The sequence below is a fragment of the Thioalkalivibrio sp. genome, from assembly GCF_041690275.1.
Lineage (GTDB): Bacteria > Pseudomonadota > Gammaproteobacteria > Ectothiorhodospirales > Ectothiorhodospiraceae > Thioalkalivibrio.
In genome coordinates, this window is the sequence record NZ_JAWLHP010000012.1 from 1 (window position 1) to 55,438 (window position 55,438).

At 68.3% G+C, this 55,438-nt stretch carries 45 protein-coding genes and 1 other RNA gene; 15 read left to right on the plus strand and 31 right to left on the minus strand.

Going from position 1 to position 55,438, the window contains the following annotated elements; translation table 11 throughout:
- Positions 1-53 precede the first annotated feature (53 nt).
- The 3 genes from ACESMN_RS03590 to ACESMN_RS03600 form a co-directional block, all read right to left on the minus strand.
- Positions 54-431, minus strand: a complete 378-nt coding sequence (locus ACESMN_RS03590) for a sulfur globule family protein (RefSeq protein ID WP_373052216.1) — start codon at positions 429-431, stop codon at positions 54-56.
- 324 nt (positions 432-755) lie between these two features.
- The gene (locus ACESMN_RS03595; RefSeq protein WP_373052217.1) at positions 756-1,106 is read right to left on the minus strand and encodes a rhodanese-like domain-containing protein; all 351 of its coding nucleotides are present in this window, start codon (positions 1,104-1,106) and stop codon (positions 756-758) included.
- Between the two features lie 50 nt (positions 1,107-1,156).
- The gene (locus tag ACESMN_RS03600) at positions 1,157-1,975 is read right to left on the minus strand and encodes a CDP-alcohol phosphatidyltransferase family protein (RefSeq protein WP_373052218.1); all 819 of its coding nucleotides are present in this window, start codon (positions 1,973-1,975) and stop codon (positions 1,157-1,159) included.
- 173 nt (positions 1,976-2,148) lie between these two features.
- Here ACESMN_RS03600 and ACESMN_RS03605 point away from each other — a divergent pair, with 173 nt between their 5' ends.
- The 5 genes from ACESMN_RS03605 (at position 2,149) to ACESMN_RS03625 (ending at position 6,467) form a co-directional block, all read left to right on the plus strand.
- Positions 2,149-3,126, plus strand: coding sequence for a zinc-dependent alcohol dehydrogenase (locus ACESMN_RS03605; protein ID WP_373052219.1), 978 nt, complete (start codon positions 2,149-2,151; stop codon positions 3,124-3,126).
- A 110-nt stretch (positions 3,127-3,236) separates the two neighbouring features.
- A complete protein-coding gene (locus tag ACESMN_RS03610) occupies positions 3,237-3,635 on the plus strand; it encodes a 6-pyruvoyl trahydropterin synthase family protein (RefSeq protein WP_373052220.1) in 399 nt (132 codons plus the stop codon).
- Positions 3,632-4,696, plus strand: coding sequence for a glycosyltransferase family 4 protein (locus tag ACESMN_RS03615; RefSeq protein ID WP_373052221.1), 1,065 nt, complete (start codon positions 3,632-3,634; stop codon positions 4,694-4,696). The genes ACESMN_RS03610 and ACESMN_RS03615 overlap by 4 nt, the downstream gene beginning before the upstream one ends.
- Positions 4,693-5,499 carry a class I SAM-dependent methyltransferase gene (locus ACESMN_RS03620; RefSeq protein WP_373052222.1) on the plus strand — a complete coding sequence of 269 codons (807 nt, stop codon included), beginning with the start codon at positions 4,693-4,695 and terminating at the stop codon, positions 5,497-5,499. The genes ACESMN_RS03615 and ACESMN_RS03620 overlap by 4 nt, the downstream gene beginning before the upstream one ends.
- Positions 5,499-6,467, plus strand: coding sequence for a lysylphosphatidylglycerol synthase transmembrane domain-containing protein (locus ACESMN_RS03625; protein ID WP_373052223.1), 969 nt, complete (start codon positions 5,499-5,501; stop codon positions 6,465-6,467). The genes ACESMN_RS03620 and ACESMN_RS03625 overlap by 1 nt, the downstream gene beginning before the upstream one ends.
- On the opposite strand, the gene ACESMN_RS03630 is transcribed toward ACESMN_RS03625, so the two are convergent.
- The 19 genes from ACESMN_RS03630 to ACESMN_RS03720 all read right to left on the minus strand — a co-directional run bounded on the left by ACESMN_RS03630 (position 6,416) and on the right by ACESMN_RS03720 (position 28,164).
- On the minus strand, positions 6,416-7,120 hold the full coding sequence (locus ACESMN_RS03630) for a RibD family protein (protein WP_373052224.1): 705 nt from the start codon (positions 7,118-7,120) through the stop codon (positions 6,416-6,418). The two genes, ACESMN_RS03625 and ACESMN_RS03630, sit on opposite strands and share 52 nt — an antisense overlap.
- A 163-nt stretch (positions 7,121-7,283) precedes the next feature.
- Entirely contained in the window at positions 7,284-8,096 is an 813-nt protein-coding gene (locus ACESMN_RS03635; RefSeq protein ID WP_373052225.1) for a creatininase family protein, read from the minus strand.
- 31 nt (positions 8,097-8,127) lie between these two features.
- A complete protein-coding gene (locus ACESMN_RS03640; RefSeq protein ID WP_373052226.1) occupies positions 8,128-8,916 on the minus strand; it encodes an FkbM family methyltransferase in 789 nt (262 codons plus the stop codon).
- Positions 8,917-9,030: 114 nt separating this feature from the next.
- Positions 9,031-9,918 (minus strand): UTP--glucose-1-phosphate uridylyltransferase GalU, encoded by an 888-nt coding sequence (gene galU, locus ACESMN_RS03645; protein ID WP_373052227.1) that lies wholly within the window; start codon positions 9,916-9,918, stop codon positions 9,031-9,033.
- A 67-nt stretch (positions 9,919-9,985) separates the two neighbouring features.
- Positions 9,986-10,246: a ComEA family DNA-binding protein gene (locus ACESMN_RS03650; RefSeq protein ID WP_373052228.1), complete on the minus strand. Its 261-nt coding sequence runs from the start codon at positions 10,244-10,246 to the stop codon at positions 9,986-9,988.
- Between the two features lie 104 nt (positions 10,247-10,350).
- The gene (pyrF, locus tag ACESMN_RS03655) at positions 10,351-11,058 is read right to left on the minus strand and encodes an orotidine-5'-phosphate decarboxylase (RefSeq protein ID WP_373052229.1); all 708 of its coding nucleotides are present in this window, start codon (positions 11,056-11,058) and stop codon (positions 10,351-10,353) included.
- A gap of 5 nt (positions 11,059-11,063) precedes the next feature.
- Positions 11,064-12,269, minus strand: coding sequence for a tetratricopeptide repeat protein (locus ACESMN_RS03660; protein ID WP_373052230.1), 1,206 nt, complete (start codon positions 12,267-12,269; stop codon positions 11,064-11,066).
- A gap of 7 nt (positions 12,270-12,276) precedes the next feature.
- Positions 12,277-12,576: an integration host factor subunit beta gene (locus ACESMN_RS03665; RefSeq protein ID WP_373052231.1), complete on the minus strand. Its 300-nt coding sequence runs from the start codon at positions 12,574-12,576 to the stop codon at positions 12,277-12,279.
- Between the two features lie 198 nt (positions 12,577-12,774).
- Entirely contained in the window at positions 12,775-14,451 is a 1,677-nt protein-coding gene (rpsA, locus tag ACESMN_RS03670) for a 30S ribosomal protein S1 (RefSeq protein WP_373052232.1), read from the minus strand.
- A gap of 133 nt (positions 14,452-14,584) precedes the next feature.
- Positions 14,585-15,274 carry a (d)CMP kinase gene (cmk, locus tag ACESMN_RS03675; RefSeq protein ID WP_373052233.1) on the minus strand — a complete coding sequence of 230 codons (690 nt, stop codon included), beginning with the start codon at positions 15,272-15,274 and terminating at the stop codon, positions 14,585-14,587.
- A complete protein-coding gene (gene aroA, locus ACESMN_RS03680; RefSeq protein ID WP_373052234.1) occupies positions 15,271-16,578 on the minus strand; it encodes a 3-phosphoshikimate 1-carboxyvinyltransferase in 1,308 nt (435 codons plus the stop codon). Before aroA ends, cmk begins: the two co-directional genes overlap by 4 nt.
- A gap of 4 nt (positions 16,579-16,582) precedes the next feature.
- A complete protein-coding gene (locus ACESMN_RS03685; protein WP_373052235.1) occupies positions 16,583-17,464 on the minus strand; it encodes a prephenate dehydrogenase in 882 nt (293 codons plus the stop codon).
- The gene (gene hisC, locus ACESMN_RS03690) at positions 17,461-18,579 is read right to left on the minus strand and encodes a histidinol-phosphate transaminase (protein WP_373052236.1); all 1,119 of its coding nucleotides are present in this window, start codon (positions 18,577-18,579) and stop codon (positions 17,461-17,463) included. The genes ACESMN_RS03685 and hisC overlap by 4 nt, the downstream gene beginning before the upstream one ends.
- 75 nt (positions 18,580-18,654) lie before the next feature.
- Positions 18,655-19,710 carry a prephenate dehydratase gene (gene pheA / locus ACESMN_RS03695; RefSeq protein ID WP_373052260.1) on the minus strand — a complete coding sequence of 352 codons (1,056 nt, stop codon included), beginning with the start codon at positions 19,708-19,710 and terminating at the stop codon, positions 18,655-18,657.
- A 26-nt stretch (positions 19,711-19,736) separates the two neighbouring features.
- Complete coding sequence (locus ACESMN_RS03700; protein ID WP_373052237.1) at positions 19,737-20,900, minus strand: phosphoglycerate dehydrogenase; 1,164 nt, start codon at positions 20,898-20,900, stop codon at positions 19,737-19,739.
- Positions 20,901-20,913: 13 nt separating this feature from the next.
- Positions 20,914-21,996, minus strand: coding sequence for a 3-phosphoserine/phosphohydroxythreonine transaminase (gene serC / locus ACESMN_RS03705; protein ID WP_373052238.1), 1,083 nt, complete (start codon positions 21,994-21,996; stop codon positions 20,914-20,916).
- Positions 21,993-24,647: a DNA gyrase subunit A gene (gyrA, locus tag ACESMN_RS03710; RefSeq protein ID WP_373052239.1), complete on the minus strand. Its 2,655-nt coding sequence runs from the start codon at positions 24,645-24,647 to the stop codon at positions 21,993-21,995. The genes serC and gyrA overlap by 4 nt, the downstream gene beginning before the upstream one ends.
- An 81-nt stretch (positions 24,648-24,728) precedes the next feature.
- Positions 24,729-25,790: an S-methyl-5-thioribose-1-phosphate isomerase gene (mtnA, locus tag ACESMN_RS03715; RefSeq protein ID WP_373052240.1), complete on the minus strand. Its 1,062-nt coding sequence runs from the start codon at positions 25,788-25,790 to the stop codon at positions 24,729-24,731.
- A gap of 4 nt (positions 25,791-25,794) precedes the next feature.
- The gene (locus tag ACESMN_RS03720; protein ID WP_373052241.1) at positions 25,795-28,164 is read right to left on the minus strand and encodes a DNA internalization-related competence protein ComEC/Rec2; all 2,370 of its coding nucleotides are present in this window, start codon (positions 28,162-28,164) and stop codon (positions 25,795-25,797) included.
- Between the two features lie 119 nt (positions 28,165-28,283).
- Here ACESMN_RS03720 and ACESMN_RS03725 point away from each other — a divergent pair, with 119 nt between their 5' ends.
- The gene (locus tag ACESMN_RS03725) at positions 28,284-28,859 is read left to right on the plus strand and encodes a DUF2062 domain-containing protein (RefSeq protein ID WP_373052242.1); all 576 of its coding nucleotides are present in this window, start codon (positions 28,284-28,286) and stop codon (positions 28,857-28,859) included.
- A 72-nt stretch (positions 28,860-28,931) separates the two neighbouring features.
- Here the strand turns inward: ACESMN_RS03725 and ACESMN_RS03730 are convergent, their stop codons facing one another.
- A complete protein-coding gene (locus ACESMN_RS03730) occupies positions 28,932-29,621 on the minus strand; it encodes an ABC transporter ATP-binding protein (protein WP_373052243.1) in 690 nt (229 codons plus the stop codon).
- Positions 29,614-30,864, minus strand: a complete 1,251-nt coding sequence (locus tag ACESMN_RS03735) for a lipoprotein-releasing ABC transporter permease subunit (protein WP_373052244.1) — start codon at positions 30,862-30,864, stop codon at positions 29,614-29,616. The genes ACESMN_RS03730 and ACESMN_RS03735 overlap by 8 nt, the downstream gene beginning before the upstream one ends.
- 154 nt (positions 30,865-31,018) lie before the next feature.
- Between ACESMN_RS03735 and ACESMN_RS03740 the strand changes: the two genes are divergently transcribed.
- The 6 genes from ACESMN_RS03740 to ACESMN_RS03765 all read left to right on the plus strand — a co-directional run bounded on the left by ACESMN_RS03740 (position 31,019) and on the right by ACESMN_RS03765 (position 37,861).
- The gene (locus ACESMN_RS03740) at positions 31,019-31,330 is read left to right on the plus strand and encodes a hypothetical protein (RefSeq protein WP_373052245.1); all 312 of its coding nucleotides are present in this window, start codon (positions 31,019-31,021) and stop codon (positions 31,328-31,330) included.
- On the plus strand, positions 31,327-32,379 hold the full coding sequence (locus ACESMN_RS03745) for an agmatine/peptidylarginine deiminase (protein ID WP_373052246.1): 1,053 nt from the start codon (positions 31,327-31,329) through the stop codon (positions 32,377-32,379). Before ACESMN_RS03740 ends, ACESMN_RS03745 begins: the two co-directional genes overlap by 4 nt.
- Before the next feature lie 61 nt (positions 32,380-32,440).
- A complete protein-coding gene (locus tag ACESMN_RS03750; protein ID WP_373052247.1) occupies positions 32,441-33,316 on the plus strand; it encodes a carbon-nitrogen hydrolase in 876 nt (291 codons plus the stop codon).
- 57 nt (positions 33,317-33,373) lie between these two features.
- Positions 33,374-33,583: a DUF2892 domain-containing protein gene (locus ACESMN_RS03755; RefSeq protein ID WP_373052248.1), complete on the plus strand. Its 210-nt coding sequence runs from the start codon at positions 33,374-33,376 to the stop codon at positions 33,581-33,583.
- A gap of 109 nt (positions 33,584-33,692) precedes the next feature.
- Positions 33,693-37,160, plus strand: a complete 3,468-nt coding sequence (gene mfd / locus ACESMN_RS03760) for a transcription-repair coupling factor (RefSeq protein WP_373052249.1) — start codon at positions 33,693-33,695, stop codon at positions 37,158-37,160.
- Between the two features lie 11 nt (positions 37,161-37,171).
- Positions 37,172-37,861, plus strand: coding sequence for a CsiV family protein (locus ACESMN_RS03765; RefSeq protein WP_373052250.1), 690 nt, complete (start codon positions 37,172-37,174; stop codon positions 37,859-37,861).
- Between the two features lie 86 nt (positions 37,862-37,947).
- Here the strand turns inward: ACESMN_RS03765 and ACESMN_RS03770 are convergent, their stop codons facing one another.
- From ACESMN_RS03770 to ACESMN_RS03790, 5 genes are all read right to left on the minus strand, one after another.
- On the minus strand, positions 37,948-38,919 hold the full coding sequence (locus tag ACESMN_RS03770) for a S49 family peptidase (protein ID WP_373052251.1): 972 nt from the start codon (positions 38,917-38,919) through the stop codon (positions 37,948-37,950).
- Positions 38,920-39,024: 105 nt separating this feature from the next.
- Entirely contained in the window at positions 39,025-39,708 is a 684-nt protein-coding gene (locus tag ACESMN_RS03775; protein ID WP_373052252.1) for an HAD family hydrolase, read from the minus strand.
- Positions 39,705-40,673, minus strand: a complete 969-nt coding sequence (locus tag ACESMN_RS03780) for an RluA family pseudouridine synthase (protein WP_373052253.1) — start codon at positions 40,671-40,673, stop codon at positions 39,705-39,707. The genes ACESMN_RS03775 and ACESMN_RS03780 overlap by 4 nt, the downstream gene beginning before the upstream one ends.
- Positions 40,674-40,765: 92 nt before the next feature.
- The gene (locus tag ACESMN_RS03785; protein ID WP_373052254.1) at positions 40,766-42,916 is read right to left on the minus strand and encodes an EAL domain-containing protein; all 2,151 of its coding nucleotides are present in this window, start codon (positions 42,914-42,916) and stop codon (positions 40,766-40,768) included.
- A complete protein-coding gene (locus ACESMN_RS03790) occupies positions 42,913-44,982 on the minus strand; it encodes an HDOD domain-containing protein (protein WP_373052255.1) in 2,070 nt (689 codons plus the stop codon). Before ACESMN_RS03790 ends, ACESMN_RS03785 begins: the two co-directional genes overlap by 4 nt.
- Positions 44,983-45,305: 323 nt before the next feature.
- Between ACESMN_RS03790 and ACESMN_RS03795 the strand changes: the two genes are divergently transcribed.
- Positions 45,306-46,847: a MinD/ParA family protein gene (locus ACESMN_RS03795; protein WP_373052256.1), complete on the plus strand. Its 1,542-nt coding sequence runs from the start codon at positions 45,306-45,308 to the stop codon at positions 46,845-46,847.
- A gap of 453 nt (positions 46,848-47,300) precedes the next feature.
- On the plus strand, positions 47,301-50,264 hold the full coding sequence (locus ACESMN_RS03800) for a ribonuclease E/G (RefSeq protein ID WP_373052257.1): 2,964 nt from the start codon (positions 47,301-47,303) through the stop codon (positions 50,262-50,264).
- Positions 50,265-50,473: 209 nt separating this feature from the next.
- Here the strand turns inward: ACESMN_RS03800 and ACESMN_RS03805 are convergent, their stop codons facing one another.
- Positions 50,474-50,956, minus strand: coding sequence for a low molecular weight protein-tyrosine-phosphatase (locus ACESMN_RS03805; protein WP_373052258.1), 483 nt, complete (start codon positions 50,954-50,956; stop codon positions 50,474-50,476).
- Positions 50,957-51,043: 87 nt separating this feature from the next.
- A complete protein-coding gene (gene purL, locus ACESMN_RS03810; protein WP_373052259.1) occupies positions 51,044-54,928 on the minus strand; it encodes a phosphoribosylformylglycinamidine synthase in 3,885 nt (1,294 codons plus the stop codon).
- Between the two features lie 104 nt (positions 54,929-55,032).
- Between purL and ssrA the strand changes: the two genes are divergently transcribed.
- Positions 55,033-55,393: a transfer-messenger RNA gene (gene ssrA / locus ACESMN_RS03815) on the plus strand.
- The last annotated feature ends 45 nt before the right edge of the window (positions 55,394-55,438 follow it).

Genomic DNA, 55,438 nt, shown 5'->3' on the forward strand with positions numbered 1-55,438 from the left:
AGTGGGCCCGGTCCAGAGACCGGGCCCACTGACTTCACATCATACTGCGGGTCTTACTCGGACTCGGACTCGGACTCGCCCTGCTGCGGAGCCGGGGCTCCCCACGGGCCGCCGTAGTAGGGAGCGCCGTATCCATAGGGGCGATAGTAGCCTCCGTAGTAGGGATGGTGGTAGCCGTAGGCATCGCCATAGCCGTGACCGCGGCCCCAGCCGCGACCGGAGCCGCGCATCGAGAAATCGAAATCGCCGAAGAGGTCACCGAACCCGAACATATCGCCCCAGCCACGTCCATAGCCGGGACCGTAGTACCCGGGGCCGTAGTAGGGTCCATAGCCATAGCCGGGACCATACCACTGGGCACTCGATTGCATGGGGGCCGCAAAGGCCAGCACGAGGGCGGAAGCTGCAATGAACTTGAGAGACTTGCGCATGGTTATTCTCCTGTAATTCTCACTCAGAACAGGTGTTTTTCTTGAATTACCCAGGCATGGACTCCCGCTCGATGCCGCAACCCTTTCCTCGTCCGGGGCACCCGGTAAGGATGCGAGGAATCCATTGCCATTGCGGCGACATTCGCCGCACTTCTGATCCGGAGGAACCGAACCTGTCGCACTCCATTACATTAGGTTTTCCTTATTTGCCCGGACAGGATAGCCCAGGTCACGGCAGGCAGGCAACCCATCGGGCGGGAAGCTCACGGAAAGGGGATAAGCCCGCGGGTCACGCGGGGATGCAACGCCAAGAACCAGCGCGACTCAGTCCTGCGTGCAGGTACCGCCGCTCTTCCACCATGCACGCATGCCGCCGCGCAGCTGCCGGGCATCGTAACCGAGCTCCCGCAGCTTCCGGACTGCCGGGATGCTGCGATGCGCGGTGAGACAGATCGCCACCACCGGTCTCTGCCGATCGAGTTTCAGCGAATCCAGCCGGTGGCGGCTGAAGGCAGTGATCGGCAGGTGCCTGGCCTCGGGAATGCGGCTCCGGCGGAACTCGGGACCCGTGCGTACATCCACGATCTGGATCGCACCCTGCTCCCGCTCCTTCTGCAGCTGTTCTACCGAGATCTCCGGTACCTGCCCGAATGGTCGCCAGTCTCCTACACGCATGGGGTGCTCCTTCGTCGCCTTGTCCGCGTCGTCGGCAATCCGGTCGGGCGTCAAGCGCCGTCCCGGGGACCGGTTTCCCTGTGCCGGTGCAGCCAGAGTATGTCCATCACAAACGAATAGACCAGCAGCACCAACGCGCCAAGGGACACCACTACCGCGATGGCGGGCGGCACCGGAGGGGCGAGCGCGATCAGCAACGCCACCGACTGCACGACGCACAGGGACTGCCGTCGCCGGCTCGGCGGCAACGCTCCCTGCAGCCACCGCCAGTACCAGCCGCTTGCGACGAAGCCATAACGCATCACCCCTATCAGCAGAACCCAGGGGCCGGTCTTGCCCGTCTGCCACACCAGCACCGACAGCGCCAGGATCAACAGCGCGTCCAGTTCCATGTCGAAGCGGGCCCCGAAGGCGGTGACGCGGCCAAAGCGGCGTGCCAGCGCACCGTCCGCGCCGTCCAGGATCAGGGCGAGCACCGCCACGCCGAACAGCGCGTAGACCGACGCCGTCTGCTGGAGGGAAGGATGGAACACCATGGCCGCAACCGGCACCACCATCGCCGCGCGCAGGAAGGTGACGCGATTGCCCGGTCCGGGACCCATGGTGCGGAATTCGGCCGGCGCGGTGAAGAGAACGAGCAGGGACAGCGCCAGAAACAGCAGCATTGCCGTGGCCACGAAGCCCGCGGTGAGTCCGGCGAACAGGGCGAGCGGCAGCGACAGCGCGATCACCACCGCCAGGCCGAGCGTGAGTTCAACGCGCCAGGCCCTTACCTGGCCGGAAAGCGCGGCCCGCCACCCGCCCCGGGTGCGGGGCACCCCGGATTCCCGCTCAGCGGTGGCAAGGGCACATTCTGAGGATCGGTCCATTCTCTGATTCCGTGCTCATGGTCCTCGGGGTCGGCGCCGGCATCCGGTGGCATCCGGGCACTGGCGCAGCGGTCCTGCACGCCCTTCGACCACCGTCGACGCAATTGGTTGTCACACTTCGCGGCACCAGGTGGTTACCATGCAGCAACGCCACGCTAAGAGAGTCCCGCAATATGGCGACGGATACCGCGCGCGCCTTCTGGATGCTGGAACCGGGAACCGGAGCCATCCGGACCGAGACACTGTCCCCGCCTGAACCCGGCGAGGTCGTGGTGGAAACGATGTATTCGGGGATCAGTCGCGGCACGGAGACCCTGGTGTTCGCCGGCCGTGTCCCGCCGAGCCAGTATCAGGCGATGCGCGCCCCCTTTCAGTCGGGCGAATTCCCCGGCCCGGTGAAGTATGGCTACATCAGCGTGGGCCGGATCGTGGAAGGCCCCGCATCCCGAATCGGAGAACGCGTCTTCTGCCTCTACCCGCACCAGGACCGGTACCGGCTCCCGGAAGCGGCGGCGATCCCCCTGCCCTCCGGCCTGCCGGCGGAACGGGCGATCCTGGCCGCCAACATGGAAACGGCCGTGAACGCCCTCTGGGACGCCAGGCCTCTGGCTGGAGACCGAATCGCGGTGATCGGCGGCGGCGTGCTCGGCATGCTGACAGCCTGGCTGTGCCGGCAGGTACCTGGAACAGAGGTAACGCTGGTGGACATCAACGCGGCCAAGGGGACGGTCGCGGCGGCCCTGGGACTTGGGTTTCAGGCGGATGCGGGCGGACTGGAGGGCTGTGACCTGGTCATCCACGCCAGCGGCCAACCCGCGGGGCTCGTCGACGCCCTTCGTGTCGCCGGCCGGGAGGGTACGATCCTCGAACTCAGCTGGTACGGCGACCGCGCGGTGCCCCTGCCGCTCGGCGAGGACTTTCACGCCCGCAGGCTGGTGCTGCGCAGCACCCAGGTGGGCCAAATCCCGGCGCACCGGCAGCCCCGCTGGGACTACCGGCGGCGCATGGACCTCGCGCTTCGGCTCCTGTGCGATGGTGTACTGGACATCCTGGTCACCGGCGAGAGTCGCTTCGAGGAACTCCCGGAGGCGCTGGCCGCCCTTGCCCATGCGCCCGGCGCCGCCTTGTGTCACCGGATCCGGTATCCATGATGCTTGCAGAACCGAGGGGCCGCGCGCAGCCCCGCCTCCCGAACGAAGCTTGCGCGCGATGGTCTCGCAATCTGTGATCCCTTCCTGCCGCCCTGTCCCTAGGAGCCACCATGTACAGCCTCAACGTCCGCGACCACTTCATGATTGCCCACAGCTTCACCGGGGAGGTCTTCGGCCCGGCGCAGCGCCTGCACGGGGCCACCTACGTCGTGGACGCGACCTTCTTCCGCGAACGCCTGGATGACGACGGGCTGGTGGTCGACATCGGCCTGGCCAGCCAGCAGCTCGCGGCGATCCTCGCGACCATGAACTACCAGAATCTGGATGACCACCCGGAATTCGAGAACCGCAACACCACAACAGAGTTTCTCGCCCACGAGATCCAGGTACGTCTGGCCGACGCGATCCAGCGCGGAAAGCTGGGACCGTCTGCGTCCGGACTGTCCGCGCTGCGGGTCACCCTGCATGAGTCGCACGTGGCATCGGCGAGCTACGAAGGGCCCCTTTGACGCACGCTGAAATCCACCTGGTGGTGCCCGGTCGCCTGGATCAGCGAACCGGCGGCTACATCTACGACCGGCGGATCGCCGAAGGCCTGCGCGCCCTTGGCCGACCGGTGCGGGTGCACTCCCTTGCGGGCGTTTTTCCCGGCCCCGACGCGGACGCCGAGCAGGCGCTCGAGGCAGCGCTCGCGGGCCTTCCCGACGGATCCACGGTGGTGATTGACGGTCTTGCCCTTGGCGGGTTGCCCGGACCCGCCGACCGTCACCACCAGCGTCTGACTCTGCTCGGTCTGGTGCACCACCCGTTGTGCGAGGAAACGGGCCTGTCGCCGGAGCGCGCCGGGGAGCTCGCCGTACTGGAGCGTTCCGCACTGCGCGCCTGTCGCGGCCTCGTCGCGACCAGTTCCCACACCGCGGACCGGTTGCGGGAGTGGCTGCGGCCGGTGCCCCCGATCCGGGTCGTGACACCGGGCATCGCCGTTACGCAACCGGTGCGCCCGCCGACAGGACTGGCGGCCACACCGCTGCTGCTCTGTGTGGGAACACTGGTGCCGCGCAAGGGGCAGGACCTGTTGTTGCAGGCACTGGCGCGGATGCATGACCGATCCTGGCACTGCATCCTCGCCGGGAGCGAGGCCCGGGATCCGCTGTTTGCCGGTCGCGTGCGCGCGGAGATGGCGCGGCTGGGCCTCGATGACAGGGTGGAGATCCGCGGCGAATGCACGGAGCAGGAACTCGGGCAGCTCTACCGGCGCGCCGACGTCTTCGTGCTGCCCTCCTGGCACGAGGGTTACGGGATGGCCTTCATCGAGGCAATGGCCCATTCCCTGCCGGTGGTCGCGACGCGCGCGGGTGCGATTCCTTCCACCGTGCCCGCCAGCGCGGGCCTCCTGGTCACGCCGGGCGACGTGGACGCCCTGGCGGGGTCGCTGCGCCGGGTGCTGGATGATCCTGGGCTCCACGCCACACTCGCCCGCGGGGCTGGTGAGCATGTCCGGGGCCTGCCCTCGTGGGCAGAGGTCTCCCGGCAATTCGCTGCCGCCGTAATGGCTCTGGGAGCACCATGAACGAGCGCTTCCCCGGCGACTGGCTCCGCCTGCGCGAGCCCGCCGATCACGCGGCGCGCTCGCACTCGCTGGTGGAACGCCTGCGCCTGAAATGGTGCCGCGGTCGCGGGTCCCTGAAGATCACAGACCTCGGCTCCGGCACCGGATCGAATCTGCGCTACCTCGCCCCCCGACTGCCGGTGCCGCAGCAGTGGACACTCGTCGACCATGACCCGGAGTTGCTGGGACGCGTCACCAGGCCGGCCGACGCCGGACCGCTGAGCCTGCACACAGAGCGGATGGACCTCCGGGACTGGGCACTGCCGGCGACCGGCACGGATCTCGTGACCGCCTCGGCCCTGCTCGATCTCGTATCCGCGGACTGGCTGGATCGACTGGTGCGCGAGTGTGCCGGCCAAGGCGCTGCCGTGCTGCTTGTGCTCAGCTATGACGGCGACGTGACCTGGACCGCACCCGACCCCGGCGATGCCTTCGTGCGCACTGCGGTCAACGCCCACCAGGAGCGTGAAAAGGGTCTTGGGGCCGCGCTTGGACCGCAGGCCACCCCGGAGGCGGCGACGCGGTTCCGGAATGCAGGGTACCGGGTCTGGACCGAGGCCAGCCCCTGGCACCTCGATGCCGGGTCGCTGCCGCTGGCCGATCCGCTGATCGCCGGCTGGGTGAATGCGGCCGCGGAGATCTTTCCGGAACACGCCGGAACCCTTCGCGACTGGGGCGCACGCCGCCTGGAGGCCCTGCGTTCCGGCCGCACCGGCCTGCGAGTGGGGCACCGCGACCTGCTGGCACTCCCGGACGCGCGTTGATGACCGCGAGACGGAAGGGCCTGATGCAGCTGGCCCTGAGCACCGGCCTGCTGCTGGCACTGTTCCTGGTGGTCGACATGCGCGAGATCGGGAACCACCTCTCGCAGCTGGACCCCCGCTGGGCGCTCGCGGCAGTCGCGGCGCTCATCCTGCAGATCGCGCTGCTCGCCTGGCGCTGGCGCTTCACCGCCCTTCGGCTCGGCATGTGGATGTCCTGCCGGCATGCGCTACGCGAGTACTACTTCGGCGTCTTTCTGAACCAGTTGCTGCCAGGGGGCATTCTCGGCGACGTGTCGCGGGCCTGGCGCCACGCGCGTCTGACCACCCGCACCCGCACGGCCGTGCACGCAGTGGTGCTGGAACGCGTGATCGTCCAGGCGACGATGGTGGGCATCGCGCTGGCATCCCTGACCGCGATCCCCGCCCTGCGCCCGGCCATGCAGACCTACTGGCTCTGGGCCGCCATCGCCGTGGTGACCGTCGTGCTGGCGGCCTGGGTGCTGCGCGCGCTGCTGCCGGCGATTCGTACCGCCATCACCGGATTCCGGGACGATGCACTGCGGGCCTACCTGCCCACCCCCGTGCTGCTGGTACAGCTGTTCACCGCCATTCTGGTCACCGTGGCCAATCTTGCTGCCTATGCGGCAACCGCCCGGGCGTTGGGGGTGGACATTCCGATCGGGACCCTGCTGCCGCTGATCGCGCCGGTCCTGCTGGTGATGATGCTCCCGATCAGCGTCGCCGGATGGGGTGTGCGCGAGGGCGCCGCGGCCCTGTTGTGGACCGCCACCGGGCTGGACGTCGCCCAGGGGGTTGCGGTCGCGGTCGCCTTCGGCCTGCTGTTCCTGGTGGCTGCGTTGCCGGGCGCCTTCGGGTTGGCCGGCGCGCGGGAGGCCGAGACCGGGCCCGAGCGGGGTCAGGGGCAGAACTCCAGATCGAACAGTACGTCGTCGCCGAGCGAGAACTGACGGCAGTGCGGCCTGCGCGCCTGATCCAGCCGGTCCACCGGCTCCAGCGTCAGTGAAGGGCACCCCGAGCCCAGCAGCAGCGGCGCGACCGTCACATGCAGGCGGTGCAGCACGCCGGCATCCAGGAACCGTGACACCGTGACGCCCCCGCCCTCCACCAGCACCCGCCGCAGTCCACGCATGGCGAGTGCCTGCAGTACCGCGCCGGGATCGAAGCCGCAGCCCGTCGGACCCGCTTCGAGCCTCAGCACCTCGACGCCGGAGGGGACCGGCCCGGGATCGGCCTGGGGCCTGACGATCCAGAGCGTGGGCGCGAGGCCGTCCTTGAACATGCGCCGGTCCGGCGGGACACGCGCGGAGGGATCCAGCACCACACGCACCGGGTTCCGGCCGGCCACCTGACGGACAGTGAGCTGCGGATCATCGGAGATCGCGGTCCCCGCACCCACCACCACCGCGTCCACCAGGGCCCGCAGGCGGTGCAGATGCAGGATGTCCGCCGGACCGGTGATGAAGTGGGAATGGCCGGTGCGCGTCGCGATCCGCCCGTCGAGGGTCTGCCCGAGTTGCGCGATCACCAGCCCGCGATCGCGCAGCAGGGGCAGATAGATGGACTCCAGCTGCGATTCACCCCTCTCCGCGGAACCGGGCATCGGGTCACCTTCGGGTGACCGGGCCACCCGGAGTCGGTCGCGCTGGAGCAGGATCCGATCCCACGCCGCCTGCTCCGGATCCCGACCCGTCACCGGCAGACCACCCCGGCAGCCTGGACCGATGCCGCCACGGCACGCCCCGGACACCCGTCTCCCGGCAGCCTCATTGCCCGCCCGGCCGCAGCAGCTCGAGAGGGAATGCCCCGGTCTCGTGGATCACCCTCGCGATCGCGGCGCCGTAGTGCCGGACCAGCCTCGAGCCGAGCGCAGCATCGGCGAGCAGTGCGTTGCCGACCACACCCTCGCGGTGCAGGTCCTGGGTCATCCACGAGAACGCTGCCGGTCCCTCCGGGCCGAGGACCGTCATCTCCCTTTCCAGGCGCACCGCGACGGAGACCCGGTCCCCGCAGTGCTCCATGCGGACCCGTTCCGGGGCCAGGTGCAGCATCATCGCCGTCTCCAGCGCGCCACCGTGGTAGCCATGCCGCAGTTCCCCGACCGGAAGGTCGATATCATCCGGCAGGCCGAGCCGGAAGTAACTGCACTTCACCACCAGCAGCCCGTGATCGCGGCGCAGGCGCAGGCCCGCGAGATCCATCAGCTGCGTGTTGCCGCCGTGACTGTTGCAGAACAGGAGCCTCCTGAACCCGGCCGTGGCCACGGCCCTGCCGATCTGGCGGATCTGTGCACTCGCGGTCTCCGGGTCCAGGCTCAGGGTTCCGGCGAAGGCCTCGTGCTCCATGCTGGTACCGATCGCCACCGGTGGCAGCACGACCGCCAGGACCCCTTCGGCCAGGTGTTGGGCCGCCGCATCGAGCAGCCCCAGACCGATGTCGAGATCGGTCGACAGGGGCAGGTGCGGACCGTGCTGCTCGATCGCGGCCAAGGGCAGCACGACCACGGGATCGCGCGCGGCGAGCGCCCGGATCTCCGGCGAGGTCAGGTCCTGCCAGTGTACGAAGCCATCGGTGCTCATGGACGCAGCCTTCCCCCTGGCAGCCGGGGTGTCAAGGGGACCGCGCGGTGCCGTGGGCCGGCGCCTCGCTCGGCAGCGGCCTGCCCAGCCGGGCGTAGACGTCACCTGAACGCAGTCCGCCGGCGCCTGCCTCCAGCCATGCCCTGATCCCTTCGACGTCCTGCCATCGGTGGAACAGGAAACGGCGGCCCTCTCCGGCGATCGCGTTGAATTCGTAGTGTCCCAGCGCCTCGAGCTGCGCCACCGACTCCAGTGCGACCTCCAGCGCTCCGGCCACGAACTCGAAGGACAGTGCTGGCACGGGCCGGCTCAGACCGGCGAGCACCTCGGCCTCGAAGCCCTCGACGTCGATCTTGCAGAAGTCGGGCAGTCCGTACTCGGCGATCAGCCGATCGAGGGTCGTCAGGGGCACGCGCACCGATTCCTCCCAGGAGACCTCCCGGAACGATGCGTTGCGCCCGTGCAGCTCATCCTGCCACGCGCGCGAGAGCGTGGAGACGGTTGGGGTCCGCCGGCTGATCGCCAGAGTGGCCTCCCCCGATTGCCGGCCGACCGCCTCCTGACGCAGGACCACACCCTTCCGCGACCCCACCAGGCGGCGCAGCCATCGGAAGAGCTGGGGTTGTGGCTCCAGGGCAACCACGCGGGCGCCGAGACCGGAGAAGGCACGGGTCCGGTCTCCGAGATGAGCCCCGACGTCGAAGACGAGCGCCCCCGCGGGCACGAAGGGCCGGTACAGACGTCGCAGACCCGGCTGCCGCCCCGGCCGCCAGTAGATCACCAGCGAACGCAGGACACCGAGATGGCTCTGCCAGTGCATCCGATGCGCGCCTTGCCGACCGCGTTCAGGGGACTGGCTGCTGGCTGGTGGGCCATGCGGAGAGTTCGGGATCCGTGGCGTACGGCCGCCGCCCCCGAACTCTCCGCATGGCCACTAGAGCCCGCGGGCGTCGAGATAGGCCTGGAAGTCGTCCTTGAGCTCCGGGTGCTGCAGCGCAAGCTCAACGTTGGCCTGCAGATAGCCCAGCTTGTTGCCGCAATCGAAGCGTTTGCCCTCGAACTCGTAGGCGGTCACGCGTTCTTCCTTCAGCAGCTCCCCGATGGCGTCGGTGAGCTGGATTTCGCCGCCCGCACCGGGCTCCTGCTTGTCCAGCAGCTCAAAGATGCGGGGGGTCAGGATGTAGCGGCCGACCACGGCCACGTTCGAGGGCGCATCCGCCGGACTGGGCTTTTCGACGATGCCGCGCACGTCCCAGAAACCGGCCTTGTCCGTCATGGCCGGGTCGATCACACCGTACATGTGGGTATCCTCGGGCGGGACCTCCTCCACGCCGAGGACGCTGCACTGGTTCTCCTCGAAGCGCTCGACCATCTGGGCGGTGGCGCCCTTGCCGTCGTTCACGATCAGGTCGTCGGCAAGGATCACCGCAAAGGGCTCGTTCTGCACGATCGGATGGGCGCATGCCACCGCGTGTCCGAGGCCCAGTGCATCGGTCTGGCGGACGTAGACGCAGGTGACTTCCGGCGGAACGATATTGCGCACCAGTTCGAGCATCTTGTCCTTGCCCCGCTCCGCGAGTTCCGTCTCGAGTTCGTAGGCCTTGTCGAAGTGGTCGGGAATGGAGCGCTTGTTGCGCCCCGTGACGAAGACCAGGGTCTCGATACCCGCGGCGACGGCCTCTTCCGCCGCGTACTGGATGAGGGGCTTGTCGACGATCGGCAGCATCTCCTTCGGGTTGGCCTTGGTGGCCGGCAGGAAACGGGTGCCCATCCCGGCGACCGGAAACACGGCCATGCGGATACTCTGCGGTTTCTTCGTCATGTTGCCTCTGGTTCTTGTCGTGGCTGACGGGGCGGCGCATCCGGGGATGCGCCGCCCCGGTTGCCCGTCAGTCGAGCTCGATGAGCTCGAGGTTCATCTCGACGGTACGCTCACCGATCCCGGAAACCCGGGTCAGCTCCTGCAGCGAACGGAAGGGCCCGTTCTCCTCCCGGTAGGACACGATCGCCGCCGCCTTCGCGGGACCGACGTTACTGAGCTCCGACAACTGCTCGGCGGTCGCGGTGTTCACGTTCACGGGACCCGCGGCCCAGGCCGCGGGAGCGGCGACCAGGAACAGGATCAGAACGGCAAGAGTCAGCTTTTTCATCTGAAAACCTCCATGTCTGTGTCGATAGGGCGGCGCCATTCCCGGCGCCAACGGTATCCTAACGCGCCGTGCCGGCCCGGGCAAACCCCTGCCCGCGTTCCCCCCTACCCCGGAATCTCGCGCAGGATCGCCGCAACCGCCTCGGCGGGATCCGCGGCCTGCGTGATCGGTCGCCCGACAACGATGTGGCTCGCACCGTTGGCGAACGCCGCGGCTGGCGTCATCACCCGCTTCTGGTCGTCGCCGCCACCACCGGCCGGACGGATTCCCGGGGTCACGAGCCACGGGGTATCCCCGAGCTGCGCCCGCAGGGCCGGCGCCTCCCGGGCCGAACAGACCAGACCGTCCAGTCCCGTTCGTGTCACTGCGAGGTCGGCCAGTCGCAGCACCTGCTCCTGCGGGCTGCAGTCGATGCCGATACCCCGCAGGGTCGAGGCGTCGCTCGAGGTCAGCACCGTCACCGCGATCAGCCGGGTCTCCGGGCGCACCTCGCGGACCGCGTCGCGGGCCGCCGCCATCATCTCCAGACCGCCGCTCGCATGCAGATTCACGATCCACACCCCGAGCCTCGCCGCCGCCCGGCAAGCTCCAGCCACCGTATTGGGGATGTCGTGGAATTTCAGGTCCAGAAAGACCCGGAACCCGCGCCCTTGCAGCGCTTCAACCAGCCCGGGACCCGCGGCCACGAAGAGTTCGAAGCCCACCTTCACCGCGCAGGCGGCCGGGTCCAGCCGACCCGCCATCGCTTCCGCGCTTCGACGGTCGGGATAATCCAGTGCAACAATCAGTTGTGGATGACTTTGAATGTTCATTCTCGTCACACCTGAAAGGTCTGATTGGGGGGTTGATCGAGATCGAGATCCATTCCCCGCAGGGTGTCCCACCGCCTGCAGCTCGGACATTGCCAGACGTGCGCGCGTCCCTGATAGCCACAGTTGCTGCACTGGTAGAGCGGCTGACTGCGCAGCTGGTCCATCAGCGCCTTTTCGAAGGCGGCAAACTCGCTGCTGTAGGTGTGCACGGCCGGCAGGATCTTCATCCAGCGGACCGCCTCCAGCAGCCCCGAGGTCGGAACCGGGCGCTGCGCGAGGATGCGGTGCAGCTGCGTCAACGCCTCGTCCAGGCGGTTGGTGCGACGATAGAGCCGCATCAGCGCGATGCTGGCGACGGTGATCTTCTGCTCGTTGGCCAGGGTCCGCAGGGTGTCCTCGAGGTTCACCGAGCCACGGGGCAACGAGGCGCTGAGGTGCAATCGCTCGAGCTTGGGCACCACCAGCGTTGCCAGCGCCGGGGTCCGCTCCACCGCCTCCCGTTCGAGCTGGATGGACAGCGGGATGTCGCCGCTGCGCTCGGCCACCTGGGCCCGTAGCAGCAGTGCCCGGGACAGCCCGGGACAGAGCGTCATCGCCCGGTCCACGTGTTCCAGCGCCTCGCCGATCCGCTCCCGCGCCAGTTCCTCCTGCGCCAGCTCGCATTCGTAGTGCGCAATGCGCAGTGCCGCGGACGCACCCCCCTGGTCCATCAGCCGCATTCCGATCTCGATGGCCTGGGGCCAGTCGCGCTGCGTCTCGTAGACGTTCTGCAAACCCTCCAGCGCCCGCAGACCGACCGAGGGCGAATCCATCAGCTCCCGGAACACGCCCTCGGCCCGGTCGAAGACACCGGCCAGCATGAAGTCGCGCCCGGCCTCGTACATCGCCTGTGCCCGCTGGGCATCGGTCAGCGACGGCCGCGCCGCCAGGTTCTGGTGGATCCGGATCGCCCGGTCGACCTCGCCGCGCCGACGGAACAGACGGCCGAGGATCAGGTGGGTCTCGAAGGTCTCGTGATCGATCTCGACCACTTCGATGAATGCCTGCAGCGCGCGGTCGGTCTGGTCGTCCAGCAGATAGCGGACGCCCTCGAGGTAGCGGTCCAGTGGAGGCTCGCGCACCGGCGGCCGCCGGGCCTCTGCATAGCGTGCGGCATACCAGCCGCTGGCTGCCGCCACCGGCAGCAGCAGCAGGAGCCATTGACCGGTCATGACGGAATCAATGATCCGATTCCGCGAAGGCCTGGTTGACTCGTTCGCGCAGTTCCTTGCCGGGCTTGAAATGGGGCACGTGCTTCCCCGGGAGGGCGACCCCCTTGCCCGTCTTCGGGTTGCGGCCGATGCGCGGCGGTCGGAAATGCAGGGCGAAGCTGCCAAAGCCCCGGATCTCGACACGGTCGCCGTGAGCAAGCGCCTGGCTCATCCGCTCCAGAACCGCCTTCACGCAAAGCTCCACGTCCTTGCCCGGAAGATGGGGGGTCTTCTCAGCAAGCCTGTCAATGAGTTCCGATTTCGTCATCATAACCCCCGGGTTTTTCTATTGTTGTTCGCCGACGGACGGACGCGACCGGCGTTGCCGCGTCGGCTGATCGCCCCGGCAGTCCCGGACTGGCCGACCTGGAAGGAATGGAGCTACCGTGCCGCCAGTTCCCGGGACGCGGTGCTGCCGGGGCGGACATCCCCGATGCCCGACCCAGGCAGCCCCCCCTGACGCAACTCAGTCGGACTTGCCCCGCATCTTTTCCTTCAGCAGTTCGCCGAGCGAGGTGGTCGCAGTGGTGCCCGTGCTGCTGTAGTCCTGCACCATCTCCGCCTCTTCCTGGAAGTCCTTCGCCTTGATCGAAAGGCTGATCGCACGGGTCTTCTTGTCGACGCCCATGAACTTGGCCTCGACCTGATCACCGACCTTCAGCACGCTCCGGGCATCCTCCACGCGATCCCGCGAGATGTCGGCCGCCCGCAGAATGCCGTCGATGCCATCGGCCAGTTCCACCACGGCGGCCTTCGCATCCACTTCCTTCACGACGCCGGAGACGACGCTGCCCTTGGCATGCTCCGCGACGAAGCTGGAGAAGGGGTCGCGATCCAGCTGCTTCAGGCCGAGCGAGATGCGCTCGCGCTCGGGATCCACCGACAGCACGACCGCCTCCACTTCGTCGCCCTTCTTGAAGTTCCGGATGGCGTCCTCGCCCGGAACCTGCCATGACAGGTCGGACAGATGGATCAGTCCATCGATACCGCCTTCGAGACCGACGAAGACCCCGAAGTCGGTGATCGACTTGATCACGCCGCGGACCTTCTCCCCACGATTGTGGTTCGCGGCGAAGTCCTCCCAGGGGTTCGGCTGGCACTGCTTCATGCCCAGCGAGATGCGGCGCCGCTCCTCGTCGAGATCAAGGATCATCACCTCGACCTCGTCACCGATCGCAACGGCCTTGCCGGGGTTCACATTCTTGTTGGTCCAGTCCATCTCGGAGACGTGCACCAGACCCTCGACTCCGTCCTCGATCTCCACGAAGCAGCCATAGTCGGTGATGTTGGTCACGCGGCCGAAGATCCGGGTGCCGGTCGGGTAGCGCCGGGTGATGTTCTCCCACGGATCCTCGCCCAGCTGCTTCAGGCCGAGCGAGACGCGCATGCGCTCGCGGTCGAACTTGAGGACCTTCACGTCCACCTCGTCACCGATGTTGACCACGTCGGAGGGGTGCTTGACCCGCTTCCAGGCCATGTCGGTGATGTGCAGCAGGCCGTCGATGCCGCCGAGATCCAGGAACGCGCCGTAGTCGGTGAGGTTCTTCACGATCCCCTTCACCACCACGCCTTCCTGCAGGTTCTTCAGCAGCTCCTCGCGTTCGGCGCTGTACTCCTGTTCGACCACCGCGCGGCGCGAGACCACCACGTTGTTGCGGCGGCGGTCGAGCTTGATCAGCTTGAACTCCAGTTCCTTGCCTTCGAGGTATGCGGTGTCGCGCACCGGGCGCACGTCCACGAGCGAACCGGGCAGGAACGCGCGGATGTCGCCGAGTTCAACGGTGTAGCCGCCCTTCACCTTGCCGGAGATCTGGCCAACGACGTACTTCTCGTCCTCCATCGCCCCCTCGAGGCGGTCCCAGGCCTTGGCGCGCTTGGCCTTTTCCCGCGACATGCGGGTCTCCCCGAAGCCATCCTCCGGGGTCTCCAGGGCGACCTCGACCACGTCGCCGACCTGGACCTCCAGTTCCCCCCGCTCGTTCATGAACTGTTCGGTGGGGATCACCCCCTCGGACTTCAGTCCGGCGTTGACCAGGACCACGTCGGGCCCCACGTCGATGACGGTGGCACTGAGAATGGCACCCGGCTGCATCTGGGTGTAGGCCATGCTCTCTTCGAGCAGTTGCGCAAAACTTTCACTCATGGATTTGTTGAACCTGTGCTTGGACGGTCTGCGGCGGGATGCCGCACCCGGGTTTTGGTTGAACAACCCCCGTTGCAACGGGGATGACGGAGAACGGATTCAGTACGTACTTCGCAAAAAACGTCGGTTGCCTTCATCTCGATTCACGGGAGGAGAGAATGCCGGTCAGGCGTTCCCGGACCATCGTCACCACCTCGTCGACGCCGACTCCGGTGGTATCGAGGATCCAGGCGTCCGGTGCCGGCTTCAGCGGCGCCGCCGCACGCTCGGAATCCCGACGGTCACGGGCCTCCAACTCTTCCCGAAGGGCGCGAAGGTTAGCACTAAGTCCTTGTTCCTTCAACTGCTTGTAACGCCTGTGTGCGCGTTCTTCCACGGAGGCGGTCAGGAACACCTTCAGATCGGCGTCGGGAAACACCACCGTCCCCATGTCGCGGCCGTCGGCGACCAGCCCTGGCGGGACCGCAAAATCACGCTGCCGCTGCAGCAGCGCCGCTCTCACCTCGGGAATCGCGGCCACGACCGAGGCATCGCTTCCCGCGGTCTCGGTGCGCAGAAGATGGTCGATCTGTTCACCTTCAAGCCACGTCTGCACCAGTTCTCCCGCCCCCGCGACGCGGAATTCAACGTCCAGATCTCTTGCAATATCCGAAAGTTGCGCAATATTTGAGAGGTCGACACCGCGCTTTCGCGCCGCAACGCCGACCAGCCGGTACAGCGCACCGCTGTCGAGCAGGTGCCAGCCGAGGGATTCCGCCAGCCGCTTGCTGACCGTCCCCTTCCCGGCGCCGCCCGGCCCGTCGATCGCAAGGACCGCGGTCATGTGCTCCGGATCTCCAGCCCGGCCCTCGCAGCGAGTCCGGCGAAGTCGGGAAACGAGGTCGCGACGTTGTCGCAGTCGCGGATGACGATCGATCCTCGCGCGCGCAGTGCGGCCATCGCGAATGACATCGCGACCCGGTGATCACCGTGACTCGAGACCGTCCCGGCGTCGAGGATACCCCGACCCTGGATCCGGATCCCGTCCGGCAGGACCTCGCAGCGGACCCCGAGAGCGGAGAGCCCGTCGGCCATCACCTGGATCCGGTCGCTCTCCTTCACCCGCAGTTCCTCTGCGCCGGCCAACACCGTCTCCCCCTCGGCGCACGCCGCGGCAACGAACAGGGCGGGAAACTCGTCAATCGCCAACGGCACCAGCTCCGGCGGTATCCGGACGCCGCGCAACGGCGCCGAGCGCACGTGCAGGTCCGCGACCGGCTCGCCCCCGATCTCGCGTGGCTCGCGGATCTCGATCGAGGCGCCCATCAGGCGCAGGATATCGATCGCGCCGGTGCGGGTCGGATTCACGCCGACGTGGCGAAGCAGCAGGTCCGATCCCTCCGCGATGCTGCCGCCGACCAGAAAGAAGGCCGCCGAGGACATGTCGGCCGGCACCTCCACCGCGCGTCCCGTGAGCCGACCGCCGCCCTGCAGGCAGGTTCGGCGACCGTCCCGGTGCAGATCGTAGCCAAAGCCCAGCAGCATCCGCTCGGTGTGATCCCGCGTGGGCGCCGGCTCGGTGACGCAGGTCTCGCCGTCGCTCCAGAGACCTGCCAGCAACAGCGCCGACTTCACCTGGGCGCTGGCCACGGACAGCGTGTGCCGACGTCCGCGCAGGCGCTGGCCGCCGTGCACGTGCAGCGGGGGCGTCCCGTTCTCCCCGGTGTCGATCCGGGCGCCCATCTCCGCCAGTGGGTCGGTGACCCGGCGCATCGGGCGACGGCCCAGCGAGGCGTCGCCGACCAGGACGCTGTCGAAGGGTTGCCCGGCCAGCACCCCGCACATCAGCCGCATCGCAGTACCGGAGTTACCCATGTCCAGAGGTGTCTGCGGTTCCCGCAGACCGTGCAGGCCAACGCCGTCGATGATCAGGGTATGACGTTCCCGTCGCTCGATCGGTACGCCCATCGCCTGGAAGGCGACGAGCGTCGCGAGGCAGTCCTCGCCATCGAGGAAGCCACTGACCCGGGTGCGACCCTCGGCCAGCGCGCCGAACATGATCGACCGGTGCGAAATCGACTTGTCGCCCGGCACCCGGAGGTCACCGCGCAGGGAACCGCCCGGCTCCACACTGAAGGTCGTGGTCATCTTCTCACTGATCCAGTTGTGCCTGCATCTTCTCGCTGAAGCGGTCCCGTGCGTCCTTGGCGAAACCGAAGCGCGCCTCGAGCTCCGCGCCGTCGCCGCGGGCGATCACCTGCCGAAGGCTCTCCAGATCGCCCTGAAAGCGCTCCAGCATCTCCAGGATCGCGTCCCGGTTGGCGAGGCAGATGTCCCGCCATACCACCGGGTCGCTGGACGCAATCCGGGTGAAGTCGTGGAACCCGCCCGCCGCGTAATGGAAGATCTCGTCGCTCTCGCTCATCCGCGCCAGCGATTCCACCAGCGCGAATGCGAGCACATGAGGCAGGTGGCTGGTCGCCGCCAGCACGTGGTCGTGGTGGGCCGGGGTCATGAACTCGATCCGCGCGCCGGTGGCCCGCCACATGTCGGCCACCCGCTCCGCGGCCAGCGGGCTGGTCTCGTCAGCCGGGGTCAGGATCACCAGGCGGTCCCGGAACAGGCCCGGAAAGGCGGCCCCGACACCGCTGCGCTCGGTGCCCGCGATCGGATGACCGGCGACGAAGTTGCGCGGCAGCCTCCCGAATCCGGCCCGAACCGCGTCGAGCACCGCCTGCTTGCTGCTGCCCACATCGGTGAGCACGGCCTCGGACGGCCAGTGCTCCGCGATCGCCGCGGACAGGTCCTGCATCGATCCGAGCGGCACCGCGAGCACGCCGACGTCCGCCGCGGCGCAGGCCTGCGCGGGATCGGTGGTCCAGCGGTCGATGACGCCCAGCCGCTGCGCCTCTGCCAGGTTGGCCTCCGAACGCGAGCAGCCCACCACCTCGGAGACCGCCCCGGCGGCGCGCAGCGCGAGCGCCATGGAACCGCCGATCAGGCCGACCCCGAAGATCACCAGCCGCCCGATCACGCCTTCAGCACCACGTCCAGCGCCCGGAGGAAGCGCTCGTTTTCCTTGGGAGTGCCGACCGTGACCCGCAGGTGAGTCGGAAGTCCGTAGTTCGCCACCGGGCGGACGATCACGCCCTCCCGCAGCAGGCGCTCGTAGACCGGGCCGGGCGCCTCGGCAATGTCGAAGGTGAGAAAGTTGCCCACCGACGGAATGAAGCCGATGCCCCGCTGCCGCAGACCCGCGCCGAGCTGCTGCAGACCGTCCCGGTTCATCCGGACGCTCTCCGCGACATGACCGGTATCGCTGATGGCCGCCAGACCCGCCGCCTGCGCGAGGGTGTTCACGTTGAACGGCTGGCGCACCCTGTTCATCAGCTCCGCGACCGCCACCGAGGATACCGCATACCCCAGCCTCAGGCCGGCCAGGCCGTGGATCTTCGAGAAGGACCGCGTCACCAGCAAGTTCGGGAAGCGCTGCAGCCAACGCGTGGTGTCCGGGTAGTCGGGGTGCTCCACGTACTCGGCGTAGGCCTCGTCGACCACCACCAGCGTCTCGGCCGGCATCTGCGTGATGAACCGCTCCAGCGCCGTCGCGGTTAGCCACGTTCCGGTGGGGTTGTTCGGGTTGGCCACGAACACCACCCGCGTGTCGGCATCCACCTCGGCCGCCATCGCGTCCAGGTCGTGACCGTAGGGCTGTCCGGAATCCGCCGGACGCGCCGCCGCCGCGCGTCCCTCGGCGGCGACGGCCTGCACCACCAGCGGATAGACCGCAAAGGCATGCCGCGAATAGACCGCGTTGCGCCCGGGCGCGAGCCAGGTTCGGGCGACGAGTTCGAGCACCTCGTTGGACCCGTTGCCAAGCGTGACCTGTTCCGGGACCACGCCGTGCCGTTCGGCGAGCGCCTCCTTCAGCGCGAGGCCATTGCCGTCCGGGTAGATGTGCAGGTTGCCCAGGGCCCGGCCGGCGGCCTCGACCGCCCGCGGGCTCGGGCCCAGCGCATTCTCGTTGGAGGCAAGCTTTACCGCCTCGAGGATTCCCAGCTCGCGTTCGAGGGTCTCGACCGGCTTGCCCGGCTCGTAGGGGCGCAGCGCCTGGACGCCGGGCACCGCGAGTGCAGCAAAATCAACCATGTTCCAGCCCTTGTGTAGTCCGCGGCCGTGGCGGCACGGCGCCCGGGCGTCGGGATTGGAGCGGACCGGTGTGCACTAGGTCGCCGCCTGGGGGTAGCTGCCAAGGATCTTCAGCATGTCCGCCGACTCGCGCAGTGCCTCCAGGCAGGCGGCCACCGCCGTGTCATCACGGTGCCCGATGAAATCCAGGAAGAACACGTAGTCCCAGTTCACACACCGGGAGGGCCGCGATTCGATCCGGGTCAGACTGATCCCGGCCTCGGCGATCGGCTTCAGCAGACCGAACAGGGACCCGGGCCGGTTTGCGGTGCTGAGCATGATCGAAGTCCGGTCACGGCCGGTCCTGCCCGCCTCGACCCGGCCGATGACCAGGAACCGGGTGGTGTTGTCGCCGCGGTCCTCGATGTTCTGCGCCAGTACCTGCAGACCGTAACGCTCGGCGGCCGCGTCGCTGGCGATCGCGGCTGCCCCGGCCGTCCCGGCCGCGTTCTGCGCCGCCAGTCCATTGCTCGAGGCGTGGCGCCGTTCCACCCCCGGCAGTTCGCGGTCGAGCCACTGTCGGCACTGCGCGAGCGCCTGGGGATGCGCCATCACCAGGCGCACATCCTCCAGTCGCTCGCAGCGGGACAGCAGATGGTGCTGCACCGGAAGGATCACCTCGCCGCAGATCAGCAGCGGGGATTCCAGGAAGCAGTCCACGGTGTGCGTGACCACGCCCTCCGTGCTGTTTTCAATCGGCACGACCCCGAAATGGGCGCGCCCGGATTCCACCTCGCGAAAGACGCTGTCAATGGAGACCAGCGGCTGGAGCGTCGCCGCCTGGCCGAAATGCTTGCGCGTGGCAAGGTCGGTGAAGGTCCCCTCGGGGCCGAGAAAGGCCACGACCAGCGGTTCCTCCAGCGCCAGGCACTCCGACATGATCTCGCGGAAGAGCCGCACCACCGCGTCGCCCGGGAGCGGCCCGGTGTTCTGCTCACGGACCTGGCGCAGGATCCCCGCCTCGCGTTCCGGGCGGTAGAACGCCTCCCCGCCCTGGCGCCGCTTCACCGTCGCAACCTCGACCGCACAGCGCGCCCGCTCGTTCAGCAGACGCAGGAGCTCGGCGTCGAGCGCGTCGATGCGCTCGCGCAGCTGCTCCAGTTCCGCCGAATCCACCACTACAGGACCCGTGCGCGCAGGACCCCGTCGATTGAGCTGATGGCCTCTGCCGTCGCGGCATCGACCTCTCCTTCGACATCCAGCAGGGTGTAGGCGAGGTCGCCGCGGGACTCGTTGACCATGTGCACGATGTTCACGTTCTTCTGGCCAAGTGTACGCGAGATCTGGCCGACCCGGTCCGGGAGATTCCGGTTCACGATGGCGAGCCGGGTATCGCCCTTGCGCTCCAGTGCCAGGGTCGGCAGGTTCACCGCATTGCGGACGTTTCCGTTCTCGAGGTAGTCGCGCAGCTGGTCCGCGACCATCACCGCGCAGTTTTCCTCGGACTCCACCGTCGAAGCCCCCAGGTGCGGCAGCGCGATCACCCGCGGATGCCCGATCAGTTCCGGCGTCGGGAAGTCGGTGACGAAGGCATGGATCCGCCCCTCGTCCAGCGCCGCGCAGATGGCCGCATCGTCGACCACGCCCTCGCGGGCGAGGTTGATCACGACCGCCCCGCGCTTCAGCGAGCGCACGCGCGTCGCGTCCAGGATGTTGCGGGTATGTTCGTTCAGGGGCACGTGGAAGGTGATCACGTCGGCGCTGGCCGCCACCGCGTCCACCGTGCGGGCACGGTCGACGTCGGCCTCCAGGCGCCAGGCGCTCTCCACGGTGATCTTCGGATCGTAGCCGACCACGTGCATGCCCAGTGCCCGGGCGGCATTGGCGATCCTGACTCCGATCGCCCCGAGCCCAATCACCCCGAGCGTGCGCCCCGGGAGCTCGAAGCCGACGAAGCGCTTCTTGCCGTCCTCCACCCGCTTCGTGAACTCCGGGTCACTGCCGTCCAGCCCCCGGAGATACTCGGCCGCCGGGATCAGGTTCCGCGAGGCCAGGAGCATTCCCGCGACCACCAGCTCCTTGACCGCGTTCGCGTTCGCCCCGGGGGCATTGAACACGGCGACGCCACGGGCAGACAGCGCATCCACCGGGATGTTGTTCACGCCGCTGCCGGCGCGCCCGACGGCCTGCACCGAATCCGCGACGGGGGTCGCGTGCAGGTTGTGCGAGCGCAGCATGATCGCGTGCGGGTCGGCGAGCCCCGACGCCACCTCATAGGTCTCCCGCGGAAAACGGTTGAGACCGCGCACCGCGATGTTGTTGAAGGTCTGGATCCGAAACATGGGTGCCCTCTGTTCAGGCATGGCGTTGTTCAAAGTCGGCCATGAACTCGATCAGCGCGTCCACCGCGGCCTCCGGCACCGCATTGTAGAGACTCGCCCGCATGCCGCCCACGGAGCGGTGTCCCTTCAGCCCCGACAACCCGGCCTCTGCCGCCTGCTTCAGGAAGCTGCCGTCGAGGGCCGCGTCGGCCAGGATGAAGGGCACGTTCATCCATGAGCGCGCGGCGACATCGACGGGATTGCGGTAGAACTCCGAGTTGTCGACGAAGTGATAGAGCTTTGCCGCCTTGCGCTGGTTGACCTCGGCCATCGCCGGCAGACCGCCCTGCTCCAGGAGCCATTCGAAGACCAGACCCGAGAGGTACCACGTGAGCGTCGGTGGTGTGTTGTACATCGAGTCGTTGCTGGCCTGCAGCGCGTAGTCCACCACCGCAGGCACGGGGCCGGAGCTGCGTTCCAGCAGATCCCTGCGCACGATCACCAGCGTCACCCCGGCGGGACCGATGTTCTTCTGGGCACCAGCATAGATCACGCCATAACGCGATACGTCCAGGGGCCGCGAAAGGATGGTCGACGACATGTCGGCCACCAGCGGTACCGCGCCGGCATCCGGCACGAAGTGAAACTCGACGCCGCCGATGGTCTCGTTCGGCGTGTAGTGCAGGTAGGCCGCATCCGGGTCCAGGCGCCATTCGGACCGGTCGGGAATCGAGGCGTAACCGCTGTCCTTGCTGCTCGCGACCACGTTCACGGTCCCGAATTTCTGCGCTTCCTTGATCGCCTTCACCGACCACGCTCCGGTGTCCAGGTAGTCCATGCCCTGCCCACCGGGCTGGAGGTTCAGCGGCACCGCTGCAAACTGACCCGTCGCGCCGCCCTGCAGGAACAGCACCGCGTAGTCGTCCGGCACTTCCAGCAGCCTGCGGACATCGCTCTCCGCTTTTTCCGCAATCTCCATGAAGATCTTTCCGCGATGGCTCATCTCCATCACCGACATGCCGGCACCGCGGAAATCCATCCACTCGGACCGGGCACGCTCCAGCACCGGTTCGGGGAGCGCGGCGGGACCCGCGCTGAAGTTGAAAACTCGATTCATTCCTGGTCTCCATTGGCCCGGGGCGAGTCCGCCCCGGCGTCTCCCGTGGGTTTCGATGCACCGGTCTCCGGACCGTCTCCGGTCCCGCCGCCGTCTTCGGCCTCGTCCTCGGGTTCGTCCTCGCCCTGCAGCCGCTCGACCCGGGCGAGTTCCACCAGCCGTTCGCCCTCAGACAGCCGGATCAGCCGCACGCCCTGGGTGTTGCGCCCGATCAGCGGGATCTGTTCGACCGGTGTCCGGACGAGGGTCCCCCCATCGGTAATCAGCATCACCTCCTGGTCGTCGAGGACCCGGGCCGCGCCGACAAGCATCCCGTTGCGGTCTCCACACTGGATCGCGATCACGCCCTGCCCGCCGCGCCGGTGCAGCGGGAATTCGTCGAAGCGGGTGCGTTTCCCGTAACCGAACTCGCTCGCGAACAGGGCGGCGCCCTGATCCACGATCAACAGCGCGATCACCCGGTGCGGATCCTCCATGCGCACGCCGCGCACGCCGCAGGCGGTGCGTCCCATGGCCCGCACGTCCGTCTCCGGGAACCGGACCGCCTTGCCGGCCGAGGTCACCAGCATCACGTCCTGGTGGCCGTCGGTCAGGGCGACATCCACGAGCTGGTCTCCCTCACGCAGATCGACCGCGATGATGCCGGTGCTGCGCGGTCGCGAGAAGTCCGTGAGCGGCGTCTTCTTCACGGTGCCCGCCGCAGTCACCATGAACACGAACTGATCCTGCGCATAGCCGCGCACCGGCAGGATCGCGTTGATCCGCTCTTCCGACTCGAGCGGCAACAGGTTGACGATCGGCTTGCCCCGTGACGCCCGGCTGCCCTGCGGGAGCTCGTAGACCTTGATCCAGTAGACGCGGCCGCGACTGGAGAAGCACAGGACGGTGTCGTGCGTATTGGCCACCATCAGGCGGTCGATGAAGTCTTCCTCGCGGAAGCTGGTTGCGGCCTTGCCCCTGCCGCCCCGGCGCTGGGCGCGGTAGGCGGTGACAGGCTGGTACTTCACGTATCCCGCGTGGGACAGCGTGACCACCACGTCCTCCTCGCCAATCAGATCTTCCAGCGTCAGGTTCGCGTGGGCGGCGCGTATCTCCGTCCGGCGCCCATCGCTGTACTGCTTGCGCACCGCCAGCAATTCGTTGCGGATCTCCTCCTGCAGGCGTTCCCCCGAACCCAGGATATCCAGCAGATCCTCGATGAGGTCCAGCAGCCCCCCGTATTCCTCCAGGATCTTGTCCTGCTCGAGACCGGTCAGGCGGTGGAGACGGAGATCGAGAATGGCCTGGGCCTGGGCCTCCGACAGCCGGTAACCGTCGCCGGTCAGGCCGAACTCCGGGGACAGGTCCTCCGGGCGGGAGGCATCCGCCCCGGCCCGGTCCAGCATCCCCGTGACCGCTCCCGGCTCCCAGGTGCGCGCGAGCAGACCGGCCTTCGCCTGGGCGGGGTTGGCGGCCGCCCGGATCAGCGCGATCATCTCGTCGATGTTTGCCAGCGCGACCGTCAGGCCCTCCAGCACATGGGCTCGTTCCCGCGCCTTGTGCAGGTCGAAGATGGTGCGTCGGGTCACCACCTCCCGGCGATGACGCAGAAAGGCCTCGAGGATCTGCCGCAGGTCGAGCAGCTTCGGCTGCCCCTCCACCAGCGCGACCATGTTGATGCCGAACACGTTCTGCATCTGCGTGTGCATGAACAGGTGGTTGAGCACCACTTCCGGCATCTCGCCGCGCCGGAGCTCGATCACGATGCGCATCCCCTCCTTGTCGGATTCGTCGCGCAGTTCGCTGATCCCGTCGAGCCTCTTCTCCTTCACCATCTCGGCGATCTTCTCGATCAGCCGTGCCTTGTTGACCTGGTAGGGCAGCTCGGTGACCACGATCGCCTCGCGCTGCCCGCCCTCCAGCGGCTCCGTGTGGGTGCGCGAGCGGATGTACACCCGCCCGCGCCCGGTGCGGTAGGCGTCCCGGATGCCGTCGGCGCCGTTGATGATCGCAGCGGTCGGAAAATCCGGCCCCGGCAGATGGTCCATCAGGCCGTCGATGCTGATGTCCGGATCGTCGATCAGGGCGACACAGGCATCCACCACCTCGCCCAGGTTGTGGGGCGGGACGTTCGTGGCCATGCCCACCGCGATGCCGGCGGACCCGTTCACCAGCAGGTGCGGGAACCGCGCCGGCAGCACGGACGGCTCGCGCTCCGAGCCGTCGTAGTTGTCGGCAAAGTCGACCGTCTCCTTGTCGATGTCGGCCAGCAGTTCCTGCGCGATGCGCGCCATGCGCACCTCGGTGTAGCGCATCGCCGCGGGCGCGTCGCCGTCCACCGAGCCGAAGTTGCCCTGCCCGTCCACCAGCATGTAACGCATCGAGAAGGGCTGCGCCATGCGCACGATCGCGTCGTACACCGCGGAGTCGCCGTGCGGATGGTACTTGCCGATCACGTCGCCCACCACGCGCGCAGACTTCTTGTAGGGCTTGTTGTAGTCGTTGCCGAGCTCGCGCATCGCGTAGAGGACGCGCCGATGCACCGGCTTCAGACCGTCGCGCACATCCGGAAGCGCCCGTCCCACGATCACGCTCATCGCGTAATCGAGGTAGGACTGCCGCATCTCGTCCTCGAGATTGACCGGGAATATTTCCTTGGCGAATTCAGCCATCGGCGAGCGTGGACTTCCAGCGGTGGTAAACGCGCAATTCTACCATACCGCGGCCGGTGCGGCGCGCGAACGCGTCCGGGTTCACCCCTCCACAGGCTCCCGCAGGGCGGCGAGCCCCCCGCGGTCGGGCCGGCGCACCGCGCCCTGCTCGGTGACGATCACGTCGATCAGTTCGGCGGGGGTCACGTCGAAGGCGGGGTTCCAGGCGCGCGCTCCCGCCGCCGCGACGGTCTGCCCCCCCAGCCCGAGGACCTCGGATTCGGCACGCATCTCGATGGGTATCGCCGAACCGTCCGCGATCCCGAAATCGATGGTGCTGAGCGGTGCCACCACCATGAAACCCGCACCGTGCGCCCGGGCCAGCAACGCAAGCCCGTAGGTGCCGATCTTGTTCGCGGTATCGCCGTTGGCCGCGATGCGGTCCGCCCCGACAACCACCCAGCCGACCCGCCCGGACCGGAGCAGGCTCGCCGCGGCGCCCTCGCACAGCAGCTGCACCGGGATCCCGTCGCGCAGCAGTTCCCAGGCGGTCAGGCGCGACCCCTGCAGCCACGGACGGGTCTCGTCGGCGAAGACCTCGGTGATCCGGCCCTCGGCCCAGCTCGCGCGGATGACACCGAGTGCGGTCCCGAAGCCCCCCGTCGCCAGCGAACCGGTATTGCAATGGGTGAGCACCGCCCGCCCGGGATCGACCAGGGCCGCACCGATCGCCCCCATGCGCCGGTTCGCGGCGATGTCCGCCGCCAGCATCGCCTGCGCCTCGGCGAGCGTCGCCGAACAGGCCTCGGCGACGGAGCCGCAGCCTGCAAGCACCGCCCGCATGCGGTCGAGCGCCCAGAACAGGTTCACCGCGGTGGGGCGCGCCGCCGCGAGCCGTTCGACGGCCGCCTCCACCGGCGGCCGCCAGGGCGCGGCATTGCGGTCCCGCGCCCGGTCGCAGGCCAGCACGACACCAAAGGCCGCGGTGATGCCGATCGCCGGGGCACCGCGCACGACCATGTCCCGGATGGCGTCCGCGACGGATGCCGGATCCTCATAGGCGTTCTCGCGGGATTCCGCCGGCAGGAGCCGCTGATCCAGCAGGTAAAGCCTTCCGTCGTCGAAACGGATCGGGCGAATGGTGTCCGGAGCGGGGCTGCTCATGCGCTCATTCTACACCGGACATCCGACCGGATAGCGATGGCACGGGCCCGCCTTCGAAGGGTCGGCAGGCCGCTGGCAGCAGCGGCTCCGCAGCCACCGGCGGGTGCCAGAAACGGCGGTGCTCCACCCGGCTCCCCCGTCCGAGCCGGATGCCCTCCGGCATGGTCTCCAGCCACACCATTCCGCGCTCGCGGGTGTCGAACAGCGGCACGCACGCATCGTCGAGGCGGTCCCGGACCTCGGGCGCAGGGTGCCTGAAGCGGTTGTCGAAGCCGCTGCTGACCCAGGCAACCGCCGGCCTCGCGGCCTCCAGCAGGCCGCGTTCCAGGACGCCGGCGGCCCCGTGATGCGGGACCAGCAGCACGTCAGTGCGAAGACGGTCTCCCGCCGAGCGCACCAGCACGCTCTCCCCCAGCCCCTCGAGGTCCCCTGTCAGGAGCAGACGTCCGTGCGCTCCGCGCACCGCGAGCACGCAGGAGGCGGTGTTGCCATCGCCCCAGTGCGGGGGCGGGTGGAGGGTCTCGAAGAACACACCGTCCCATTCCCACGACAGGCCGCCCTCGCAGGCTGTCTCGGCGCGATGTGCGGTCTCGTGCCGGCTCAGCACCTCCGCCACCGGCAGACCGGCGAGCACCGCCTCCACGCCGCCGCGGTGATCCCCGTGCTCGTGGCTGACGATGACCCGGTCGACGCTGCGGACGCCCAACCGGCGCAGGGCGGGAAGCACGACGGCCGCTCCGGAATCGAAGCCGTCTTCCCAGGCGGGGCCGGCGTCGTAGAGGAGTATGTGACGGCGGGTCTGCACCACCACGGCAAGCCCCTGGCCAACGTCCAGCATCTCGGCCCGGAAGTCGCCGGGCGCCAGCCGCGGTGCCGCCGGCAGCAGCAACGGCAGACACGCGACCAGCATCCAGGGCGCGATCCGCCGCCCTCTTGGCAGCAGCGTCAGCAGCGCCCCGATGCCCGCGAGCACGGCGGCGGGCCAGGCAACCGCCATCTCGCTCACCGCGGCAGGCCACTCCACCAGCAGCGCGAGGACACGCAGCAGCAGGGCGAGCCAGGCGTCGGCCCACCAGAGCAGCGGCGCCCCGAGCGGACTCCAGACAACGGCCAGCGCCGCGCCGGCCAGAAGGAACGGCAGCACCAAAAAGCTCACCAGGGGCACCGCCACCAGGTTCGCGATCGGAGCGATCCACGACCCGAGCTGGAACCACGTCAGGCTCAGAGGCAGCAGCGCCACCGCGAGGATCACCTGGATACGCAACCATCCGTAGAGGCCGGGTTGTGTCACCCGACCCTGGAGCAACAGCAGGATCACCGCCACGGCCCCAAAGGAGAACCAGAAACCCGGGGCCAGCACGCTCGCAGGCCACAGGGCCACCACCGCCACCACAGCGGCTGCATAGACTCGCCACGAGAGCGGATCCCGCCGCGCCAGAAGGCTCGCGCTGAACAGGATCAGCATGACCAGCGCCCGCTGGGTCGGGATGCTGAAGCCGGCCAGGGCCGCATAGGCACCCGCCGCGCCAATCGCTGCGAGGGCGCCGAACCAGCGCAGCGACAACCAGCGGCGTACACGGCGCTGGCGGCGCCACGCCAGCTGCGCCAGCAGCAACGCGAATCCCGCCACCAGGCCCACGTGCAGGCCCGAGATGGCGATCAGGTGATTGGTCCCCGAATGCAGGAACAGCCGCCACTCCTCCGCCTGCATGCCGCTGCGTTCGCCGATCACCAGCGCCTCCATCACGCCGGGATGCCGGGCGTCGGGGTAAGCGGCCCGGATCGCGTCCCGTATGTCCGCCCGCAGCCGGTGCAGCGAAGCCTTGGGTACGTACTGTTCCCCGCCCCGCTCCACCCATTCCGGCTCGCCGCGCAGGCTGGCCGTCCCGTGGATGCGCTCGCGGTACAGCCACGCGGCGAAATCGAAGCCTGCGGGGTTGTGACTTCCCCGCGGCGGCCGGAGTCGCAGCCGGAGCCGCACCCGATCGCCCGCCTGCAGCCGGGGCTCGGCCGGAAAGACCGTCACCCGCAGCCGTTCGGCCAGGAACTCCGGCGGCGCGTCGATGATCCCGGTGACGCGGAGCAGGACCCGTGTGCGCCGCTCGGAATGGTCCGGAAGGTCGGTCACGACGCCGCGGACCGTGACCTCGGTGCCGGTCATCTCCAGCGGGACCGCCCGTTCGAGCCAGGCCTGCGCCTGCCCCCCGGCGAGCGACACTCCGAGCAGGAATCCTGCCGGAATGCGCAGCACCCGGACCGGCAGTGCAAGGAGGACCCCCAGCGCCGCGAGGGCCATCCACGGCCAATCGGGCAAGGCCGGAAGCAGGTGAAGGGTCAGCGACCCGCCGGTCAGGGCGGCGGCGAACGGAATCACGGTTCCCTGCCCGCGCGATCGGAAATATCATGCCGGGAGGCACTCCACGCGGCGGAGCGGTAACGCCGTCGCCTGCACAGCCGGCGATCCGCCGCGCGCAGAGACGCACCCGCCCGCCCATGTCGAAGAATCTCGTCAAGAAATGGTTCCCGGCCTACGAGTCGGTCCGGGGGCATCGCGCCCTGGAGATTCTGGGTCCGCGCCTGCGCGCGCCTGATCTGTGGCATCTGAACCGGCGCTCCGTCGCTGGTGCCTTTGCCGTGGGACTGTTCGTCGCCTTCCTGCCGATACCGATGCAGATGCTGCTGGCCGCGGTGATCGCGATCTGGGTGCGCGTCAACCTGCCGGTATCGGTCCTGCTGGTCTGGGTATCCAATCCCCTGACCATCCCCCCGATCCTGTATACAGCCTACACGATCGGTCGCTGGATTCTAGGCGAGCCCAGGCGCAGCCTGCGCGTGGAGCTGACCCTGGAGTGGGTCACCGGGGAACTGCTGACGATCTGGATGCCGCTGATGATCGGCAGTCTGGTGCTTGCCGTCGTGGCCTCGGCCAGCGGGTATGTGACGATTCGCGTCCTCTGGTGGCTCAGCGTGATCCAGCGCGTGAAGCTCAGGCGTGCCCGACTGCGCCGGCGACTGTTGAAGAGCCAGCACAACCCCTACCGGTCGAAACCCGACTCCGATCAACGGTGACCCGAGGAGCAGGGGCAGCCGCCTCCCGGACCATCGTCCTGCGCGATGGCCCGGGGCAAAGGCCCGCAACGCTCAGTCGGCCTCCGCCAGCACGCCGTCGACGAGGCGCACCGTCCGCTCCATCCGCTGCGCCAGCTCGCGGTCGTGGGTCACCAGCGCCAGCGCGCTGCCGTTGGCGCGATTCATCGCCTGCAGCAGACTGAATACCCGCTGCGCCCGTTCCCGGTCCAGATTGCCGGTCGGCTCGTCGGCCAGGATCACCGCGGGCTCGGTCACCATCGCCCGGGCGATCGCCACCCGCTGGCGCTCACCACCCGACAGCTCCGACGGCTTGTGGTCGCCCCGGTCCGCCAGATCCACCCGATGCAGCCATTCAGCCGCCTCCAGTCGGGCCTTGCGCGAGGTCTCCCCACGTATCATCAGCGGGATCGCGACATTCTCCAGTGCGGTGAACTCCGGCAGCAGGTGATGGAACTGGTACACGAAGCCGATGTGCAGGTTTCTCAGGATCCCGCGCCGCGCGTCGCTCATGCGGGCCCAATCCTGTCCCAGGATCGACACCTGTCCGGCGGTCGGCAGATCGAGGCCGCCGAGCAGCTGCAGCAGCGTACTCTTTCCGGAGCCCGACGCACCGACGATCGCGAGCTGATCACCGCGGCGGATCTGCAGATCCACGCCCCTGAGGACGCTGACGTCCAGGCTGCCTTCCCGGAAACGCCGTTCCAGGCCGCGCGCGTCGAGTACCGTTTCGCGTTCACTCATAGCGCAGGGCCTCGGCCGGGCGGGTCCGCGCCGCGCGCCAGGCCGGGAACAGGGTCGCCAGCAGCGTCAGCCCGAAGGCGAGCCCGCTGATCCGGATTACATCCTGAACGCGAAGTTCGCTTGGCAAGTCGCTGATGTAATAAACATCCGCAGCCAGGAATTCCGTGCCTGTCAGGCGCTCGACGAAGGGCACGACCACGTCGATGTTCAGCGCCAGACTGACGCCCCCGATCACCCCCAGCAATACCCCGACGGCCCCGATCACCACGCCCTGGACGATGAAGACCAGCATCACCGCGGAGGGCCTGAGCCCCAGGGTCCGCAGGATCGCAATGTCCGGCTGCTTGTCGGTGACGAGCATCACCAGCGTCGAGACGATATTGAAGGCCGCGACCGCCACGATCAGCGACAGGATGATGAACATCACCACCTTCTCCATCTGGATTGCGCGGAAGAGGTTGGCGTGCTGCCGGGTCCAGTCCGAAACCCGGAACAGGCCATCGAGGGACTGCGCCACGTCGCGGCTGACCGCTCCGGCCTGCATCATGTCCGTCAGCCGCAACCGGAGCCCGGTCACCCCCTCCCCCGTCTGAAAGATCGCCCGGGCGTCGTCCAGCTGGATGAAGGCGGTGCCCCGGTCGAACTCGTACATGCCGACCTCGAAGACACCCGCAACCGTAAAACGCCGCATGCGCGGCAATACCCCGGCGGGCGTCACCACGGCCTGCGGCGCCATCAGCACCACCGTATCGCCGACCCGGACGCCCAGCTCGAGGGCGAGCTCGCTGCCCAGCACCACCCGGAACGCCCCTTCCTCGAGCGCGTCGAGGTCTCCACGCACCATGTGCTCACCGATCCGGCCGACCTGCCGCTCCGCCTCCGGATCGATGCCGCGCACCAGCGCTCCGGAGATGTTGCCCAAGGCACTGAACATCGCCTCGCCGGCGACATAGGGCGCGACCGCCTCCACCCGCGGATCGGCCGCTTCCACCTGGCGGGAGAGCGTCGTCCAGTCGCGCAGCGCGCCGTCGTAGGCCTGAATGGTCGCATGCGAGGCCATGCCCAGGATGCGTTCGCGCAGCTCGCGCTCGAACCCGTTCATCACGGAGAGCACGGTGATCAGCGCGGTCACGCCCAGCACAAGCCCGATCATCGACACGACCGAGATGAAGGAAATGAAGTGGTTGCGCCGCTTCGCCCGCGTGTAACGCAGGCCAATGGCGACCGGCAGGGGCTTGAACATGCGGGAATCATGCCAGAGAGGCCGCCGGGGCGCACGGACTCCCCCCGCCCTCGCCGGCAACGCCCCGTGACCTGCAGCTATCCTCTCGCGCCGCGGCCAATGCTATGATTCCACGAGATCGTCGATTAGGAGAGTGCGCATGCACCGGAGAACGATGGCACGTTGGATGCTGACCGCTCTGCTGGCCCTGCTGGTGGCGGCCCCTGCCCACGCCGAAATCCTGCGGATTGAACCTGGCGTGTACTCCGTGATTCAGGAGCCCAGTCTGCCGGTACGCGGCCAGCACCAGAGTCACGTGGTGGCGCGCTACGGGCAGCCCCTGGAGCGCCACGCCACCGTCGGAGGCAACCGACCGCTGCACCCGCCGATCACGCGCTGGGACTACGACGGCTTCTCGGTCGTGTTCGAGGGTCCCCTGGTGCTCCACAGTGTGATACATGGTCCGCACACACCGCCGCCGCGGTGAATCCGGCACCCGGCGCAACACGCCGCCTGCCCGCCGAGTGGGAGCCGCAGAGCGGGGTTCAGATCACCTGGCCCCACGCCGGAACCGACTGGGGTCCGCGCCTCGAGACGGTCGAGCCCGTGTTCGCCGCGATCGCTGCCGCGATCACCCGGCGCGAATCCCTCCTGGTCGTCTGTCAGGGCGCCGATCATCAACGCCATGTCCACGCTCACCTGGCCCGCTCCGGCGCGGATCTCGCGCGGGTGCAGACCGGCATCGCGCCTGCTGACGACACCTGGGCCCGGGACCACGGCCCGATCACGGTGATCGAGCACGGCCAGCCGAGGCTGCTCGACTTCGAGTTCAATGGCTGGGGCCGCAAGTTCCCCTCCGATCGTGACAATCTCCTGACGCGGAACCTGGCCGAGCAGGGCTGCTTCGGCGGCACGCCCGTGGAGCCGGTCGACCTGGTGCTCGAGGGCGGCAGCATCGAGTCCGATGGCACCGGCACGATCCTCACCACCAGCCGATGCCTGCTGACACCCACGCGCAACCCGGGTCGGTCCCGCGAGGCGATCGAACGGCAGCTGCGCGCAGAACTCGGGGCCGAACGGATACTCTGGCTGGAACACGGCCACCTCGAGGGCGACGATACCGACGGCCACATCGACACCCTGGCCCGCTTCTGCGACCCGGCGACCATCGCCCATGCCCACTGCGGAGATGCGGACGATCCCCAGCACGCGGAACTGGCACTGATGGCGGACGAACTCGGAAGACTGCGCACGGCCCAGGGCACACCCTATGCGCTGGTTCCGCTGCCGCTTCCGGCCGGGATTCACGCGGACGGTCAGCGGCTGCCCGCAACCTACGCCAACTTTCTGGTGCTCAACGAGGCGGTGCTGGTACCCATCTACGGGGACCCGGCCGACACGGTCGCGCTGGAGCGGCTCGGTGCCGCATTCGCCGACCGCAGCGTAACCGGCATCGACTGCCGTGAACTGATCCGGCAGGGTGGCAGTCTCCATTGCCTGACCATGCAGTTCCCGTTCGGCGTGCTCCCGCAATGACGATCATCGCAAGACATCGCACGCGGTCTTCACCTGACGAGGTTCCGGCGGCCCATCCCCCATGCAAGTCGCACTGATCCAGCATCGCAACGCCATCGATCGCGCAACCAGCCTTGCGGAGACCGCTGCCGCGGTGGCGGAGGCCGCCCGGGGCGGGGCACAGCTTGTGGTGCTGGCCGAACTCCACACCGGCCCCTACTTCTGCCAGGTGGAGGCACCCGCCGAATTCGACCGCGCCGAGCCGATCCCGGGGCCCTCTACCGCGGCGCTCGGGGCGATGGCCCGGGAGCACCGCGTGGTGCTGGTCGGCTCGCTGTTCGAATATCGCGCGCCGGGCCTCTATCACAATACCGCCGTTGTCCTGGAACGCGATGGCGGGATCGTCGGCCGCTACCGCAAGATGCACATTCCGGACGACCCGGGCTACTACGAGAAGTACTACTTCACACCGGGCGACACCGGCTTCAACCCGGTCGACACCTCGCTCGGGCGGCTCGGCGTGCTGGTCTGCTGGGACCAGTGGTATCCGGAGGCGGCCCGCCTGATGGCCCTGGCCGGCGCGGAGGTGCTGATCTATCCGACGGCGATCGGCTGGGATCCGGCTGACACCCAGGCCGAGCAGGAGCGCCAGCGGGACGCCTGGATCACCGTCCAGCGCGGCCACGCGGTAGCAAACAACCTGCCGGTGCTCGCCTGCAACCGCACCGGCTTCGAGCCGGACCCCTCCGGCGCGTCGGCGGGCGCCGAGTTCTGGGGCTCGAGCTTCGTCGCGGGTCCGCAGGGGGAGCTGCTGGCCCGGGCCGGCAGCGAGACCGCCGAGATCCTGCGGGCCGAGATCGATCCCTCGCGCACCGAGCGGGTACGCCGCCAGTGGCCCTTCCTGCGCGACCGGCGCATCGATGCCTACGAGGGCCTGCTGCGCCGTTACATCGACTGAACCCGGCGGGGGCACGAGGATCCAAAGCACCCCAACCACTCCAAGGAGGCACCCGCCATGGACCTGAGCCCCACCACCAACGTCGGCAACATCGACCGCGTGCTGCGTATCGTCGTCGGACTTGTCCTGCTGTCACTGGTCTTCATCGGACCCCAGACCCTGTGGGGCCTGATCGGCCTCGTCCCGCTCGTGACCGGCCTCTTCCGCTGGTGCCCCGTCTACAGCCTGCTGGGGATGAATTCCTGCAGCACTGCCCCCAGGACCTGAAACCGAGGTCAGGTTCCGCCATCCGGCAGGGATGCCGGGCGGCGGGATGTTCGGTCTTTCGGCGCGCGGCCGGTATACTGGCGCGCCACCACCCATGCGCGATCCCAACATGCCTGACGCCGCCCGAGACCCGCTGAACCCGGGGCGTCTCCCCTCTTCCGGATTCGAGACCTGGACCGACCTCGGCTTTACCGCCGCGGTGCTCGCCCTGTCGCGGGCCGCCCGGCGCTTCGACCACCCGCTGCTGGTGGTGACGGAGAGCAATGAGGCGGCAGACCAGCTGGCCCTGGAATGGTCGTTCTTCGCCGCGGACAGCGAGTTGCCCGTGTTGCGTCTGCCCGACTGGGAGACCCTGCCCTTCGACGTGTTTTCGCCGCACGAAGACATCGTCTCCGAGCGCCTGCGTACCCTCTACCGTCTGCCGTCCCTGCAGCGCGGACTGGTCATCGTGCCGGTAGCCACGCTGATGCAGCGCCTGCCGCCCCGCCAGTGGCTGATGGGCAATTGCCTGGTACTGAAGGTTGGCCAGCGGCTCGACCGGATGCAGCTGCGCGAAGCCCTTGCCGACGCCGGATATGCGCCGGTGCAGCAGGTGCTCACCCATGGCGAGTTCGCGATGCGCGGCGAGATCCTGGACGTCTTCCCGATGGGTGCGGAGAATCCCGTCAGGGTCGAATTCCTTGACGACGAGGTCGATTCCCTGCGCCACTTCGACCCCGAGTCGCAGCGCTCGACCGGACGCGTGGAGGCGCTGGAGATCCTGCCGGGCCACGAGTTTCCGCTGAATCCCGAGTCGGTGAAGGCCTTTCGCGGGCGCTACCGGGCCCGCTTCGCGGGCGATCCCTCCCGGCACGCGGTGTACCGTGATGTCAGCGAGGGACTCGCCCCGGCCGGGGTCGAGTCCTACCTGCCACTCTTTTTCGAACGGCTCGACGACCTCTTCGACTACTGCATCGATGCCCGGCTGGTCCAGTTCGGTGACATCGAGGGGGCCGCTTCCCGCTTTGCCGCGGAGGTCGCGTCCCGCCATGAGCAGCTGCGGCACCAGGTCGACCGTCCGCTGCTGCCGCCGGAGGAGCTCTACCTGGACGCCGGCCATCTCGTCGAGGCCCTCGGCGGCCGGTCCGGGATCGCCCTGGGTCCGAACGCCGCGCCGCTGCCGGCTGATCGCGGCAAGCGGGTAGCATTCCGGCGGGACCCGCTGCCCGAGCTCGGCATCCAGCACGGCCGGCCTGAATCCACGGAACGTCTGCACGGCTTCCTGCGCGGACCCCAGCGCGTGCTTCTGACCGCGGAGTCCGCCGGAAGGCGCGAGGCCCTGGCGACGCTCCTGCGCGAGCAGGACATCGACGCCCAGCCGGTGACGGACTGGACGGCATTCCTGTCCGGGGATGCACCGACAATGCTCACGGTCGCCGCGCTGTCCGAAGGCTTCCAGCTGCCGGGGGAGATCGCGGTGGTGCCGGAGGCCGCGCTGTTCGGGCTTCGCGCGATGCAGTCGCGGCGCCGGTCCCGTCCGACCCGGGATGCGGATGCGGTGATCCAGAACCTCGGCGACCTCCATGTCGGCGCGCCGGTGGTGCACGAGGAAAACGGCGTCGGGCGCTATCTCGGGCTGCAGACCCTGACCATCGGTGGTCAGCCGGGAGAATTTCTGGCGCTGGAATACGCCGATCAGGCCAGGCTCTACGTACCCGTCTCCTCGCTGCACCTGATCAGCCGCTACACCGGGGCCGACAGTGACCACGCTCCCCTGCATCGGCTGGGCAGCGAACAGTGGGCACGGGCACGGCGCAAGGCCGCGGAGAAGGCGCGCGACGTGGCGGCTGAGCTGCTGGAGATCCACGCACGCCGTGCGGCCCGCGAGGGAACGTCCTTCGAGATCGAGACGCCCGACTACCATGCCTTCGCGGCCGCCTTTCCGTTCGAGGAGACGGCGGACCAGGCACAGGCGATCACGGCCGTGCTCGCGGACATGGCGGCTACCCAGCCGATGGACCGCGTGGTCTGCGGCGACGTCGGCTTCGGCAAGACCGAAGTCGCGATGCGTGCGGCCTTCGTCGCGGTGCAGAACCACCGGCAGGTGGTGGTGCTGGTTCCGACCACCCTGCTCGCCCAGCAGCACCACCAGAACTTCAGTGACCGCTTCGCGGACTGGCCGGTACGGATCGAGTCCCTTTCGCGCTTCCGCAGCGCCCGCGACCAGGCCGCCGTGCTCCAGGGCCTGGCCGAGGGCAGGATCGATATCGTGATCGGCACGCACAAGCTGCTCCAGGGTGGACTGGAGTTCAGCAATCTGGGACTGGTGATCGTGGACGAGGAACAGCGTTTCGGCGTTCGCCACAAGGAGGCGCTGAAGCGGCTGCGCGCCGAGGTGGACATGCTCACCCTCACCGCGACACCGATCCCGCGCACGCTGAACATGGCGCTGGCCGGTCTGCGCGATCTGTCGATCATCGCCACGCCCCCGCGCGAGCGGCTCGCGATCAAGACCTTCGTCAGCGAATGGAACGACGCGGTGATCCAGGAGGCCTGCCTGCGCGAGATGCGCCGCGGCGGCCAGGTCTACTTCCTGCACAACGAGGTCGAGACCATCGCCCGCACCGCGAGCCGGGTGCAGGAACTGCTGCCTGGCGCCCGCGTCGGCATTGCGCACGGCCAGATGCGGGAGCGCGAGCTCGAGCAGGTGATGCTCGACTTCTACCACCGTCGCTTCAACATCCTGGTCTGCACCACCATCATCGAGACAGGCATCGACGTGCCGACCGCGAACACCATCATCATGAACCGAGCGGACCGGCTGGGACTGGCGCAGATGCACCAGCTGCGCGGCCGCGTCGGCCGATCCCACCATCGGGCCTACGCCTACCTGCTGACACCACCGCCGAAGGCGATGACCGCCGATGCCCGCAAACGGCTCGAGGCCATCTCCGAGCTTGAGGATCTCGGTGTCGGTTTCACACTGGCGAGCCATGACCTCGAGATCCGGGGGGCCGGCGAACTGCTGGGCGCGGAACAGAGCGGCCAGATCCAGGAGGTCGGTTTCACCCTGTACAACGACCTGCTGAACCGGGCGGTGAATGCCCTGCGCTCCGGACATATGCCGGACGCGGAGACCGCGACAACCACCACAGAGGTGGAACCGGGGTTGCCGGCGCTGCTTCCCGAGGACTATGTCCCCGACGTACACACCCGCCTGATCCTGTACAAGCGCCTCGCGAGTGCGCCTGACACCACCGCCCTGCGCGACCTGGAGGTGGAGCTGATCGATCGCTTCGGTCTGCTGCCCGATCCCGCCCGGGCCCTCATGGCCGCGACCCGGCTGCGACTGCGGCTGCTGCCGCTCGGCATCCGCAAGCTGGAACTCGGACCCGGCGGCGGACGCCTCCTCTTCGGCCGGCAACCCCGTGTCGATGTCGGAGCGATGGTGCGGCTGGTACAGTCGGACCCCGGGCATTACCGGCTCGACGGGGAGAAGGCCTTCCGCTTTCACGCCGACATCGAGACCCTGGAGGCCCGCGTCTCCGCGGTGGAACAGCTGCTGAACCAGATCGCGCCCGAGCGCCAGGCCGCATGAGGAAGGAAAAGATGCCCATGAACCCGAGCCCCCGAAGACGATTCCTGTCCCGCGTCGCCGCCCTTCCGCTGCTCGCGCTGTTGCCCGGCCCAGGCGCGACCCAGGTGGGCCGCCGCTACCGGATCGAGCTGGTGATCTTCGAGCACCTGGGTCCGGAGAGCCGGGCCTTCATGGATGCCGTCGCCCGGTCAATGGCTCCCGACCTGTCCGGGTTCGCCATTGGCGAGGGGCCGATTCGACCGTCGATGGACGGATTCGAACTCGAGAACGTCGCCTCGCGCATCGAGCGCTCGGGACAGGGGCGCGTGCTGGCCCGCCTCGCCTGGGATCAGGTCGGTCGGGGCTACCAGGCCACCCCCTGGATCCAGGTGCAGGAGGGTCGGTACCTCGGACTCAGGGCTCCCGAGGGGCAGGAACGGCAGGATGACGGGGGAACGGCGGTGGCAGCCGGTCTCCGCGCCCTCGCCGCCGGGACCGAGCGCTACGAACTCGAGGGCCGGCTACGGGTCTGGGTCGGCCGGTTCCTGCATCTCGAGACCGATCTGATCTTCCACGCGACCCAGGCGGTCGCCATCGATCCCGACGCATACCCGGCGGTGCCAGTACGCGGCAGCCAGCGCATGAACTCCGGCGAAGAGCTCTTCTATCTGGACCACCCGGCGGTCGGCATCATCGCCCGAGTTACGCGCATCGACGACTGACGTCCCACGGTTCCCGGTGCTGGCCGGCCGGGCCGAATGCGTCCCCGCGCCGGTGGGCCCGGTGCGCCTGGTGCACCTCGCAGCGCTCAACGCCACTGCGGGGTGTTCTGCCAGTCCAGGATGCGATTTCCGATCGCGACCCCGAAGTCTTCCAGCAACAGCTCCAGCGCGGTGCGCTTGGGTTCGAACAGGACCATCCGCTCGATGCCGATCACCTCGTGGGCCACGAAGCGGTCATCGCCCAGACCGTCGATGAGCCCCAGGTCCAGCGCCTCGACCCCGGTCCAGACCAGGCCGCTGAAGATGTCCTCCTGCTGCTCATCCAGGCGATCGCCGCGGCCCTCGCGCACGACACTGATGAACTGCTCGTGGATCTGCCCGATGAGGTTCTCCACGTGCGCCACCTCCTCGTCCTGCAGCGGCAGGAAGGGATCCAGCAGGCCCTTGTTCTCGCCGGCAGTGAACAGGCGTCGTTCGACCCCCCAGCTATCCATCAGGTCAACCAGCCCGAAGCTGTCCAGGCGAACGCCGATCGAGCCGACGATGCTGCCCTTGTCGGCGTAGATCTCGTCGGCGGCCACCGCGATGTAGTAGGCGCCGGATGCGCCCGCGTCGGCGATCACCGCGTAAACGGGAATCTCCTCGTGCGACTCGCGCAGGCGCCGGATCTCGTCGTGGATCAGACCGGCCTGCACCGGGCTGCCACCCCCGCTGTTGATCCGCAGCATCACCGCGGAGGTCTCGTCCTGCTCGAAGGCCTCGCGCAGCGTCTTGTTGATGTCCTCGGCATTCGCCGTTGACGCACTGGCGATCAGCCCCTCGATGTCAATGACGGCTACGTGCTCCTGCGGCTCCTTGTCCCCGCCGAACAGCTCGGAAAGTCCCAGATCCCCGCCCCATACGAGAAACAGCAGGGCAAACAGGTAGGCGAGCAGCAGCAGCTTGAGGAATATGCCCCAGCGCCGCGCCCGCCGCTGCTCCGTCACCTGCGCAAGCAGCAGCTTTTCCAGCGTCTCCCGTTCCCAGTTCGATTGTTCTTCCGGATTTGAATTGGCCATGAATCCTTCCTGATTGCGTTGCTGAACAGCCGGACATGCCGGCGTGACGGGTGCGGGCCCGGCTCGCGCCGGACATCGCAAGGGACCCTGGAGCGCCCCGGAAATTCAGGTGGGGCGTCGCCCCGGCTCCAGCAGGGGCGGGATCTCGGAGAGCTCGTCAATCAGCGCTGCGGCTCCGCTGCGCCGCAGACGATATCTGTCGTGTGCCCCGTGGGTGATTCCCACCCCCAGTACCCTGAGGCTCCGGGCCATCAGGAGATCGTAGGCGCTGTCACCGATCATCACCGCATCCCGGCGATCAACCCCCAGACGATCGAGCAGGTGCGCCAGCATGCCCGGATGCGGCTTGGACGGGTGCTCGTCGGCGGTGACCGTCGCGTCGAAGTAGCCGCCCAGTCCGCTGACCGCCAGCGCCTCGTCCAGGCCGCGGCGCGACTTCCCGGTAGCCACTGCCAGCAGAAACCCGCGCTCGGCGAGGATCCGCAGAGTGGCCTCGGCATCGGGATACAGCGGCGTCGGTGTGGTGTCCCGTTCCAGATAATGTGCGCGATAGGCGCGCGTGAGTTCTCTCATGAAGACTTCATCCGCCCCCGGGTAGAGGTCCTCCGTGGCCTGCTGCACGCCGAGCCCGATGATGTCCCTGAGCTGCGCATCGCTCCGGGACTCGGCACCGATCTCCTCGATCGCGAGGTGGAGGCAGCGCACGATGCGCGCGATCGAGTCGATCAGCGTCCCGTCCCAGTCGAAGGCGACCAGCGCCAGCGCATCCGATCGCGTGCGCGGGATCATCGGCCGCCCTCCGCGAGGGTCTGCAGCACATCCTGCAGGTCGTCCGGCAGGGGCGCGGAGTAGAGCCGCTCCTCTCCCTGCCAGTCGGGAAAGCGGATCGACTGGGCGTGCAGGAACATGCGCTGCAGTCCCGCGGCCCGCGCCGTCCGGTTGGCCTCCGGGTTTCCGTAGTCGTGATCGCCTGCGACCGGGTGCCCCAGTGCCCCTCCGTGGACCCGTATCTGATGGGTTCTCCCGGTGCCGATATCGACCGCCACCAGCGTGAACTGTCCGTACGGCTCCACCGGCGTGAACAGGCTGATGGCGGATCGCGCGGTGGCGGCATCGGACTGTGCCACCGCCCGCATGCGTCTGCGGCCGGTGCCGTCCCGTTCCTGAGCGATCGGCAGATCGCAGCGTCGCGGCGGACCCTGCCAGCGTCCGGCCACCAGCGCGAGGTAGCGCTTGGCCACGTGCCCGGCGCGCAGGGCCTCGTGAAAGGCCTGCAGTCCGCGCCGGCTCTTGGTGAGCACGAGGCACCCGCTGGTCTCGCGATCCAGCCGGTGGCCCAGTTCCAGCGGTTCCCCCGGGCGCAGGAGGCGTGCGGCCTCGATGATGCCAAACGACAACCCGCTACCGCCGTGTACCGCCAGGCCGGCGGGTTTGTCCAGCACCAGGTAGTCGTCGTCCTCGTGGATGATCCCGGCTCGCAGAAGGCGCAGCACCCCATCCGGGACGTGCACCGGCGTCTCGGCACCACCATCGGCGGGACGATCCAGGGGAGGCACCCGGATCTCGTCCCCGCCAGACACCCGGCGCTCGACCCGGACCCGGCGCCCGTTCACCCGGATGGCCCCCTTGCGCACCAGTCGGTAGACCAGGCTGCGGGGAACGCCCTTCAGCTGCCGCAGCAGGAAGTTGTCCAGCCGCTGACCCTCTGCCACGGCGGGAACACTCAGGAGGATGGGACCGGAAGGCTTGGCCATCGCAAGATGCTAGCGGATTCACCGCGCGGGAAGAACCCGCGACGGTGCACGGCCGACGCGGCGGCACGCCATCGATCGTTGATGCGGAGTCTTCACAACCCGGCGGCGCTGGCTTCCCGGCTCCGGCCCGTCGCCTGAGTCCAGACCTTCTCCAGCGTGTCGGGCGGGCCGTAGAGAAAGCCCTGGACCACCGGGCATCCGAGGGACCTCAGGTACTCCAGCTGCATCTCGGTCTCCACACCCTCGACCACGATCTCCATGTGCAACCCCTGGGCCATCGCCACGATGGCGTTCACCAGGCAGGCCCCCTCCTCGCAGTTCCTGATGTGCTGCGTGAAGCTGCGATCGATCTTCAGGGTATGGATCGGAAGCTTCTGCAGATAGCTCAGTGAGGAGTAGCCGGTGCCGAAGTCGTCGATCGCGATCTGGACGCCGGCTTCGCTCAGCTGGTGCAGCTTGTCGATCACGTCCTTGCGGTCGTTGAGCAGCAGGTTCTCGGTGATCTCGATCTCCAGCAGCCCCGGCGGGAAGTCCTCCTGCCGCAGTATGTCCAGCACGCCCTCGACAAAGTCCTCGCGCGAGACCATCACGGGGGAGACGTTCACCGAGAGCCGCAGCTCCTTGCCGAAGCGCCGGCGGTGCTGAGTGAGCTCCCGGGCGGCCCGCTGCAGCGTGTTGCGGTCCAGCTCCATGATCAGGCGGCTCTCCTCCGCGATGGAGATGAATTCGGCTGGCTCGAGGCAGCCGAGCTTGGGATGTCGCCAGCGCACCAGCGCCTCGACACCGATCAGCTCACCGCGTTCAGCGTGCATCTGGGCCTGGTACACGACGAAGAACTCGTCGCGGGCCAACCCGCGGTGCATCTCCTGCTCGAGCTGCAGGCGCTGGGTGGCGCCCGCCATTTCGGGGGTGTAGAGCTGAAATCCGTCACGGCCGGTGTTCTTCACGCGGTACATGGCAATGTCGGCATTCTTGATCAGCGCGTCCATGCTGGCGCCGCCGGAGGGAAACATTGCGATGCCGATGCTCGCGCCAACGAAGATCTCGTGGCCATCCAGCTTGAACGGTGCACGGATGCTGGCCAGGATCTTCTCCGCGACCTGTGCCGCGGATTCCCAGTCCCGGACTTCCGGGAGCAGCAGCGTGAACTCGTCGCCGCCGAAGCGGGACAGGGTATCGCCCTTGCGCACGCAGTTGAGCAGGCGTTCGCTGACGGCCTGCAGCAGGCGGTCACCGACCGTGTGCCCGAGGGAGTCGTTGATCACCTTGAATCGGTCAAGGTCGATGAACATCACCGCGAGCTGATGGCCCTCGCGCGCCGCCTGGGTCAGCGCGATGTTCAAGCGGTCCTTGAACAGCGCGCGGTTCGGGAGGCGGGTCAGCAGGTCATGATAGGCCTGGAAGCTGATGAACTCCTCGGCCTCCATGCGCTCCGTGATATCGCGCGCGGTGCCGTAGGTGTGGTAGCGGCCGCCATCGTGGTAGGGGTTCTCGTCGTCCAGCATCGGCCAGATCACGAGCTCGAAATGCCTGCGCGAGCGTCCCCGGAACTTCGGCCGCAGGGCCACTTCGAGGGAACGGACCTCATCGTAGGGATGCTTCGCCTGCTCGAGAAAATACCGTCCCTTTTCCTGCTGGTCCTCCTCCATGACATCGAGCAGGGACACGCCCAGGAGTTCGTCCGGGGTGTAGCCGAGGAGCTTGCTCACGGTGGCGTTCAGGAAACTGAAGCGTCCCTGGTCGTCGAGGATGTACACGATATCCGGCGAGTGGTTCACGATCAGACGATGCAGGCGTTCCGAGCGGTTGAGGCGCACCTGGATCACCTTGTGGCTCTCCTCCAGCCGCTTCTTGCGCACCGCGTTGTTCACCGTCGCCAGCAGTTCCTCGGGAATGTAGGGCTTCTTCAGGTAATCGTAGGCACCCGCCCGCAGCGCGGTGGCGATGCCATCGAGCGAGGGATTGCCGCTGACCACGATGGTCAGGGTCGTGATCCTGCGCTCCTTCATCCCGCGCATCACCTCGTGACCATCGACATCCGGCATCGCCAGGTCGAGGAGCAGCACGTCATACTGCTTCCGCTCGAGCATTTCCAGGGCCTGGCGTCCGCCCGGTGCGGTGTCTACCTGGTATTTGTGCATGCTCAGAAGCCCGCGCAGGCTCTCGAGCATGCGGGGGTCGTCATCCGACAGCAGAATGCGGACCTCGGAGCGCGGTTCGGCTTCGTCGTCCAAACCGATCATGCATGCCCCCGCCGCTTGTCGGCCTCGGCTTCGGACGGTCTCCCGGGCAAGAGGAATTGAAACCGGGTGCCCGAGCGGTCACTGGTACAGATCATCGTGCCCCCCATCGCCTCTGTCAGCTCTCGGACCCGCGCCAGCGCCGGCTCCCCCCACGCTGACTCCGACTCCGCCGGTCCGGACCCGGGCTGCCGGGCGCGGACCGCGTCCGGCAGCCCGGGTCCGTCGTCCCTGACCTCCAACTGTACATTCTCCTGTCCGTTCATGCTCACCCCGCCCCGGGTCGCGACGAGGACCTCGGATCCCCGTTCCAGCGTCTCGCCGGCGTGACGGAGCACGTGGCGCAGCAGCGCCTGCAGGTCGCCCGCCGCCACTGTCACCCGAGGCTCGAGGCGATCGAGATCGAGCCTCAGGCTGATGCCGGCGGGGGCCAGCAGGCTGGACTCGAGTGCGGACACCACCTCCCGCACCGGCTCGTTCAGCGGCACGCCAGCGGGAGCGGCCGGCATGTCGTTCCCGGAGTCCGCGAGGACCTCCTGGATGCGCAGCGTCTCGGCCCGAATCCGGTCCAGGCTGTCGCCGGCCGACGCCTCGTTGCCGATCCGGGCCCGCAGCATCTCCAGGTGATTGTGGATCACGGTCAGTGGCGTAGATATCCGGAAACGCAGACGTTCCCTTTCCCCGGGATCGCCCACCGCAACGCCGGCCCTGCCCCCTGCTTCAGGTGTGGCACGGGCAGACAAGGCGGCGGCGATCTCCGCAGCAAGCGCCCCGGCCACACCTTCCTGGTCACCCCCGGCATCGACAGACCCCGGGGCCAGTCCCAGGACCAGGACACCGAGCATCGCCGCGCCGTGCACCAGCGGGAGACACCAGAGTTGCTCGGCCCCCATCACGCCGGCCAGCTGCCGGTCGATCACGGACGTCCCTTCACCCCGGCGCGCATCACCCCCGATCAGCGAGTCTGCCACCAGGCTTCGCCCCGGCGCGACCCTGAGCACAAAGGTCGGCTGGTCGTCGTCGTCGAGCCAGGCGCTCAACTGGCTGGCGCCGCTGTCGGCGGTGAACAGCAGGCTTCGTTCGACACCCAGCAGGCTCCTGGCCCCCGCCCGCACCGCGGCCCGTATCTCCGCCGGACCCCGGGCTTCCAGCAATTGCGACCGGCACTGTGTCAATCGCCCGGCAAGATCCAGACGCTGGCCCAGCGCACGATAGGCGCCGGACATCGCCACATCCGGTTCGACATCGGCGGTCGGGAGCCCAAGCGCACCAGCGAGCCGATCGACGTCGGCGAATACCCGCTGACGCAGCGCCCGCGTCAGTTCCGGCTCCAGGCCGAACAGCGTTCCGGCCGCATCGACGCCGGCGTCGCCGGTCGCCGCACCCGCCGCGAGTCCGCCGGCGAGATTCACGATCTTCACCAGGTGATGGGCATCGCCCACCTCTTCCGTCGACGCGAGCTGATAGCGCAGCGCATCGACCGCGAAGCCGCCGGGACACCAGCGCTCCGCCGCCCGGATCCCGAGCTCGATCTGGTCGGTCCCGAAGTGGTCGCGCTGCGCCTCAAGCAGCTCTTCCGTGACTGGATGCGAGTCAAGGGCCGCCAGGTAACCGGGCTGCTGCCGCGCGATAAGCTCGGTGGGCCCCACGCCGAGCAGAAGCCCACAGATTCGCGCCTGTTCGGGATCCCGGTAACGCGTCAGGGTCGCGAGCACCTGCGCAAGGTCGGCGGCGATCATGGCGTATCGCCAGGCCCTCTGCAGCGCGTCGAATACCGCCGGCGGCAGCGGAGCGAAGAACTGCTGCGAGATACGGGAAAGGACCAGCGCGCGCGCCGCATCCTCCCCCAGCGCGGCAACGGCGCTCTCGAGGCTGTGGCAGCCGGCCGAAGGCGCGCCGGGTTCCGCATGCGCTGCGCAGAGCAGCTCGAGCGCGAGCCCCGGATCCCGCTGGATCCAGCCCGCCACCTCCGTCTCCTCCGGCCCGGCGCCCTGCAGGCCTTCCAGGATCGCGAGGAGTACCTGGGGCAGACCCGGAACAACACCGGTGTAGCTTCGTTGCGCAACCATCACGCTCCCCGACCTTGAAGGGCACGTCCGGACTTCCCCGGCATCCGGCCCCGGGCGCACCGCGAGCCGCCCGCCCGCATGGATTTCGCGGAAAGTATATACGCAAGCGCCCCAGTTCGGTCCCCGCGCGTGGTCCGCACGCCGCCTCACCCGCGCGCCCGCGCCATGGGCTCCGCCCGCACCCGCCCCGGGAACCGTCTGTCCGATCCGCGTGGCGAAACGCGGGCCGATCTGCTAGCGTTCATGGGGAGGAGATAGAGCTTTCGCGATCCCCGGATGCCCTGCACCCGGACGATTTTCATCATCAGGCCCAGGGCGGCGCAATGGCCACGACAGATACAGGACTGCAGGCTCCCGCGGGACACGGCTCCCCGCGCGTGGTCGCTGTCGTCAGCGGCAGGGATGGTGTCGGCAAGTCGAGCGTCGTGGTTAACCTTGGCCTGGCCCTCGCCAAGGCCGACCGCCGCGTCTGCGTCTGGGATTTCGATTCCGGCCCCGGAAACGTGCTGTTTCTGCTCGGGTTGCAGCCGCGGCACAAGCTGGAGCGGATGCTGTTCGAGCAGTACCCGCTCTCCCGGGTCATGCTCGAAAGCCAGCATGGCCTCAGGCTTCTCCCCTCGGCCGGAACACTCGGACGCCACGGCCCGTTCACACCGGCGCAGGAGCGCCACCTCACCGACGAGTTCACCATCCTGGTGGAACAGTGCGACTGCTTCCTAGTGGACACGGCCGCCGGTGGCGGGGCGTCCCCCGCCTTCATCGCCTCCGCGGACCTGATCCTTCTCGTCCTGACGCCCGACTCCGCCTGTCTCGCCGACACAAGCGAACTGGTGCAGCAACTGGAGAACGAGCGCCCCGGCAGCTACCAGGTGCTGGTCAACCGTGTCGCGAACCAGAACGAGGCCTGGGAGGTCTTCAACCGCTTCAGCAGCCTCGTGCAGGAACACAGCGGTGCGAGCATGCGGCTGCTCGGCTTCGTCCCTCGCGACGAGAGTCTCAGCGCGGCGGCGATGCTGCAGCGTCCCGTTGCATTGCTACCCGACAGCGATCCGTCGGCCCGCACCTTCCTCCGGCTGTCTGATGCGCTCGATCGCGCGTTCGCCCGCCTGCCCGACCGTGACGGGTCGATCGAGTCCTGGATGCGGCGCCTGCGCTCGCTTCCGGGGCGCCCGCATCCGGCCCGGACGCAGGCAGGGACACCGGCCGACGCCCCGGCAAACGCCGGGATCGGGCCGGAGGCCGACCTGGCCACGGTCCTCGACCGGTTGCGCACACGGATTGCGGACGCACTGGACAACGATGCCGAGGCGGCCACGATCGCGGCCTGGATCGACTCCATCGCCGAGGCTTACTGGAACCGGCGCGGCGAGCCTGCGATCGACCTCTCACGATCACTGGAGCGGCTTGCCAGCGAACCCGGAAACGAGGCAATGCTCTCCCGATTGCGCGAGCTGATCGACACATCCGGCATGGCTCCCGCCCCTCCCTCTGCCCCGGATCCGCAGCAACCCGAGCCAGCGCCCGCGCCGGGCGGCCCGTCGAGCCAGTCGGCCCTTTCTCGCGCAACGCCCGCCGCGACCGGTGTGCCATCACCCGCCCGCGAGGTGCTCAGCTCCGAGGAGATGGCGGAGATCCAGCGCGTCTGGGCAATGGAGACGGATGAACTCGACCGGATGTGGGAGAGCCCGTTGCCGCTGCCGTCTGCGCCGCGCAGGGAGTACGCCCGTCCAACCAGGGCGCATTCCATCGACGTGAACCGCTTTGGCCCGCAGCAGCAGATCGTCGACATGCTGCGCAAGCGCGGCTCCACGGAGGAACCGCTGGCCGACTGGCTGCGCCGCGTCGGTGCAGGTGCCGCCCACTAAGTGGGACGTGCGGGCGTCGTCTGCGCACATGCCCGCATAGCCGCATCCGGGCCGCCCCCGCCGGGAACCACTGACACCGGCAAGCTCCCGCTGTCCCTCGACCAACAATCTTTTTGCTTGCCAGTCAGACGTTTTTGCCCTAGATTGTCGGCCGGAACGGCGCTTTATCGACAATGGCCTTCCCTCGTACACACACCGGCATGGCCGCACCGGCCGTCCGGTCCTCGCTGCAAGCGATCGTGATACCTATTCTTCTAACCCAGTCCTGTCTTTTCCCTGAGCGCGCCTGCAAGCACCTGCTGGCGCTGTTCCTGTTGCCAGCCTGGCTGCTGGGCGGGCGACTGTCTTCAGTGGACATGTCCCGCCCCCCGCTGGCGCCCACATCCGCATCCCGGAGCGCCCTGCGCGCGCAATCGCTCGCGGAAGGCAGAGACGCCCAGACGAGTTCAATGCATGAAACGGATTCTCATCAATGCCACGCAGCCGGAAGAGCTGCGTGTGGCGATGGTCGATGGCCAGCGCCTCTACGATCTTGATATCGAACTTCCCTCTCGCGAACGCAAGAAGGCCAACATCTACAAGGCCCGGATCACCCGGGTAGAACCAAGCCTCGAGGCGGTCTTCGTCAACTTCGGGGCCGAACGCCACGGCTTCCTGCCGTTCAAGGAGATCGCCCGTTCGGCAGTCGGTGCTCCCGAGGAGACCGACAAGCCGATACGCGACTTCCTGAAGGAAGGCCAGCAGTTGCTGGTGCAGGTGGAAAAGGAAGAACGCGGCAACAAGGGCGCGGCGCTGACCACCTACATCAGCCTCGCCGGACGCTACCTTGTGCTGATGCCGAACAATCCCCGTGCCGGCGGAGTCTCGCGGCGCATCGAGGGGGAGGACCGCGCCGAACTGCGCGAGGCACTGGCGGACCTGAAGATCCCCGAGGGCATGGGGGTGATCGCCCGCACCGCAGGCGTCGGCCGGACGACCGAGGAACTGCAGTGGGACCTCGACTACATGACGTCCCTCTGGGCCGCCATCCTCGAGGCCTCCTCCGAGGCGCAGGCCCCGGCGCTGATCCACCAGGAAAGCAACGTCATCATCCGGGCCCTGCGCGATCACATGCGCAACGACGTCGGCGAGGTCGTGATCGACGACGAGACCGTCTATCGCCAGGCACAGGAGTTCGTCGAGCGCGTGATGCCGAACAGCCTGCGCAAGCTCCGCCACTATGCGGACCCGGTGCCGCTGTTCAACCGCTTCCAGATCGAGGGCCAGATCGAGAGCGCGTTCGACCGGAACGTGGGGCTCGCCGCGGGTGGCGCGCTGGTCATCGATCACACCGAGGCGCTGATCTCGATCGACGTGAACTCGGCGCGCTCGACCAAGGGGGGCGACATCGAGGAGACGGCGTTTCACACCAACCTCGAGGCCGCAGAGGAGGTCGCCCGCCAGCTGCGCATCCGCGATCTCGGCGGTCTGATCGTGATCGACTTCATCGACATGAGCTCCAACCGCCACCAGCGCGAGGTGGAGACGCGGCTGCGCAAGGCCCTTGAGATGGACCGGGCACGGGTCCAGGTGGGCCGGATCAGCCGCTTCGGATTGCTGGAGATGTCCCGGCAGCGCCTGCGTTCCTCGCTGGGAGAATCCAGCCACATCACCTGCCCCCGCTGTCAGGGCCAGGGCCAGATCCGCAGCGTGGAATCGCTGGCGCTGTCCATCCTGCGCCTCGTGGAAGAGGAGGCGATGAAGGAGCGAACCAGCATCGTGCTCGCCCAGGTACCGGTGGACGTCGGCACCTTCCTGCTGAACGAGAAGCGGGATTCCCTGGCCGACATCGAGGAGCGTCACGACGTGGACATCAGCATCCTCCCCAGCAACCAGCTCCTGACGCCCCACTACACGGTGCGGCGGATCCGCGATGACGGGCAGGAGGACGAACTGGCCGGCAAGAGCTCCTATCAGTTCGTTGAAGAGACCGACACGGCTGAGGAAATCGCGGAACTGGAGCGGCGGGCGCGCCCTGATCGTCCGCTGGTGCAGAACATCCCGGCATCGGCACCACCCCCGAGCCCGACACCCGCGCGTGCCGCGGTCCCGATACCGCAACCCGTGACACAGCCGGGGTTCTTCGCACGGATCTGGGCGGCGCTCTTCCCGGCCAGCAGCATGCCAACGGAGGAGCCGGAGACTGCAGCGCCCGAGGACGATTCGAAAAAGAAACCGGTCGGACGGCCCGCACGCGGTGAACGCAGGCGCAACGACGACGAACCGGCATCCGGCGATCGACGCCGCGGAGGCCGGCGCGGCGAGCGTACGCGCAAGGACTCGGCGGAGGCGAAGCCGTCCGGCGACACGAAGACCCGCAAGGCCGCCGGCACCGGCAAGGCCCGGGACGAGCGCCCGAGCACGGAGAAGCCAGACACCGGAAAGCCCGCAGAAGCGGGCAAGGCCGCCGCCGGGAAATCCCACCCCGAAGCGGACGAGGAGGCACGGGACGAGGGCGCGCGTACCCGCAGCCGGCGTTCCCGCCGTGGCGGACGCCGACGCAACCGCAACCGTCCCGCGGGGGCGGAATCCGAGCGCAGGACCGAAGAGCAGGACGCGGGCGCCGAGCGGGACCCGCGTCCGGCATCCACCCCGGGCGGATCCGAATCTACTGCGCCACCTGCCACCGCGCGGAAGGACGATACTGCGCCGCCCGCGCCCGGGGGGGACGCGGATGCGCCCGTGAGTCAGGATGCCGAATCCGCTCCACCGACGGAGGCACCGACGCAGAAAACCGCCCCTTCCGCACAGGATGCAGGGAGCACGGTTGACGCTGATGCCGAAGACGCCGCCGAAAGGCGCCAGCGGGAGGCCCGTGCGGCCCTGGCCCGTATGGCCGCCTCGGCTGCCGCGGAATCCGGCGATCAAGGGACCGGCTCAGAGCCCGTGACCCCGGTTGCGCCCGGCGATGCCGCGGTACCCGCCCCGCCTCCGACCGCCGCCAGGCAGGCGCCGCCTCCGGCGGAACCATCCGCTGCGGAAGAGGGGAAGTCCGCTGGATCGCCGAAGCAGCCGGCCCCGGCCGAGGACGTGCCGAAAGGGAAGACCGAGGAAGGCGCGAAGTCCGTGACGGCAAAGGCGGCCGACGAAGACGAGGCGGCACAGGCAAAATCCCGACGTCCACGCCGGGCCCGCAAGCCCCGTTCCACGGCGAACAAGACAACACCGGCGGCCGATGACGCCGGCACCGAGCCGGGGACAGCGCCGGACGCACGCACCGAACCTGCTGCGGGCGCGACCCAACCCGCCGGAGAGGAGGCCGCCGAGGCCGACAAGCCGACGCGCAAGAGACCCGCGCGCCGCAGCCGCAGTTCGAAACAGGAGAAGGGCTCGGACGCGACGACCGAATCGGTCGTCGAAATGAACGAGGAAAAGTAGGTCCTCCCCCGATGCGCCGCGCGGGACGTTGGATGCCCGCGGAGGACTGCCGACACGCCGGAGCACAGTGGGCAGGTACCGGAATGGCCACCCGATTCCGGACCTGCCCACCGCGGGGGCGGGCGTGCTTGCGGATGCAATCGGGTACCGGCCTTGCAGCATGGCTCCGCACCGCCCGGCCGGGGCGCCCCGGCCGGACCCCGAACGATTCAGAACCGGTGCCGCGCCCTCAGGTGTGACAGGAAACCGTCCGCCGCGTCCTCGATCAGGTCCAGCACCTTTTCAAAGCCCTGAGCGCCCCCGTAATAGGGATCGGGCACCTCACGCTCGCGCCGGGCCCCGGCGAACTCGAGGAACCGATGCAGGCGTGCCCTGCCGTCTTCCGGCTCCAGCGCCCGCGCATGGCTGAGATTGTCCTCGTCCATCACCAGTATGTAGTCGAACTCGCGAAAGTCCTGTTCCTCCAGGCGCCGGGCCCGCAGGTCACCCAGCTCGTAGCCGCGGGAGCGTGACGTGAGCTGGGCCCTGCGGTCGGGGGGTTCATCCACGTGGTAGCCGTGGGTGCCTGCGGAATCCACCTGGATCACGTGTTCGAGACCCGCATCACGCACCCGCTTCGCAAACACCCCCTGGGCCATTGGCGATCGGCAGATGTTGCCCATGCAGACCATCAAGATGCGCATCTTTTGCATGAAAAGTGACCATTTTCCATCTGTTTATACGAGAGTTTTCAGACTCGACAGTGCAACGGCACGCGAGCCAGGATGCGGCTACTGCAGTCACCCCGTCCAGACCCGGGCATTACGGAAGAGCCGCAGCCAGGGACCGTCTTCGCCCCAGTCGGGTGGGTGCCAGGAATTCTGCACGGTCCGGAACACGCGTTCCGGGTGCGGCATCATCACCGTTACCCGGCCGTCGGCGCTGGCGAGACCGGTGACGCCCACCGGTGAGCCGTTCGGATTGGCTGGATAGGCCTGGGCCGGTGCGCCATTGGCCTCCACGTAGCGCAGGGCCACCTGTCGCGCGCGTTGCACCGCCTCCAGGCCCTCCGGGTCCGCAAAGTGTGCCCTGCCCTCCCCGTGCGACACGGCCACCGGCAGTACCGAACCCGCCATGCCGCTGAGCAGAACCGACGGGCTGTCCTCGATCCGCACGAGCGCGAAACGCGCCTCGAACTGCTCGGAGCGGTTGCGCACGAAGCGCGGCCAGTGTTCGGTACCGGGAATCAGTGGAGCGAGATGCGACAGCATCTGGCAACCATTGCAGACGCCAAGCGCGAAGCTGTCGGAACGCTCGAAGAAGGCCTGGAACTGGTCGCGCAGCGCGCTGTTGAAGAGGATGGTCTTCGCCCAGCCCCCGCCGGCGCCGAGCACGTCGCCGTAGGAAAACCCCCCGCAGGCGGCCAGTCCCCGGAACCGGGACAGGTCCTGCCGACCGGCGAGCAGATCGGTCATGTGCACGTCCACCGGCTCGAACCCGGCACGCTCGAAGGCCGCCGCCATCTCGGCCTGACCATTCACTCCCTGCTCGCGCAGGATCGCGACACGCGGCCGGTTCCCGCCGGCGATGTACGGAGCCGCCACGTCGTCGTCGGGATCGAAGCGCAGATCGGCCAGCAGTCCGCCGTCCGTGTCCACCCGTTCCAGCTCCTCGCGCGCGCATCCCGGCTCGTCGCGCAGCCGCTGCATATGAAAGCTGGTCTCCTGCCATTGCCGTTGCAGGCCGGCACGATCCGACGCGAAGAGTGGCCGGCCGCCCTGCTCGATCCGGACCCCGCCGGAGGGATCCAGCGCGGCGACCGGGTGCAGGTGATCGGCAAGCCCGAGCGCCGAGAAGGCCTCGCGCACCGCGGATTCGGCGCCCGGCACCACCTGCAACACCGCACCGAGTTCCTCGTTGAACAGCCACGCCACCGGATCAACCGCATCCGGCACGATGATCTCGAGTCCGCAGCGCCCGGCGAAGCCCATCTCCAGCAGGGTGACGATCAACCCGCCGTCGGATCGGTCGTGGTAGGCGGTGATCAGGCCACGGGCCTTGAGATGCTGAATCACCCCGAAAAAGCCTCGCAGCCGCTCGGGGCTGACGACGTCCGGCGGATGGTCACCCACCTCCCCGAAGACCTGAGCCAATGCCGACCCGCCCAGCCTGCACAATCCCTCGCCGAGGTCCACCAGCCAGAGCGGGCCGCGGGCGCGGGTGTCCGGGAGCGGAGTCAGCGTTCTGCGGGCATCACTCACCGGGGCAAAGCCGGAGACGATCAGCGACACCGGAGCGATCATTTCGCGGCGCCCGCCGGGCTCTTCCCACACCGTCCGCATCGAGAGGGAGTCCTTGCCCACGGGGATGCTGATGCCCAGGTGCGGGCAAAGCTCCTCCCCCACCGCACGCACTGTGTCGAACAGGGCCGCGTCCTGCCCGCGAACGCCCGCCGCGGCCATCCAGTTCGCCGAGAGCCGGATCCGCGCCGTATCGGCGATATCGGCTCCGGCCAGGTTCGTCACGACCTCGCCCACGGCCATACGGCCCGAGGCCGGAGCGGACAGCATCGCAACAGGGGAGCGCTCGCCCATGGCCATGGCCTCGCCCGTGTACGAGTCGAAGTCCGTAAGCGTGACCGCGCAATCGGCGACCGGGACCTGCCAGGGACCGACCATCTGATCCCGCGCGGTCAGGCCGCCCACGGTCCGGTCGCCGATGGTGATCAGAAAGTGCTTGGCCGCCACACTGGGCAACCGCAGCACGCGCGCGAGTGCGGCCTCGATGTCCGACGGGAGCGCGAGTGCCCGGGTCTGCGCGGGCTGCCGTTCGTCCGAGCGGGTCATGCGCGGCGTCTTCCCGAGCAGGACGGACATCGGCAGATCCACCGCCGGCGTGCCCAGCAGCGCGTCATCGACCCGGAGACGGGTCTCCCCGGTGGCCTCGCCGACCACCGCAAACGGGGCCCGTTCCCGCTCGGCGATCGCGGCGAAGGTCTCCAGACGGTCTGCGGAGATCGCCAGCACATAGCGTTCCTGTGCCTCGTTGCACCACAATTCCAGCGGCGACAGGCCGGGCTCCGCCGACGGCACATCGCGCAGCTCGATATGCCCGCCCCGCCCGGCATCGTTGAGGATCTCCGGGATCGCGTTGGACAACCCGCCCGCCCCCACGTCGTGGATCGACAGAATGGGATTGTCCTCACCCAGCGCGGTACAGCGGTCGATCACCTCCTGGCAGCGCCGCTCCATCTCGGGGTTTCCGCGCTGCACCGACGCAAAATCCAGTTGCTCGGCGCTGGTGCCGCTCGCCATCGAGGACGCCGCGCCCCCGCCAAGGCCTATGAGCATTGCCGGGCCGCCAAGCACGATGATCGGGGTTCCCGACGGCAACGGCTCCTTGTGCACGTGCTCGCGTCGGATCGAGCCCACCCCTCCCGCGATCATGATCGGCTTGTGGTAGCCGAACAGCGTCCGGCCCTCCGCCGGACCCGTCTCCAGTTCCAGCGTGCGGAAATAGCCGCACAGTGCCGGCCGGCCGAACTCGTTGTTGAAGGCCGCGGCACCGATCGGACCGTCGATCATGATGCCGAGCGCGCTCTCGATCCGGCCCGGCCTGCCGAAGTCCAGCTCCCAGGGCTGCGGGAATTCGGGAATGCGCAGGTTCGAGACAGTGAATCCAGTCAGGCCGGCCTTGGGTTTCGAGCCGCGGCCGGTGGCGCCTTCATCGCGGATCTCGCCGCCGGAACCGGTCGCGGCACCGGGAAAGGGCGAGATCGCCGTCGGGTGATTGTGGGTCTCCACCTTCATCAGGATGGGCAGGTCGAGTTCCAGCCTTCGATACGCACCGGAATCGCCGTCGGGCACCAGACGAATGCCACGATGCCCCTCGATCACCGAGGCATTGTCGCAGTAGGCGGACAAGACGCCCTCCGGATGCTGGTTGAAGCTGTGGCGGATCATGCCAAACAGGGTCTGCTGCTCGGCCGCTCCATCGAGCACCCATCCGGCGTTGAATATCTTGTGCCGGCAATGCTCAGAGTTGGCCTGAGCGAACATCATCAACTCGGCGTCGGACGGTGGCCGGCCGATGGCGGCGTAGGCGTCGGCAAGATACTCGATCTCGTCGGCCGACAGCGCCAGACCCAGCTCGAGGTTGGCGGCCTGCAATGCCGCGACCGGGCCCGGCTCCAGCGCGACCCGCTCAAGCGGCCGCGGACTTTCCTCCCGAAACAGCGCAGCCGCCTCTGCCGCCTCGGCCACCACCGTCTCGGTCATCCGGTCGTGCAGCGGCGCGGAAAACACGTTCAACGGGACCTGGCGCTCCGCAATCCCCTCCACGAACCACTGGATGCCCCGTTCCACGCGCCGGACCACGGATTCCAGTCCGGCGTGCCACACGATCTCCGTCGCCTTGGAGGACCACGGACTGATCGTGCCCAGGCGGGGAATCACGAACAGCGTGCCCGGCTGTTCCAGGCCGGTTCCGGTCCAGGGCGCTCCCTCACCGAGCAGGAGGGTCTCCAGCCGCTGCGCCTCGTCGCCCGTGAGCCTCCGGCGGGTGTCCACGAAATACACGAAGCGGGCCGCGAGCCGGACAGTCCCGGGGACACGTTCCTGCAACTGCGCCTCGTGTCGCCGGATCCGGAAGGGCGACAAGGCCCGGCCTCCCTCGAAAACTTGCATCGGTGGTCCCCGCGGTCCTGAAACAGGCGCCATTGTACCGAAGCCGGACTCATTGCCGATGGCACGGAACCCGTATTCGGTTACACTGTCTCACTCGATACTTAGGGGACGACATGGCTTCGACGCGGGTCACGAAACCTTAGGTGCATGCCGAGGCTGTAGCTGACCTCGTAAAAACGGCTGCAAACCAATAGTTGCCAACGACGACAACTACGCACTCGCCGCTTAAAACCCGGTAGGGTGCCGTCCGACTGGAGCCGCGCCTGCGCGTCCAGACCCGGGCGTCGATCTCGCAGGATCGTGGTGAAGCTCTCCCGGGGTGGATCCACTAAAACTCAACCGGGATCGCTGTTGGTTGTCCCTGCCCGTCGGGTAGCCATCAGTTAAAGCAAAGACGCGGATAAGCATGTAGAGCCGAGGGCGGAGGTCTTGCGGACGCGGGTTCGATTCCCGCCGTCTCCACCAACACAGCAGTGAAAACAGGCACCTACGGGTGCCTTTTTCATTTGC

Bases quoted from the DNA above. Each gene is read 5' to 3' on its own strand.
- ACESMN_RS03650 (WP_373052228.1), bottom strand. From the start codon at position 10,246: ATGAAAAAGCTGACTCTTGCCGTTCTGATCCTGTTCCTGGTCGCCGCT.
- ACESMN_RS03665 (WP_373052231.1), bottom strand. From the start codon at position 12,576: ATGACGAAATCGGAACTCATTGACAGGCTTGCTGAGAAGACCCCCCAT.
- ACESMN_RS03780 (WP_373052253.1), bottom strand. From the start codon at position 40,673: ATGGCCAAGCCTTCCGGTCCCATCCTCCTGAGTGTTCCCGCCGTGGCA.
- serC (WP_373052238.1), bottom strand. From the start codon at position 21,996: ATGAATCGAGTTTTCAACTTCAGCGCGGGTCCCGCCGCGCTCCCCGAA.
- purL (WP_373052259.1), bottom strand. From the start codon at position 54,928: ATGCAAGTTTTCGAGGGAGGCCGGGCCTTGTCGCCCTTCCGGATCCGG.
- ACESMN_RS03590 (WP_373052216.1), bottom strand. From the start codon at position 431: ATGCGCAAGTCTCTCAAGTTCATTGCAGCTTCCGCCCTCGTGCTGGCC.
- ACESMN_RS03735 (WP_373052244.1), bottom strand. From the start codon at position 30,864: ATGTTCAAGCCCCTGCCGGTCGCCATTGGCCTGCGTTACACGCGGGCG.
- ACESMN_RS03625 (WP_373052223.1), top strand. From the start codon at position 5,499: ATGACCGCGAGACGGAAGGGCCTGATGCAGCTGGCCCTGAGCACCGGC.
- rpsA (WP_373052232.1), bottom strand. From the start codon at position 14,451: ATGAGTGAAAGTTTTGCGCAACTGCTCGAAGAGAGCATGGCCTACACC.
- pyrF (WP_373052229.1), bottom strand. From the start codon at position 11,058: ATGAACATTCAAAGTCATCCACAACTGATTGTTGCACTGGATTATCCC.
- ACESMN_RS03775 (WP_373052252.1), bottom strand. From the start codon at position 39,708: ATGATCCCGCGCACGCGATCGGATGCGCTGGCGCTGGTCGCCTTCGAC.
- ACESMN_RS03750 (WP_373052247.1), top strand. From the start codon at position 32,441: ATGCAAGTCGCACTGATCCAGCATCGCAACGCCATCGATCGCGCAACC.
- ACESMN_RS03700 (WP_373052237.1), bottom strand. From the start codon at position 20,900: ATGTTTCGGATCCAGACCTTCAACAACATCGCGGTGCGCGGTCTCAAC.
- ACESMN_RS03755 (WP_373052248.1), top strand. From the start codon at position 33,374: ATGGACCTGAGCCCCACCACCAACGTCGGCAACATCGACCGCGTGCTG.
- ACESMN_RS03795 (WP_373052256.1), top strand. From the start codon at position 45,306: ATGGCCACGACAGATACAGGACTGCAGGCTCCCGCGGGACACGGCTCC.
- ACESMN_RS03640 (WP_373052226.1), bottom strand. From the start codon at position 8,916: ATGCACTGGCAGAGCCATCTCGGTGTCCTGCGTTCGCTGGTGATCTAC.
- galU (WP_373052227.1), bottom strand. From the start codon at position 9,918: ATGACGAAGAAACCGCAGAGTATCCGCATGGCCGTGTTTCCGGTCGCC.
- ACESMN_RS03635 (WP_373052225.1), bottom strand. From the start codon at position 8,096: ATGAGCACCGATGGCTTCGTACACTGGCAGGACCTGACCTCGCCGGAG.
- ACESMN_RS03740 (WP_373052245.1), top strand. From the start codon at position 31,019: ATGGCACGTTGGATGCTGACCGCTCTGCTGGCCCTGCTGGTGGCGGCC.
- ACESMN_RS03790 (WP_373052255.1), bottom strand. From the start codon at position 44,982: ATGGTTGCGCAACGAAGCTACACCGGTGTTGTTCCGGGTCTGCCCCAG.
- ACESMN_RS03730 (WP_373052243.1), bottom strand. From the start codon at position 29,621: ATGAGTGAACGCGAAACGGTACTCGACGCGCGCGGCCTGGAACGGCGT.
- hisC (WP_373052236.1), bottom strand. From the start codon at position 18,579: ATGGTTGATTTTGCTGCACTCGCGGTGCCCGGCGTCCAGGCGCTGCGC.
- ACESMN_RS03765 (WP_373052250.1), top strand. From the start codon at position 37,172: ATGCCCATGAACCCGAGCCCCCGAAGACGATTCCTGTCCCGCGTCGCC.
- mfd (WP_373052249.1), top strand. From the start codon at position 33,693: ATGCCTGACGCCGCCCGAGACCCGCTGAACCCGGGGCGTCTCCCCTCT.
- ACESMN_RS03610 (WP_373052220.1), top strand. From the start codon at position 3,237: ATGTACAGCCTCAACGTCCGCGACCACTTCATGATTGCCCACAGCTTC.
- gyrA (WP_373052239.1), bottom strand. From the start codon at position 24,647: ATGGCTGAATTCGCCAAGGAAATATTCCCGGTCAATCTCGAGGACGAG.
- ACESMN_RS03785 (WP_373052254.1), bottom strand. From the start codon at position 42,916: ATGATCGGTTTGGACGACGAAGCCGAACCGCGCTCCGAGGTCCGCATT.
- ACESMN_RS03660 (WP_373052230.1), bottom strand. From the start codon at position 12,269: ATGACCGGTCAATGGCTCCTGCTGCTGCTGCCGGTGGCGGCAGCCAGC.
- cmk (WP_373052233.1), bottom strand. From the start codon at position 15,274: ATGACCGCGGTCCTTGCGATCGACGGGCCGGGCGGCGCCGGGAAGGGG.
- ACESMN_RS03725 (WP_373052242.1), top strand. From the start codon at position 28,284: ATGTCGAAGAATCTCGTCAAGAAATGGTTCCCGGCCTACGAGTCGGTC.
- ACESMN_RS03595 (WP_373052217.1), bottom strand. From the start codon at position 1,106: ATGCGTGTAGGAGACTGGCGACCATTCGGGCAGGTACCGGAGATCTCG.
- ACESMN_RS03800 (WP_373052257.1), top strand. From the start codon at position 47,301: ATGAAACGGATTCTCATCAATGCCACGCAGCCGGAAGAGCTGCGTGTG.
- ACESMN_RS03805 (WP_373052258.1), bottom strand. From the start codon at position 50,956: ATGCAAAAGATGCGCATCTTGATGGTCTGCATGGGCAACATCTGCCGA.
- ACESMN_RS03620 (WP_373052222.1), top strand. From the start codon at position 4,693: ATGAACGAGCGCTTCCCCGGCGACTGGCTCCGCCTGCGCGAGCCCGCC.
- ACESMN_RS03605 (WP_373052219.1), top strand. From the start codon at position 2,149: ATGGCGACGGATACCGCGCGCGCCTTCTGGATGCTGGAACCGGGAACC.
- aroA (WP_373052234.1), bottom strand. From the start codon at position 16,578: ATGACCACGACCTTCAGTGTGGAGCCGGGCGGTTCCCTGCGCGGTGAC.
- ACESMN_RS03630 (WP_373052224.1), bottom strand. From the start codon at position 7,120: ATGCCCGGTTCCGCGGAGAGGGGTGAATCGCAGCTGGAGTCCATCTAT.
- ACESMN_RS03600 (WP_373052218.1), bottom strand. From the start codon at position 1,975: ATGGACCGATCCTCAGAATGTGCCCTTGCCACCGCTGAGCGGGAATCC.
- ACESMN_RS03770 (WP_373052251.1), bottom strand. From the start codon at position 38,919: ATGGCCAATTCAAATCCGGAAGAACAATCGAACTGGGAACGGGAGACG.
- mtnA (WP_373052240.1), bottom strand. From the start codon at position 25,790: ATGAGCAGCCCCGCTCCGGACACCATTCGCCCGATCCGTTTCGACGAC.